Origin of the sequence: Brachybacterium sp. (assembly GCF_036379615.1) — a bacterium.
Taxonomy (GTDB): Bacteria; Actinomycetota; Actinomycetes; order Actinomycetales; family Dermabacteraceae; genus Brachybacterium.
The window spans coordinates 1-55368 of the sequence record NZ_DASVGJ010000028.1 but is presented as its reverse complement, the minus strand read 5'-3'; the positions used below and the strand labels follow the sequence as shown (position 1 = coordinate 55368).

Annotated in this window: 49 protein-coding genes, 2 pseudogenes and 1 riboswitch; of the genes and pseudogenes, 23 read left to right on the top strand and 28 right to left on the bottom strand. The window is 72.0% G+C overall.

Features of this window, described 5'->3' with window-relative positions:
• Window positions 1-406, bottom strand: a pseudogene (locus VF289_RS05080) (hypothetical protein); the annotation flags it as partial.
• Window positions 407-486: 80 nt separating this feature from the next.
• On the opposite strand from VF289_RS05080, the gene VF289_RS05075 reads away from it, so the two are divergent.
• The 3 genes from VF289_RS05075 to ettA all read left to right on the top strand — a co-directional run bounded on the left by VF289_RS05075 (window position 487) and on the right by ettA (window position 4351).
• The gene (locus VF289_RS05075) at window positions 487-1620 is read left to right on the top strand and encodes a YlbL family protein (RefSeq protein WP_330881748.1); all 1134 of its coding nucleotides are present in this window, start codon (window positions 487-489) and stop codon (window positions 1618-1620) included.
• Window positions 1617-2306: an HAD-IA family hydrolase gene (locus tag VF289_RS05070; RefSeq protein ID WP_330881746.1), complete on the top strand. Its 690-nt coding sequence runs from the start codon at window positions 1617-1619 to the stop codon at window positions 2304-2306. Before VF289_RS05075 ends, VF289_RS05070 begins: the two co-directional genes overlap by 4 nt.
• Before the next feature lie 362 nt (window positions 2307-2668).
• A complete protein-coding gene (gene ettA, locus VF289_RS05065) occupies window positions 2669-4351 on the top strand; it encodes an energy-dependent translational throttle protein EttA (RefSeq protein ID WP_330881744.1) in 1683 nt (560 codons plus the stop codon).
• 137 nt (window positions 4352-4488) lie between these two features.
• On the opposite strand, the gene VF289_RS05060 is transcribed toward ettA, so the two are convergent.
• Window positions 4489-6075 (bottom strand): hypothetical protein, encoded by a 1587-nt coding sequence (locus tag VF289_RS05060; RefSeq protein ID WP_330881742.1) that lies wholly within the window; start codon window positions 6073-6075, stop codon window positions 4489-4491.
• 321 nt (window positions 6076-6396) lie between these two features.
• Between VF289_RS05060 and glgP the strand changes: the two genes are divergently transcribed.
• Both glgP and VF289_RS05050 read left to right on the top strand, forming a co-directional pair.
• Window positions 6397-8970 (top strand): alpha-glucan family phosphorylase, encoded by a 2574-nt coding sequence (glgP, locus tag VF289_RS05055; RefSeq protein ID WP_330881740.1) that lies wholly within the window; start codon window positions 6397-6399, stop codon window positions 8968-8970.
• Window positions 8971-9008: 38 nt separating this feature from the next.
• Window positions 9009-10328 carry an ABC transporter substrate-binding protein gene (locus VF289_RS05050; RefSeq protein WP_330881738.1) on the top strand — a complete coding sequence of 440 codons (1320 nt, stop codon included), beginning with the start codon at window positions 9009-9011 and terminating at the stop codon, window positions 10326-10328.
• Between the two features lie 41 nt (window positions 10329-10369).
• On the opposite strand, the gene VF289_RS05045 is transcribed toward VF289_RS05050, so the two are convergent.
• Window positions 10370-11305, bottom strand: a complete 936-nt coding sequence (locus VF289_RS05045) for an acyl-CoA thioesterase II (RefSeq protein ID WP_330881736.1) — start codon at window positions 11303-11305, stop codon at window positions 10370-10372.
• Window positions 11306-11344: 39 nt separating this feature from the next.
• Here VF289_RS05045 and VF289_RS05040 point away from each other — a divergent pair, with 39 nt between their 5' ends.
• A complete protein-coding gene (locus VF289_RS05040; RefSeq protein ID WP_330881734.1) occupies window positions 11345-11866 on the top strand; it encodes a thioesterase family protein in 522 nt (173 codons plus the stop codon).
• Between the two features lie 34 nt (window positions 11867-11900).
• Here the strand turns inward: VF289_RS05040 and VF289_RS05035 are convergent, their stop codons facing one another.
• The 6 genes from VF289_RS05035 to VF289_RS05010 form a co-directional block, all read right to left on the bottom strand.
• Window positions 11901-12350: a globin gene (locus VF289_RS05035; protein ID WP_330881732.1), complete on the bottom strand. Its 450-nt coding sequence runs from the start codon at window positions 12348-12350 to the stop codon at window positions 11901-11903.
• A gap of 43 nt (window positions 12351-12393) precedes the next feature.
• Window positions 12394-13344 (bottom strand): mechanosensitive ion channel family protein, encoded by a 951-nt coding sequence (locus VF289_RS05030; protein WP_330881730.1) that lies wholly within the window; start codon window positions 13342-13344, stop codon window positions 12394-12396.
• Window positions 13345-13470: 126 nt separating this feature from the next.
• Window positions 13471-16029: an aminopeptidase N gene (gene pepN, locus VF289_RS05025; RefSeq protein WP_330881728.1), complete on the bottom strand. Its 2559-nt coding sequence runs from the start codon at window positions 16027-16029 to the stop codon at window positions 13471-13473.
• A 91-nt stretch (window positions 16030-16120) separates the two neighbouring features.
• Window positions 16121-16774: a DUF402 domain-containing protein gene (locus VF289_RS05020; protein ID WP_330881726.1), complete on the bottom strand. Its 654-nt coding sequence runs from the start codon at window positions 16772-16774 to the stop codon at window positions 16121-16123.
• Between the two features lie 208 nt (window positions 16775-16982).
• Complete coding sequence (locus VF289_RS05015) at window positions 16983-18098, bottom strand: acyl-CoA desaturase (RefSeq protein ID WP_330881724.1); 1116 nt, start codon at window positions 18096-18098, stop codon at window positions 16983-16985.
• Between the two features lie 63 nt (window positions 18099-18161).
• Window positions 18162-19976, bottom strand: coding sequence for a sensor histidine kinase (locus VF289_RS05010; RefSeq protein WP_330881722.1), 1815 nt, complete (start codon window positions 19974-19976; stop codon window positions 18162-18164).
• 38 nt (window positions 19977-20014) lie between these two features.
• On the opposite strand from VF289_RS05010, the gene VF289_RS05005 reads away from it, so the two are divergent.
• On the top strand, window positions 20015-20704 hold the full coding sequence (locus tag VF289_RS05005; protein WP_330881720.1) for a response regulator transcription factor: 690 nt from the start codon (window positions 20015-20017) through the stop codon (window positions 20702-20704).
• A 46-nt stretch (window positions 20705-20750) separates the two neighbouring features.
• On the opposite strand, the gene VF289_RS05000 is transcribed toward VF289_RS05005, so the two are convergent.
• Window positions 20751-22139 carry a serine/threonine-protein kinase gene (locus VF289_RS05000; protein WP_330881719.1) on the bottom strand — a complete coding sequence of 463 codons (1389 nt, stop codon included), beginning with the start codon at window positions 22137-22139 and terminating at the stop codon, window positions 20751-20753.
• 99 nt (window positions 22140-22238) lie between these two features.
• Between VF289_RS05000 and VF289_RS04995 the strand changes: the two genes are divergently transcribed.
• On the top strand, window positions 22239-23606 hold the full coding sequence (locus tag VF289_RS04995; protein WP_330881718.1) for a hypothetical protein: 1368 nt from the start codon (window positions 22239-22241) through the stop codon (window positions 23604-23606).
• 27 nt (window positions 23607-23633) lie between these two features.
• Here the strand turns inward: VF289_RS04995 and VF289_RS04990 are convergent, their stop codons facing one another.
• Both VF289_RS04990 and VF289_RS04985 read right to left on the bottom strand, forming a co-directional pair.
• Window positions 23634-25466, bottom strand: coding sequence for an ABC transporter ATP-binding protein (locus tag VF289_RS04990; protein WP_330881717.1), 1833 nt, complete (start codon window positions 25464-25466; stop codon window positions 23634-23636).
• The gene (locus VF289_RS04985) at window positions 25463-27226 is read right to left on the bottom strand and encodes an ABC transporter ATP-binding protein (RefSeq protein WP_330881716.1); all 1764 of its coding nucleotides are present in this window, start codon (window positions 27224-27226) and stop codon (window positions 25463-25465) included. Before VF289_RS04985 ends, VF289_RS04990 begins: the two co-directional genes overlap by 4 nt.
• A gap of 144 nt (window positions 27227-27370) precedes the next feature.
• On the opposite strand from VF289_RS04985, the gene VF289_RS04980 reads away from it, so the two are divergent.
• The 5 genes from VF289_RS04980 (at window position 27371) to VF289_RS04960 (ending at window position 31291) form a co-directional block, all read left to right on the top strand.
• Window positions 27371-27991, top strand: coding sequence for a disulfide bond formation protein DsbA (locus tag VF289_RS04980; protein WP_330881714.1), 621 nt, complete (start codon window positions 27371-27373; stop codon window positions 27989-27991).
• 103 nt (window positions 27992-28094) lie between these two features.
• A complete protein-coding gene (locus VF289_RS04975; protein WP_330881712.1) occupies window positions 28095-28583 on the top strand; it encodes a ribose-5-phosphate isomerase in 489 nt (162 codons plus the stop codon).
• Window positions 28583-29656: an Fpg/Nei family DNA glycosylase gene (locus VF289_RS04970; RefSeq protein ID WP_330881710.1), complete on the top strand. Its 1074-nt coding sequence runs from the start codon at window positions 28583-28585 to the stop codon at window positions 29654-29656. Before VF289_RS04975 ends, VF289_RS04970 begins: the two co-directional genes overlap by 1 nt.
• Window positions 29653-30780 carry an alpha/beta fold hydrolase gene (locus VF289_RS04965; protein ID WP_330881708.1) on the top strand — a complete coding sequence of 376 codons (1128 nt, stop codon included), beginning with the start codon at window positions 29653-29655 and terminating at the stop codon, window positions 30778-30780. The genes VF289_RS04970 and VF289_RS04965 overlap by 4 nt, the downstream gene beginning before the upstream one ends.
• A 10-nt stretch (window positions 30781-30790) precedes the next feature.
• Window positions 30791-31291 (top strand): GNAT family N-acetyltransferase, encoded by a 501-nt coding sequence (locus VF289_RS04960; protein ID WP_330881706.1) that lies wholly within the window; start codon window positions 30791-30793, stop codon window positions 31289-31291.
• A gap of 48 nt (window positions 31292-31339) precedes the next feature.
• On the opposite strand, the gene VF289_RS04955 is transcribed toward VF289_RS04960, so the two are convergent.
• The 6 genes from VF289_RS04955 to VF289_RS04930 all read right to left on the bottom strand — a co-directional run bounded on the left by VF289_RS04955 (window position 31340) and on the right by VF289_RS04930 (window position 38183).
• Window positions 31340-31747, bottom strand: coding sequence for an ankyrin repeat domain-containing protein (locus VF289_RS04955; protein ID WP_330881704.1), 408 nt, complete (start codon window positions 31745-31747; stop codon window positions 31340-31342).
• A 75-nt stretch (window positions 31748-31822) separates the two neighbouring features.
• Window positions 31823-33901, bottom strand: coding sequence for an ATP-binding cassette domain-containing protein (locus VF289_RS04950; RefSeq protein WP_330881702.1), 2079 nt, complete (start codon window positions 33899-33901; stop codon window positions 31823-31825).
• Complete coding sequence (locus VF289_RS04945; RefSeq protein WP_330881700.1) at window positions 33898-34542, bottom strand: ECF transporter S component; 645 nt, start codon at window positions 34540-34542, stop codon at window positions 33898-33900. Before VF289_RS04945 ends, VF289_RS04950 begins: the two co-directional genes overlap by 4 nt.
• A 44-nt stretch (window positions 34543-34586) precedes the next feature.
• A riboswitch (TPP riboswitch) is annotated at window positions 34587-34692 on the bottom strand.
• 36 nt (window positions 34693-34728) lie between these two features.
• Entirely contained in the window at window positions 34729-35295 is a 567-nt protein-coding gene (locus VF289_RS04940; RefSeq protein WP_330881698.1) for a hypothetical protein, read from the bottom strand.
• Window positions 35292-37328 carry a M13 family metallopeptidase gene (locus tag VF289_RS04935; RefSeq protein WP_330881696.1) on the bottom strand — a complete coding sequence of 679 codons (2037 nt, stop codon included), beginning with the start codon at window positions 37326-37328 and terminating at the stop codon, window positions 35292-35294. Before VF289_RS04935 ends, VF289_RS04940 begins: the two co-directional genes overlap by 4 nt.
• A 51-nt stretch (window positions 37329-37379) precedes the next feature.
• Window positions 37380-38183 carry a hypothetical protein gene (locus VF289_RS04930; protein WP_330881694.1) on the bottom strand — a complete coding sequence of 268 codons (804 nt, stop codon included), beginning with the start codon at window positions 38181-38183 and terminating at the stop codon, window positions 37380-37382.
• A gap of 81 nt (window positions 38184-38264) precedes the next feature.
• Here VF289_RS04930 and VF289_RS04925 point away from each other — a divergent pair, with 81 nt between their 5' ends.
• On the top strand, window positions 38265-39323 hold the full coding sequence (locus VF289_RS04925) for an ADP-ribosylglycohydrolase family protein (RefSeq protein ID WP_330881693.1): 1059 nt from the start codon (window positions 38265-38267) through the stop codon (window positions 39321-39323).
• The gene (locus VF289_RS04920; RefSeq protein WP_330881691.1) at window positions 39320-40036 is read left to right on the top strand and encodes an endonuclease/exonuclease/phosphatase family protein; all 717 of its coding nucleotides are present in this window, start codon (window positions 39320-39322) and stop codon (window positions 40034-40036) included. Before VF289_RS04925 ends, VF289_RS04920 begins: the two co-directional genes overlap by 4 nt.
• 84 nt (window positions 40037-40120) lie before the next feature.
• Here the strand turns inward: VF289_RS04920 and VF289_RS04915 are convergent, their stop codons facing one another.
• Both VF289_RS04915 and VF289_RS04910 read right to left on the bottom strand, forming a co-directional pair.
• Complete coding sequence (locus tag VF289_RS04915; protein WP_330881689.1) at window positions 40121-40960, bottom strand: PIG-L family deacetylase; 840 nt, start codon at window positions 40958-40960, stop codon at window positions 40121-40123.
• Window positions 40957-42261, bottom strand: coding sequence for a glycosyltransferase (locus tag VF289_RS04910; protein ID WP_330881687.1), 1305 nt, complete (start codon window positions 42259-42261; stop codon window positions 40957-40959). Before VF289_RS04910 ends, VF289_RS04915 begins: the two co-directional genes overlap by 4 nt.
• Window positions 42262-42424: 163 nt before the next feature.
• On the opposite strand from VF289_RS04910, the gene VF289_RS04905 reads away from it, so the two are divergent.
• The gene (locus tag VF289_RS04905; RefSeq protein ID WP_330881685.1) at window positions 42425-43024 is read left to right on the top strand and encodes a class I SAM-dependent methyltransferase; all 600 of its coding nucleotides are present in this window, start codon (window positions 42425-42427) and stop codon (window positions 43022-43024) included.
• Window positions 43025-43092: 68 nt separating this feature from the next.
• Here VF289_RS04905 and VF289_RS04900 read toward each other — a convergent pair whose 3' ends face one another.
• The 6 genes from VF289_RS04900 to VF289_RS04875 form a co-directional block, all read right to left on the bottom strand.
• Complete coding sequence (locus VF289_RS04900; protein WP_330881683.1) at window positions 43093-44250, bottom strand: FAD-dependent monooxygenase; 1158 nt, start codon at window positions 44248-44250, stop codon at window positions 43093-43095.
• Window positions 44251-44313: 63 nt separating this feature from the next.
• Window positions 44314-46026 carry an HNH endonuclease gene (locus VF289_RS04895; protein WP_330881681.1) on the bottom strand — a complete coding sequence of 571 codons (1713 nt, stop codon included), beginning with the start codon at window positions 46024-46026 and terminating at the stop codon, window positions 44314-44316.
• Window positions 46027-46483: 457 nt separating this feature from the next.
• Window positions 46484-47125 carry a response regulator transcription factor gene (locus tag VF289_RS04890; RefSeq protein WP_330881679.1) on the bottom strand — a complete coding sequence of 214 codons (642 nt, stop codon included), beginning with the start codon at window positions 47123-47125 and terminating at the stop codon, window positions 46484-46486.
• A complete protein-coding gene (locus VF289_RS04885) occupies window positions 47113-48450 on the bottom strand; it encodes a sensor histidine kinase (protein WP_330881677.1) in 1338 nt (445 codons plus the stop codon). Before VF289_RS04885 ends, VF289_RS04890 begins: the two co-directional genes overlap by 13 nt.
• Window positions 48451-48543: 93 nt before the next feature.
• The gene (locus VF289_RS04880; RefSeq protein ID WP_330881675.1) at window positions 48544-48975 is read right to left on the bottom strand and encodes an SRPBCC family protein; all 432 of its coding nucleotides are present in this window, start codon (window positions 48973-48975) and stop codon (window positions 48544-48546) included.
• 90 nt (window positions 48976-49065) lie between these two features.
• Window positions 49066-50037, bottom strand: coding sequence for an NAD-dependent epimerase/dehydratase family protein (locus tag VF289_RS04875; protein WP_330881673.1), 972 nt, complete (start codon window positions 50035-50037; stop codon window positions 49066-49068).
• Window positions 50038-50144: 107 nt separating this feature from the next.
• Here VF289_RS04875 and VF289_RS04870 point away from each other — a divergent pair, with 107 nt between their 5' ends.
• Complete coding sequence (locus tag VF289_RS04870; protein ID WP_330881670.1) at window positions 50145-50876, top strand: TetR/AcrR family transcriptional regulator; 732 nt, start codon at window positions 50145-50147, stop codon at window positions 50874-50876.
• On the opposite strand, the gene VF289_RS04865 is transcribed toward VF289_RS04870, so the two are convergent.
• A complete protein-coding gene (locus tag VF289_RS04865) occupies window positions 50860-51186 on the bottom strand; it encodes a hypothetical protein (protein ID WP_330881668.1) in 327 nt (108 codons plus the stop codon). The genes VF289_RS04870 and VF289_RS04865 overlap by 17 nt on opposite strands.
• A gap of 43 nt (window positions 51187-51229) precedes the next feature.
• Window positions 51230-52054, bottom strand: coding sequence for a phosphotransferase (locus VF289_RS04860; RefSeq protein WP_330881666.1), 825 nt, complete (start codon window positions 52052-52054; stop codon window positions 51230-51232).
• Between the two features lie 29 nt (window positions 52055-52083).
• Here VF289_RS04860 and VF289_RS04855 point away from each other — a divergent pair, with 29 nt between their 5' ends.
• From VF289_RS04855 to VF289_RS04830, 6 genes and pseudogenes are all read left to right on the top strand, one after another.
• Window positions 52084-52860 carry a class I SAM-dependent methyltransferase gene (locus tag VF289_RS04855; protein ID WP_330881664.1) on the top strand — a complete coding sequence of 259 codons (777 nt, stop codon included), beginning with the start codon at window positions 52084-52086 and terminating at the stop codon, window positions 52858-52860.
• A 1-nt stretch (window position 52861) separates the two neighbouring features.
• Window positions 52862-53446: an AAA family ATPase gene (locus VF289_RS04850; protein WP_330881662.1), complete on the top strand. Its 585-nt coding sequence runs from the start codon at window positions 52862-52864 to the stop codon at window positions 53444-53446.
• A 31-nt stretch (window positions 53447-53477) separates the two neighbouring features.
• Window positions 53478-53879, top strand: coding sequence for a hypothetical protein (locus VF289_RS04845; protein ID WP_330881660.1), 402 nt, complete (start codon window positions 53478-53480; stop codon window positions 53877-53879).
• Window positions 53880-53884: 5 nt separating this feature from the next.
• On the top strand, window positions 53885-54526 hold the full coding sequence (locus VF289_RS04840) for a hypothetical protein (protein ID WP_330881658.1): 642 nt from the start codon (window positions 53885-53887) through the stop codon (window positions 54524-54526).
• Window positions 54523-55167 carry a histidine phosphatase family protein gene (locus VF289_RS04835; protein ID WP_330881656.1) on the top strand — a complete coding sequence of 215 codons (645 nt, stop codon included), beginning with the start codon at window positions 54523-54525 and terminating at the stop codon, window positions 55165-55167. The genes VF289_RS04840 and VF289_RS04835 overlap by 4 nt, the downstream gene beginning before the upstream one ends.
• A pseudogene (locus VF289_RS04830) lies at window positions 55167-55368 on the top strand (hypothetical protein); the annotation flags it as partial. The gene VF289_RS04835 and the pseudogene VF289_RS04830, both read left to right, overlap by 1 nt.

The following is a 55368-nucleotide window of genomic DNA, read 5'->3' as shown; positions in this document are numbered from 1 at the left end:
CATCGATCGAGAGCACCGGATCCAGCCAGAGGCGCGCGACCTGCGCGGCCTGGCGCAGCTCCGCCGTGGCGGAGTCCGTCGGAGCGGGATCGCCCGGGGTGCCGCTCGGGGCCGGGGCGCCGGGGATCCCGGCCTGGCCGGCCGCAGCGCGTCGCGCGATGTCCTCGGCCATCTGCCAGTTCACCGGGCTGTCGCCCTGGGCGGCGAACATGTGCTGCATCTGGGCGGCGGCCGCCCGCAGCTGGGCGGGATCCTGCGGCAGGTTCGCCTGCTGGGCCAGCGCGGACAGGTCCAGGCCGTCCAGCGCGCCCTCGGGGAGCGCGTCCCCGAAGGTCTCCTTCAAGAAGCGCTTCAGCGCCTCCTCGTCCATGTCACCGGGTCCACCCGGGATCGGGGCATCGCTCATGGCCACCTCCAGCAGTCCGTGGGGCGACCAGCCTACCGACCGCCCCTGGGGACGCGCCGGAGGTGGGGCACAATGTCGGGGTGACCGACGCACCCTCCCGCCCCTCGCTCCCTCGCCGGGCACAGGCGCTGGCCGCCCGCACCCTCGACGACGCCCAGCTCGCGCGGCCGCGGTTGGCGCTGATCACCCTGTTCGTGGTGTGCGTGATGATCCTGGGCGGATCGCTGATGCCGGTGCCCTACGTCATCGAGCGGCCCGGCCCGGCGATCGACGTCCTGGGGGAGTACCAGGACGAGGAGATCCTCCTCATCGACGGGGCCGAGACCCACGAGACCGACGGGGCGCTCATGATGACCACGGTCTCGGTGGACGGCGGCCCCGGCTACCGGGTCACCCCCGTGGAGGTCGTCGCAGCCTGGTTCAACCGCTCCGAGATGGTGATGCCGCGCGAGGTGGTCTTCCCCGAGGGACAGACCCGTGAGGAGACCAGCCTGCGCAACACCGCTGCGATGAGCACCTCCCAGCAGGGCGCCGTCGCCGTCGCGCTGGACGAGCTCGGGATCGACTACGAGGACGTGGTGATGGTCGCCGGGGTCGAGGAGGGCGGAGCGGCCGAGGACACCCTCGAGGGCGGTGACGTGATCGTCTCCATCGGCGGGGAGACGGCACAGGGCGTCGAGGAGTACCGCGAGCTGATCCGCGCCGTCCCCTCTGGGGAGCCGATCCCGATGACCGTGCGACGGGGTGGCGAGGAGCTCGAGCTCGAGGTGCCCACCTCTGTGGTGGACGGCACGTCGATGATGGGAGTGGTGCTCTCGCCGGGATACGAGTTCCCGATGGACATCGAGATCGCCGTGGGGGACATCGGCGGACCCAGCGCCGGGATGATCTTCTCCCTCTCCGTGTACGACGAGCTGACTCCGGGGGCGCTGACCGGAGGGCACCGCGTCGCCGGCACCGGGACCATCGCGGCGGACGGCGCCGTCGGCCCGATCGGCGGCATCCGCCAGAAGATGGTCGGGGCCGTCGAGTCCGAGGCGGAGTTCTTCCTGGCCCCCAGCGAGAACTGCCAGGAGGTCGTCGGCTACGTGCCCGACGGACTCGAGGTGGTCGCCGTCTCCACCTTCGAGGAGTCCCTGACCGCGACCGAGACCATCGCCGAGACCGGCAGCACCGAAGGCCTTCCCACCTGTGAGGACGTGACCACCCCGTGAGCAAGAAGAACCGTCGCCGTACACCGCCGAAGCCCACCGTCGTCTTCGACTTCGGTGGTGTGCTCAGCGCCGGGCACGACCCGGTGCCCGATGTCCATCAGCTCCTCGGCGGGGACGCCGAGGTTCTGGAACGGGCCCTCTGGGCGGAGCGTGCCGCCTACGACAGCGGGTCCCTGAGCACCACCGAGTACTGGGGGGCGGTGGCCGCCGCGGTCGGCGTCGAGCAGCTCTCCGAGGACGAGATCACCGAGGTGCAGGGCGCGGACAACCGCTACTTCCTGCGACTGGACCCCGCGGCCCGAGAGCTGATCCATGACCTCGCACGCAACCAGGTGCGCCTGGCACTGTTGTCGAACGCCTCGGAGTCGTTCGGCGAGGCCGTGCGGCGCACCGACTGGTTCGAGGCCTTCACCCTCGCCGTCATCTCCGCCGAGGAGCGGGCCGTGAAGCCCGACCGGGAGATCTACGACCTGCTGCTGGACGTGCTCGCGCACGAGACCGGGGGAGTGTCCATCCCCTCGGCGATCATCTTCTTCGACGACCGCCAGGACAACGTCGAGGCCGCGAGGGCGCTCGGCATCGACGCCCATCTCTGGCCGCGCAACGGTGACCAGGCCGAGGGCGCCGAGCACGGGGCCGAGATCGCTCGCCGGGTGCTGACCGCCCGCGGTGTCCCGCTGGACTGACGGAGCCCTTCCCGCGGCAGCGGCCATCCGGTCCGGTGCCGCTCCGCGCACGATCTGCAGGGCGTGCGGCTGCGCGCCTGTCCCTGCCGCTGGTGGCAGTGCATCTCGCCGCCGTGGTGCTCGCGGCGGTGAGCGGGTGCCTCGCCCGCTGGGCCCGTCACCAGTGGACCCGGGCGGAGGCGGTGGGCGCCGCCCCGAGGGTCCTGGTGGCTGCTCACCGGGCTGGTGCTGCTGATGTCGCTGCTGGGGGTCCCGCCCGGCGCGGCGGGGTAGAGTCGGACACTGCGACACATCCCGTGCGGCGCCGCGCCCCGGCGCGCCGGTGAGAATCCCAGAACCCCCTCTCCGAACAGGAACACGAGTTGGCTGAATTCATCTACTCCATGTACAAGGCCCGGAAGGCCGTGGGCGACAAGGTCATCCTCGATGACGTCTCCATGAGCTTCTACCCCGGCGCGAAGATCGGCATGGTCGGCCCGAACGGCGCCGGCAAGTCGACCATCCTGAAGATCATGGCCGGGCTCGATCAGCCCTCCAACGGCGAGGCCCGCCTCAGCCCCGGCTACAGCGTCGGGATCCTGCTCCAGGAGCCGCCGCTGGACGAGTCCAAGACCGTCCTGGAGAACGTCCAGGAGGGCATGGGCGAGCTGTTCAAGAAGGTGCAGCGCTTCAACGCCATCGGTGAGGAGATGGCCGAGCCCGACGCCGACTTCGACGCGCTGATGGCAGAGATGGGCACGCTCCAGACCGACATCGACGCCGCCAACGGCTGGGACCTCGACTCCCAGCTCGAGCAGGCGATGGACGCGCTGCGCTGCCCGCCCGGCGACGAGCCCGTCACCCACCTCTCCGGTGGTGAGCGTCGCCGCGTGGCGCTGTGCAAGCTGCTGCTGGAGAAGCCCGACCTGCTGCTGCTCGATGAGCCCACCAACCACCTCGACGCCGAGAGCGTCCTGTGGCTCGAGCAGCACCTCACGCAGTACGAGGGCGCCGTCATCGCCGTCACCCACGACCGGTACTTCCTGGACCACGTCGCCCAGTGGATCGCCGAGGTCGACCGCGGTCACCTCATCGGCTACGAGGGCAACTACTCCACCTACCTGGAGAAGAAGGAGGAGCGCCTCACCGTCCAGGGCAAGAAGGACCAGAAGCTCGCCAGGCGCCTCAAGGAGGAGCTGGAGTGGGTGCGCTCCAACGCCAAGGGCCGCCAGGCGAAGTCCAAGTCGCGACTGGCCCGCTACGAGGAGATGGCCGCAGAGGCGGAGAAGACCCGCAAGCTCGACTTCGAGGAGATCACCATCCCGCCGGGTCCGCGGCTCGGCAACCAGGTGATCGACGCCAAGGACCTCAAGAAGGGCTTCGGCGAGCGGATCCTCATCGACGGGCTCTCCTTCACGCTGCCCCCGAACGGCATCGTGGGCGTCATCGGCCCCAACGGCGTCGGCAAGACCACGCTGTTCAAGACCATGGTGGGCCTCGAGCCGCTGGACGACGGCGAGCTGAAGATCGGCAAGTCCGTGCAGATCAGCTACGTCGACCAGAACCGCGAGAACATCGACCCGGACAAGAACCTCTGGGAGGTCGTCTCCGACGGGCTGGACTACATCCAGGTCGGCAAGGTCGAGATCCCCTCGCGCGCCTATGTCTCCCAGTTCGGCTTCAAGGGCCCGGACCAGCAGAAGAAGGCCGGGATCCTCTCCGGTGGTGAGCGCAACCGCCTGAACCTGGCGCTGACCCTCAAGCAGGGCGGCAACGTGCTCCTGCTCGATGAGCCCACCAACGACCTCGATGTGCAGACCCTCGGCTCGCTCGAGAACGCGCTGCTGGAGTTCCCCGGCTGCGCCGTGGTCGTCTCCCACGACCGCTGGTTCCTGGACCGGGTCGCGACCCACATCCTGGCCTACGAGGGCACCGAGGAGAACCCGGCGAACTGGTACTGGTTCGAGGGCAACTTCGAGTCCTACCAGGCCAACAAGGTCGCTCGCCTCGGCGAGGACGCCGCGCGTCCCCATCGCGTCACCTATCGGCGCCTCACCCGCGACTGACACCGGTCGTCGGCAGGCCTCGCGCCACGACGGACCCCGCTCGCCTCGGCGAGCGGGGTCCGTCGTCGTTCCAGGACCGTTGTCCTTCAGGGGCCGTGCGCGTGCTGGGGCCGCGGGCGGTCAGGGCCCGTCGTCGGTCAGGGACCGTCCACGGTCTCCGCCTGCGGGTCGAGGTTCGCGACCACCTTGGCGGAGGGGGAGCCGGACTCATTGCCCGGCGCCATCTCCCGCGTGACGAACACCCGCTCGTCGGACCGCTCGGAGGTGAACTCGATCGTGCCGTCCGCCGCGAGGTCGAGCACGCCGAGGCTGCGCTGGACGCCATCGGTCTCGCCCCACAGCTCCAGCACCTCGCCCTCCCAGCCTGCGACCCCCTCGGCCCGCAGGGCGAGTCCCTCGTCGGTCAGCACCACCTGCCAGGTGCCGTTGTCGCTGAGGCCCGGGACCAGCTGGGCACCGGGAGTCATGGTGTGATCGGCCCAGGCATCGGAGAACGACTCGGAGGCCTCCAGCTGGCGGTGGGAGTCCCAGAGCATCACCCCCAGCACGAGAGCGGCGACGAGGGAGAGCACCGCAAGGCTGCGGGAGAACCAGGGGATCCCGCGTCGGTCTGCGCGGGCGCGCTGCCTCTCCCGTCGGCGGCTGCGCCGGGAGCGATCCTTCTCGTCGGCGCTGCGGAAGGCGAAAGCGGGAGCCGAGGAGCCGTCCTGTGCGCCGAGCGGGGGTGCGGCCTCGGCGTTCGGGGTCGGCGGGGAACCGGCCGACGGCTCCGCGGCGCTGCCGTGCGGCCCACCCGCCATCGCCGGCGGACCGACCATGCGGCGCTGGGAGTCGGTGCCGAGCACCGGCGTGGCGTAGTCGCCGCTGTAGACCGGCTCGGGCTCCGCCGGCGTGGCGCCGGGGGAGAGGGGAGCGGCCGGGGAGGGCGCCTGCGAGGACTGCTGCGCCGACGCCGACGGGGCGGCGCCGAACCCCTCGAGCACGGCCAGATGGAGGTCCCGCGAGGGCGGGACCGCGGTGAGCAGGGCGAGTCGGGCGGCGGCCTCGATCGCGTGGCGATGGATGACCGCGGTCTCCGGGGATCGCGTGAGGTCCCGCAGGCGCAGGCGCTCCCCGGCATCCGCCAGCGCGAGCGCGTCCAGAGCGCTGAGCCCTCGGGTCTCCGCATCTCGGGGGCCGCCGAAGGGCACGAGCGCATCGAGCACGCCCGCGAGGGTCAGTGCGGCCTGCTGCCGGGCCGAGCCCGAGTAGGTGAATCGGCCTTGAGCGGCGGATTCGACCAGAGCGCGCTGCTCCGCAGGCAGTTCCAGCAGCACCCTGAGGACGTCGACCTCCCGACGATCGCTGGTGCGGTCCGCGACGGGGCCGGGGCCGGCGAGCGAGCGGACGTCACCGGTGGGGTTGGTGGCCACGGCGGCGCGCCGGGCCCTGTCGAGCACGGCCGCCTCCCCGGGCAGCCCGCTGGCGGCGAGCTCACCGGCATCGCGCAGGCAGGAGCGCAGCACGCTCACCGTGAGCTTGGCCGCGCGCGCGGAGGACCCCGTGACATGGACGGCGAGTCCGTGGATGCGAGGACCGAGCACGTCCACCAGGGCGGCGGCGGCGCGCTGGTCCCTCATGGCGGTGCGTCGCAGCAGCGTCCGGACCGGATCCAGACGCTCCCCGAGGTCGACGGTGTCCTCCGGGATGGCCGGCAGCTCCCCGGTCCCTATGTCGCTCCCCATCGGGCGCCTCCGTGCGTTCGGTGCTCAGTTCTGGGCACCGCCCCCGCGGTGCCGCACCATTGTCGCAGGCAGGGAGGCCCGATGCGGTGACCGCGCCGGGGACGGGAGACAGCGCACCGCGCGACGCGCTGCGCAGCGCGCTTCTGGACCGCGCGGCAAGATCTTGCAAGGAGTGTCCGGAGTGGGCGGATCGGCGGCGCTTCGACAACGGCGTGCTGGCCATCATCCCTGGTGAACGCGCAATGGCGACGATATGACTGCTCGTCGACGGCGCGCAAGACGGATGCAAGATCAAGGGTCTGCGTCGGGTACCGTGGTGCCATGAAGCCGCTCTCCACGATCACGGTCTCCTCCGACCTCCCCGGCGTTCTCGCGCCGCTGCGCGACCTGGCGCTGAACCTGCGCTGGACCTGGCGTCGACAGACCGTCGACCTCTTCCGCACCCTGGACCCGAAGGTCTTCGTCGCCAGCGGCGAGAACCCCATCGCGATGCTCTCGCAGGTCTCGGCCGGTCGCCTGGCCGAGGTGGCGCGGGACGAGGCCTTCCTCGCGCAGATGCGCTCCGAGGTGGGGGACCTGCGCACCTACCTCGACTCCGGTCGCTGGTTCCAGCGCACGGTCCCGGGCGCGCAGGGCGAGGGATCGGGCTCCTCGGTCGCGTACTTCTCCATGGAGTTCGGGATCAGCCCGACCCTGCCGATCTACTCCGGCGGTCTCGGGATCCTCGCCGGTGACCATCTGAAGTCCGCCTCGGATCTGGGCGTGCCGCTGGTCGCCGTCGGCCTGCTCTACCAGTGGGGCTACTTCTCCCAGTCCCTGGATCGCAGCGGGTGGCAGCAGGAGGAGTACCGCCTCAACGATCCCGCGCAGCTCCCCGTCGAGCCGGTCCTCGGCGCCGATGGCGAGCAGCTCACGGTCTCCGTCTCGCTTCCCGGCGGGCGCGAGGTCGAGATCGCGGTGTGGATCGCCCAGGTGGGCCGCATCCCGCTGCTCCTGCTGGACACCAACCTCGCGAGCAACGACGAGCAGGCTCGCGAGATCACCGACCGCCTCTACGGCGGGGACCACGAGCACCGCATCGTCCAGGAGATCGTGCTGGGCATCGGCGGCGTGCGTGCGGTGGAGGCCTACACCGAGCTGGTGGGCGCCCCGGCACCGTCGGTGTTCCACCTCAACGAGGGCCATGCCGGATTCTCCGGTCTCGAGCGCGTGGGCCGGAGGATGCAGGCCGGTGCCGGTTTCTCCGAGGCCGTCGCCCAGGTGCGAGCAGGCACCGTGTTCACGACCCACACCCCGGTTCCTGCGGGCATCGACCGCTTCGACGCCTCCCAGCTGCGCGGCTACCTCGACGCCGACGGCTCGGGTCTGTCCCACCTGATCCCCTCCCTGCCCGTCGAGGCGGCGCTGGCCCTCGGCATCGAGGAGGGCGGGGACATCTTCAACATGGCGCAGCTCGGCTTCCGCATCGCGCAGCGCTCCAACGGCGTGGCGAAGCTCCACGGCGCCGTCTCCCGCGCCATGTTCCAGGACCTCTACCCGGGCTTCGACGTGCCGGAGGTGCCGATCGGTTCGGTCACCAACGGCGTGCACCGCCGCACCTGGACCTCGGCGCACATGGACGATCTGTTCAAGAAGTCGATGGGCGATGTCGACGTCTCCTCGCTCAGCGACTGGAGCGCCCTGTCGACCCTCACCGACCACGAGCTCACCGAGACCCGTGACGCGCTGCGCGCGGACCTGGTGACGATGGCACGCCGGCACGTGAAGGACTCGTGGCTGCGCCGCGGCGCCGACGAGGCGGAGCTCGCCTGGACCGATCACATCCTGGACCCGAACGCGCTGACCATCGGCTTCGCGCGTCGGGTCTCGACCTACAAGCGGCTCACCCTGATGCTCAGCGACCCGGAGCGGCTGAAGCGGATCCTGCTGGACGAGAACCGCCCCGTGCAGATCGTGGTGGCGGGCAAGTCCCATCCGGCGGACCGTCCCGGCAAGGAGTTCCTCCAGCAGCTGGTGCGCTTCGCCGACGACCACGGCGTGCGCCACCGGATCGCCTTCCTGCCCGACTACGACATCCGTATGGCCTCGGTGCTCATCGCCGGCTCCGACGTGTGGCTGAACAACCCCATCCGTCCCGAGGAGGCCTCGGGCACGTCGGGGATGAAGGCCGTCCTCAACGGCGGCCTCACCTTCTCGGTCTCCGACGGCTGGTGGGATGAGATGAAGGACGACGCGGCGGGATGGACCATCCCCACCGCCGAGGTCGAGGATCAGGCGCGCCGCGACGAGATCGAGGCCGATGCGCTCTACGAGATCCTTGAGCAGTCCATCGTGCCGCTGTTCTACGCACGGGACGCCCGCGGCATGCAGCACGGGTGGATGACCAAGGTCCGTGCCTCGCTGGTGACGGTGGCCCCGCAGATCACCGCCGCGCGCATGGTCCGTGACTACGTCACCGACCTGTACCTGCCGGCGGCCCGCGCCGCCACCGCGTTCGAGGCGGATCCGGCGCTGGCCGGGGAGTTCACGGCCTGGAGGGACGAGCTCCAGCAGGCCTGGCCGGCGGTGTCCGTGAACGGGGTGACCCTGGAGGGGACCGGCGGCGGCGAGGGGGCCGAGGTGTCCACGGGCGCGGAGGTCACCCTGGCCGCCGAGGTCGAGCTGGGTCGACTGCGCGACACGGACGTGCTGATCGAGGCGGTCCTCGGCGAGATCGGGCCCGAGGATGAGATCATCGATCCTCAACTGATCCCGCTGCAGCGCGGGGAGGACGGCCGCTGGTCGGCCCGCTTCGCGCTCGCCGCACCCGGCACGGTGGGCTACACCGTGCGCGTCACCCCGCAGCACCCGGTGCTGGCCTCCCGCGCCGAGCTCGGGCTGGTCGCCACCGCCTGAGCGGAACCACCGCACCCCGTACGAAAGGCCTCGACCCCGTGCCGACCCGTCGCCAGCTCCTGCTCGCCACCGCCGTGACGGGACTGGCCGGGGTCGGGGTGCTCGCGGGCTGTTCAGGGGATGAGGCGGCTGAGCTTGAAGAGGGCGACGCGCTGCGGATGCGCGTGTGGAGCGAGGCCGCGGCCGCCGCCTACGAGGACTCGCTGGCGGAGTTCACCGAGGCCACCGGCATCGAGGTCGACCTCAAGGTGCTGACCTGGGACGACTACTGGACCCAGCTGCCGCTGGACGTCGCCTCCGGTGACCTCCCCGACGTGCTCTGGATGAACACGGCGCACCTCGCCCAGGCGCACGCCGGCGGGGAGCTGCTGGAGATCGGCGAGGAGGTGGGGGATGCCGCGGCGCGCTGGGAGAGCGCAGCGACCGACCTCTACCGTCTCGACGACGGTCTGTGGGGCGTCCCCCAGATCTGGGAGCAGAGCATCCTGGTCGCCCATGAGGGGCTGGTCGCCGAGGCCGAGGGGGACGCCTCGGCGCTCACCTTCGATGCCGCGGCCCCGACCGATCCGCTGCGGGAGCTCGCCGCCGCCCTCACCACCGACGCGGAGGGGCGCAAGCACGGTGAGGACGACTTCGACCCGTCGGCGCGCACCGTCTTCGGATTCAGCGCGCATCCCGACCGCACCGCGGTGCTGGGCCCCTTCGTCGCCGGCCAGGGCGGCAGCTGGCAGGACGAGGACGGCACCCTCACCTTCGCCTCGGCCGAGGGCATCGACGCCGTGCAGTACCTCGCGGACCTCGCCGCCGAGCACCTCGCCCCGGCCGGGAAGGACACGGTGGAGGACCCGACGCTGTGCCGCACCCTGTTCCTCGAGGGCAAGCTGGGCCTGCTGCAGACGGGCACCTACGACCTCCACACCCTCACCGAGGAGATCGGCGGCGGCTTCGACTGGGGGATCCACCCGGTCGTCGCCGGGCCGAAGGGCACCCGTCCGCTCGTGCATGCGATCGCGGCGGTGGGCGTCGATCCGGACGACGAGGACCGGGAGAAGGCGATCATCGAGCTGCTGACCTGGCTCGGGAGCGCCGACGGGCAGCGCTCGCTCGCCGAGAACCGACTGGGCATCCCCGCGCACCGGGAGCTGCGCGGCGCTTGGGAGGAGAGCTGGGCGGAGGCGGGGGTCGATGTCTCCGGGATCGAGACGCCCGAGACGGCGTCCCGTCCCGAGACCGGGGACCGTTCGGCGATCGCGACCGGCACGGCGCTGCCGATCATCGCCGAGGTGTTCCGCGGCGACACCGACGCGGCCGAGGCTCTGCCCCGCGCTCAGCAGGCCGCGCGCGAGGCCATGGGGTGAGCGGCGGCTCCCACCGCTGATCGGCGGGTCGCCTCGCAGGCTCAGGCCTCGGACCGTGCCCGGATCATGCCCTCCTGGGTGACGGTCGCGACGAGGTCCCCCGCGCGGTCGTAGACCTGGCCGTGGGTGAGGCCGCGCCCGCCGGAGGCGGAGGGGGAGCGCTGCACGTACAGCAGCCAGTCGTTCGCGTCGGCGTGCTTGTGCCACCAGATCGCATGGTTGATCGTGGCCATCTTCAGCCCCGGCGTCATCCAGCTCAGCCCCTGCCGGCGCAGGATCGGCTCGAAGGGCGTGTAGTCGCTCGCGAAGGCGAGGATCGCATCATGCAGCAGGGGCTCCGCCTGGACCGGGGCGAGCGTGCGCATCCACACCATCTGCGTATCGGCGGTGTCGGAGGCCGGATCGGGTCGCAGGTAGATCGGATCGGTGACGTGCCGGATGTCGATCGGCCGCTGGGTGGACCAGTACCGCGCCACCGGATGGTCGATGCCGGTGAGCACCTCGGCGGTGGTGGGCAGGCCCTCGGGATCCGGCGCCTCGGGTGCCCGCTCCTGGTGCTCGAGCCCGTCCTGGCTCTCCTGGAAGGAGGCGGTCATCGCGAGGATCGTGCGCTCCTCCTCGTCGGCCTCCTTCCCCGGCTGGGTGGCCAGCACCCGGCGCACCGAGAAGGAGCCGCCGTCGCGCAGCGCATCGACCTGGAAGCGGATCGGGTGCGAGGGATCGCCGGGGGCGAGGAAGTAGGAGTACATCGAATGGATGCGACGTCCCGGGGAGACCGTGCGCCCCACCGCGGTGACCGCCTGGCCCATCACCTGCCCGCCGAAGACGTGCCCTCCCGGCTGGGGGGAGGAGTCGCCCTGGTACGCGGCGACGGTGGCCGGGGTGGAGAAGTCCCCGAACGGAGCGATCTCGCGCAGGTCCAGCAGGTCCACGAGGCCGGCGGCGATCTGCGAGGGGTCGGTGTGCGGGAAGGTCATGGGCCGATGGTACTGGCCGGGGCACCTACGATGATCCCCATGCCCTCCCATGCCGCTGTCGATGCCTCCCATCTCACCCCCGGCCCGCTGGACATCCCGATCGCGGTGCGCTGGACGGATCTGGACGCCTACGGGCACGTGAACAACGCCGCCGTGGTGAGGCTGCTGGAGGAGGCGCGCATCGCGGCCTTCTGGCAGCCGCCGGCCGAGCAGCTCGCCCTGGGTGCCCCGCAGCCACCGGCGGCCCTGCCGATCAGCGGAGCCGGCTCGGCGCTCAGCACCGTCATCGCCTCGCAGCGGATCGAGTACCTCCGCTCCCTCGAGCACCGCCGCGACGGCGTGGTGGTGCGGCTGTGGCTCTCGCGCCTCGGGGGAGCGAGCCTCTCCGTGGACTACCTGGTGCTCACGCGCGATGACCCGACCGGCGCGACGCCCTATGCCCGGGCGCGCACGGTCGTGGTGCTCGTCGACGCGGGGACCGGCCGGCCGGTGCGCCTGGAGCAGGAGACCCGCTCCGGGCTCGAGCGCTTCACCGGCGAGCCGCTGCAGTTCCGCGACTGAGGGCGCGACGGAGGACGCGACGGAGGGCGCGAGCTCAGCTCAACCGATCGGGCACGGACTGGCCGGCGGCCGGTGCCTCCCCGCCGTCGACCGTGTTCACCAGCGACTGCGCGGCCCGGTCGAGGTAGTCCCACAGGGTCTGCTCGTGCAGCGGGGCCAGCTCCAGCGTGTCCAGGGCGGCGCGCATATGGCGCAGCCATGCATCGCGGGCCGACGGGGAGACGGGGAAGACGGCATGACGCATCCGCAGCCGCGGATGGCCGCGCTCGGCGCCGTAGGCCTTCGGCCCGCCCCAGTACTGCTCGAGGAAGGTGGTCAGGCGGTGCTTCGCACCGGTGAGGTCCTCCTCGGGGTACATCGGGCGCAGCTCCGGATCCTCGGCGACGCCTTCGTAGAAGCGGTCCACGAGGGTCACGAAGGTCGCGTGGCCCCCGACGGCCTCGTAGAAGCTGATCTGCTCCGGGGTGGGGGACGGACTGGTCATGGCGGGCTGGCTCCGATGCTGGTGGGGGAGGGTGAGGGAGTGGTCAGTGCTTCATGGTCTCGACGAAGCGCGGCATCGCGAAGGCGATGTCCGCCTCGGCGAAGGCGGCGCGGATGCGGGCGCGCAGCTCGCGCTCCACGCCCCACTGCTGCCCGGGCGCGGTCTGGATCGTGACGCGGCGCTGGTAGCGGTTCGCATCCACATCCAGGATGCCGGTGATGTCGGCGCCGCCGAGCACGGTGTCGTCCCAGGCGGGATCGCGGGTGATCTCGGCGGAGACCCGTTCCACGACCTGGGTGACCAGCTCGTCGTCGGCCTCGGCGTCGATGTCGAGCACCACCACGGCGGTGGAGAAGCCGCGCGCATAGTTGCCGACGCGGATGATCTCGCCGTTGCGCACGGTCCACAGCACGCCGTCGATGCCGCGCACCTGGGTGGCGCGCAGGTTGATCGACTCGACCGTTCCCTCGGCGTACTCGAGGTCCACCCAGTCGCCCACGGCGACGATGTCCTCGAACAGCATCACCACGCCGGCGACCACGTCCTTGATGATGGTCTGCGCGCCGATGCCGGCGGCCAGGCCCACCACACCGAGGCTCGCGATCACCGGGGCGATGTTCACCCCGATCTCGGAGAGGATCATCATCGAGGCGATCGCCCAGATCAGCACGTGCGCGATGCTGCGGGCGACATTCGACAGCGTGTGCGCGCGCTGCTCACGGCGGGCCTGGGCGGCCTTCTGCGACTTGGGGTCCCGACGGATGACGGTGCCGGTCATGGTGGAGATCTTCGAACCGGACTGCACCATCGTGCGGAAGAAGCGACGCAGCAGCCACCCGGCGAACAGGCTGAGCAGACCGGCCGCCACGATGATGACCACGATCTTCACACCGCTCGTGGCCAGCCAGCGCAGCAGTTGATCCATCAGGGACAGCGCGTCGTCGGCGGAGGGGGCGGACCACAGCGGTCCGGATTCCAGGGGGTCGTCCAACATGCCTTCGACGATAACGCCCGACGGGGCGGATGTCTGGGGCCGGACTGGGCGAGGTGGGTCACCGTCCCACCCCGCCCGGACGTGCTCAGAGCACAGCTCTGCTCACTGCTCGGTGCACAGCTCGTCTCACTGCACGTCCGCGGCGCGCACCCTCTCCTGTCGGGCCACGGTGTCGCGACCCTCGATGACGATGCGGCGCAGCCCGAAGGGGGCGTCCTCCGCCTCGGCGAGCCAGGCATCGGCGGCGTCCAGCACGCCCTGGCCGCCGTAGGAGTGGGGGAAGTAGCCGCCGACGAGTCGGGTCGCGATCTCGTGCGAACGCTCGGCCCACACCCGCGAGATCACGTCGAAGTAGCGCTGGCGGTACGGGGTCAGCAGCTCCTCGTCGACCACGCGGCGGAATCCCTGGATGACGGCCGTGACCGACTCATTGGCCAGGGTGTCCTTCTCCATCGTGCGCCGCCAGGCCTTGGCCTTGGAGACCTCGGTGGGCAGGGCTGCACGGGCGGTGAGGGCGTGCTTGCGTCCGGACTGGGTGTCGTCCGAGGCGAGCTGCTCGTCGATCCCGGCGGCATCGATCCCGCCCAGCACGGCCAGGGAGATGACGAGCTTCCACCGCAGGTCGGTGTCGATCGTGCGGCCGGGAAGGGTGATGGAGCCGCCCAGCAGGCCCTCGAGGGTGTGGCGGTGCTCCTCCGTCCGGGCGAGGCGGGCGAAGGTCTCCAGCAGCTGCAGCTGGGCGTCGGAGCCGGCCTCGGCCTGCTCCGCGAGCTGCCAGACGGCGCTCGCCGCGCTCTCGGTGCGCAGCGCCCGCTGATCGACGGCGGCGTACGGCCCGGCGACGGTCTCCAGCTGCTGCAGCAGGGTGCGCACCACCGAGGAGGAGTCCTCACCGGTGAGGTTCGCGAGCACCAGCTGCTGGAAGCGGCGGCTGGGCAGCTCGCCGTCGCGCACCATGTCCCAGGCGGCGGACCACAGCAGAGTGCGGGCCAGGGAGTCGTCCAGATCGCGCAGGTGCTCCATCGCGACGGCCAGGGAGGCCTCGTCCAGGCGCACCTTCGCGTAGGCGAGGTCGCCGTCGTTGAGCAGCCACAGGTCCGCCCGCTTCCCGGCGAGCTGGGGGACCTCGGTGAGCTCGCCGTCGATGTCGAGCTCGACGGACTCGGTGCGCACCAGGCGACCGTCCTGCAGCGAGAAGCCGCCCACCTGCAGGCGATGGGGACGCAGGGTGGGGTGCTCCACCGGGGCGGTCTGGGCGATCGCGAAGCGGGTCACGACGCCCTCGGCATCGCGCTCGATCACCGGGCGCAGGGTGTTGACCCCGGCCCGCTGCAGCCACAGCGCGGCCCAGCTGCTGAGGTCGCGGCCGCTGGTGGCCTCGAGCTCGACCAACAGGTCCTTCAGCTCGGTGTTGCCCCAGGCGTGCGTGGCGAAGTAGGCGCGCACCCCGGCGAAGAACTCCTCGCGGCCCACGTAGGCGACGAGCTGGCGCAGCACGGAGGCGCCCTTGGCGTAGGTGATGCCGTCGAAGTTGGTCTCCACCGCCTCGAGGTCGACCATGTCCGCCACCACCGGGTGGGTGGAGGGCAGCTGGTCCTGCTGGTAGGCCCAGCCCTTCTCCGAGAGGGCGAAGGTGGTCCACGAGTCCGTCCACCGGGTGGACTCGGCGCTGGCGAGGGTGGAGGCGTACTCGGCGAAGGACTCGTTCAGCCACAGGTCGTCCCACCAGCGCATGGTGACCAGGTCGCCGAACCACATGTGGGCGAGCTCGTGGAGGATCGTGAGGTCGCGGCGCTCGCGCACCGCATCGGAGACCTCGGAACGGAAGACATAGACCTCGACGTAGGTGACCGCGCCAGGGTTCTCCATCGCCCCCATGTTGTACTCCGGCACGAACACCTGGTCGTACTTGCGGAACGGGAAGTCCTGGTCGAAGGCCTCCTCGTAGAAATCGATGCCGGCGCGGGTCACGTCGATGACGTTCTGGGCGTCGACGTGCTCGGCGAGCGAGGCGCGGGCGAAGACGCCCATCGGGATGGTGCGGCCGTCACGGGTGGTGACCTCCCCGGTGCCGCCCTGGTAGTTTCCCGCGATGAGCGCGACCAGATAGGTGGAGATCCGTTCGGTGGGATCGAAGGTCCAGGTCGCCACGCCCTCGCGGCCGTCCTCGGCGGCCGACGGGGCGGGAGTGGGAGCGTTGGAGATGACCCGCCAGTGCTGCGGGGCGGTGACGGTCAGGGCGAAGGTCGCCTTGAGATCGGGCTGCTCGAAGCAGGCGAACATGCGGCGGGCATCGGAGACCTCGAACTGGGTGTAGAGATAGACCTCCTCATCCACCGGGTCCACGAAGCGGTGCAGGCCCTCGCCGGTGTTCATGTACCGGCCGGTCGCCAGGATCCGCAGCGTGTTCGCCCCCTCGGCCAGTGCAGGCAGTTGGACCCGGGCGCCGTCGAAGCGCGAGGCGGGATCCTCCAGCACCTGGCCGTTGAGCTCGATCTCCTCGACGGACTGCGCGATGAGGTCCACGAAGGTGGGCCGGGCCTCGGAGGAGGAGAAGCGGAGGGTGGTCTCCGTCAGGAACGTCCGCTCGTCGGTGGTGAGATCCAGGCGGATGTCGTAGGAGTCGGTGCTGAGGAACGAGGCGCGGCTGCGGGCCTCGTCGCGAGTGAGGTTCTCGGATGACATGGAGCCATCCTGCCACCGTCGGCCGGACGAACTGCTGCGGAAGGAGGGCCGAGAGGTCGCAAGCAGGTCTCGAAATCGGGCGGACGCCGGATCACCGCCTCGTGAGGTCGAGGTCCCAGGTGTAGTGCTCGGGCAGCTGCGGCAGCGACCAGTTGGGGTCCGGGAAGAAGTACTCGTATCCGGCGGAGAACGGGTAGCGCCAGTCGGCGATGTGCTGCTCCGCCTCACGGCCGGCCGCCTTGATCCCGTCGACCTCCTCAGGGGAGAAGTACCCGGTGCGTTCGGCGCCCTCCAGCTCGTCCTCGTCCTTGTAATGCCAGTCCCGGCGGGGCAGCACCACCAGGTCGAGCACCAGGTCGCGCGTGCGCACCCCCTCGTCGGTGCGTTCGTAGGGGGTCTCGAGGTTCACGTAGTAGCAGCCCAGGGAGCCGTCATCCTTGTAGAACAGCCAGATCGAGTAGGGCGCCTCCGGCAGGCCGATCATGAGGATGCCGTTGCCCGTCCACAGCTGCTTGGACTGGAGGCGCGGGGCGGTGAACATGCCCTCGTCGCCGGCACGGCGCAGCGCAGCACCGGATTCCAGGACGGGCAGCAGCACCTCGGTGCCGGGCGCGATCCACACCACGACGCCGCGATCGTCGTCCAGCACGACGGTGCCGGGGCGGACGGTGCGGGTGGGGTGCTGTGGGGTGTAGTAGGTCCAGGTCACCTGGTCGCCGGGCGACCAGCGCGGGGTGGAAGACATGGTGGTGATCCCGGCCGGGTCGGCCTCCACGGACGCCCCGTACCGACCGGCCACCGGAGTGGGGCTGCACTGCCCGTGAAGGGGTAGGCGTATGGGGCGACCATACCGCCTGCCCCGGGACCTCGCGGGCGGCGCGCCGTGACGGGGCGGACGCGGCCAGCCCGGGCGCGGGCAGCTCGGGATCGGGGATCGCGGTCAGCGAGGGGGGTCAGGAGACCGAGGCACCGCGCAGCTGGGCGGCGAGCGGGCAGTCCATCGGGTCGGCCTGGCCCAGGCCCACCCGGTTGAGGTAGCGGATGATGATCCCGTACGAGGTGAGCAGATCCGTCTCGGTGTAGGTGATGCCGCGCTCGGCGCAGAACTGCTTGACGATCGGCTTGGCCCTGCGGAGGTTCGCCGAGGGCATCCGCGGGAACAGGTGGTGCTCGATCTGCAGGTCCAGCCCGCCCATCGCCCAGTTCATCAGCAGGCCGCCCTTGATGTTGCGGCTGGTGAGCACCTGACGACGCAGGAAGTCGACCTCGAGGCCCTTGGGGATCAGCGGCATGCCCTTGTGGTTGGGGGCGAAGGAGGAGCCCATGTAGACGCCGAAGACCGCCATCTGCACGGCGAGGAACGCGATGCCCATCCCCAGCCCCAGGGTGGAGAGCACGACCGCAGGGAACCCGATCACGCGGATCAGCACCAGGAGCATCTCGACGCGGCGGTGCTTGACCTTGTCGTTCTTCAGCAGCGCGGTGACGCCCTCGTAGTGCAGCACGAACCCGAACAGTGTCAGGATCGGGAAGAAGGCCCAGCCCTGGCGCTTGGCGAACCAGGCCATGAAGCCGGTGCGCTCGGCCTGCTCCTCGGGGATGAACACCAGCACCCCGCCGGCGATGTCGCCGTCGCGGCCGATGGTGTTGGGGTTCGCGTGGTGCTTGTTGTGCTTGCGGTTCCACCAGGCGATCGCGAGTCCCACCACGAGGTTCCCGATGATGCGGGAGAACCAGGCGTTGCGCTTCCCGGAGGAGAAGACCTGCTGGTGCGCGGCGTCGTGGCCGAGGAACGCGAACTGTGTGAACAGGATCCCGAACAATGCCGCGACGGCCAGCTGCCACCAGGTGCCGCCGAGGGTCAGCAGCAGCACGAAGGCGCCGACCAGAGCGAGGGTGAGCACGACGGTGCGCACCATGTAGGAGCGGACGTTGCGCCCCATCAGGCCGGCGTCCTTCACCCGCTGCGAGAGCTCGAAGTAGTCCCGGGTCTGAGCGGCGGCCCGTGCACCCTGCGCGGGCACGGAGCGCGTCGCGCGCGAGGGGCGCTGCTGTGCGGTAGTCGTCATGCCCTCGACGCTAGATCCCCGCGGGATGCTCGCGCGTCACCCGGCGGAGCGAACCTCGACCCCCTACCGGGGTAGGGGGTCCGGGAGAGGAATCCGTGCGACCACGGCGAAGCCGCCGTCGGCGCGCGGTCCGGCCTCCACGGCACCACCGAGCGCGCGGACGCGCTGCCGGGTCCCTGCCAGGCCCAGCCCGGACCCCGGGATGGGATCCTGCGAATGCCGGGGCCGAGTGTTGATCACCTCGACGAGCAGAGCACCGTCGACCGTTGCCACCTGCACCCGGATCGCCGCTCCGCGGGAGTGGCGCAGCGCGTTGCTCAGAGCCTCCTGGACCACCCGATACGCGGTCAGGCCCACCGTCGGAGGGACCTGGGCGGGGGAGATCTCCGCGACGATGGAGGCGCCGGAGGCCCGGGTGGAGCGCAGCAGGTCCTCGAGGTCCTCGAGCCCCGGCATCGGCACCTCCGCGAGGTCCTCGTCGGTGCGCAGGGTCGCCAGCAGGGAGCGCATCTCGCCGAGGGCCTGGCGGGAGGAGACGGCGATGTCCTCGAACTCCTGCTCGGTGCTCGCATCCAGTCCCGGCAGACGGAACTTCGCGGTCCCGGCCTGCACCGTGATCACGGACATCGAGTGCGCGACGACATCATGCAGCTCACGCGCGATCCGGCCCCGCTCCTCGAGCTCGTAGCGCCGACGCACCTCTTCCGCGCTGAGCGTCTGCGCCTGCTCCACCTGTCCGCTGACCAGCACCCACTGCCGCACGGTGATCCCCAGCAGCATGGTCCCGCCGCTGATCGCCAGCAGCACCACACCATTGGTCATCACCTCGCGCAGGGTGCCGTCGGGCATCGCGGAGGCATCGGTGATCAGCAGAGCGATCAGGGTGAGGACCGCCCCGGCGGACCAGGTGGAGACCGTCCAGTACCACCGGTGCAGCACTGCCAGGACGAGCAGGGTCAGGCAGTGGGTGAGCAGAGAGGTCACGGGCCACGGCCAGGGCGCTGCGGCCTGGGCCGGGAGGGTCACGAGCATCATCGACCCCGCAGCGACCACCGACAGCGACAGACCCGCCCAGGGCCAGCGCAGGGCCAGGATCGCGGCGGCACCGGCCGCGATCGTGACCAGCATCGCCGAGGCCGCGTGGACCCCGTAGACCGCAGCGGTCACCGGCCAGGCCACGACGACCAGCACGAAGGCGAGGAATGCGACGGTCATCCGGGTCCAGGCGCTCTCCCGCAGCCGTGCGTCCGCCTCCGGGGCCGGTGGCGCTGGGATCGCCCGCCGGATGCGGGATCCGGGCACGGCTCCGCCGAGCAGCGGTGCGGTGACCACGACATCGAGCAGCGCGAGGGCATGGACCATGGCGGGGAAGGAGAAGGCGAGGACGAGACCGAGGATCATCGCCAGCGCCCACTGGCCCGGCAGCATGATGCCCTGCTCCGGCAGCAGGGGCGACCACGCCCACCAGGTCAGACCTCCCGCGGCGCCCAGCGCCCAGGCGAGGGTGACCCCCGCGGTGAGCACGCGGACGGGCAGCGCGATCACCGCTTCGAAGGCGAGGTCGAGCCAGCGCCGGGAATCGGTGACCAGACGGAGCAGCCCGACGGCACGCTCTCCACGTGGACGGTAGTCGGGGGCGGTGACGTCGAGTCCCCAGCGGTGCAGTCGTGCGCGGTCCAGCCGGGCCCAGGCGGAGGCCAGCGTCAGGGTGAGCGGGAGCAGCAGCACACCCACCCAGACGATCGAGAGCACGGTCGAGACCGCGATCAGCGGAAGCAGCGTGAGGGCGGCGAGCAGGGTCAGCGGCAGCCCGAGGATCACCAGTGCCAGGTCATGGCGGAGGCGGCGCAGGGCGTGCCGGTCAGGGATGAGGAACACACCGGCTCCCTCCAGGCGGGCGGGGATACCGTGGGCGCATGGACCATCCCGCGCAGACCGACGGCACCGACATCCGGGTGCTGATCGTCGATGACCAGTCGATGATCCGCGGCGGATTCGAGGCCCTGCTGAATGCGCAGGAGGGCATCGAGGTGGTGGGCACGGCGTCCGACGGGAAGGGCATCGTCGACGTCGTGCGGGAGCTGGGGCCCGACGTGGTCCTGATGGACATCCGCATGCCGCACGTCGGGGGGCTCGAGGCCACCCGTCTGGTGCTCGAGATGCCGGGCTCGCCGCCGAAGATCATCATGCTGACCACCTTCGATGCTGACGAGTACGTCTTCGCGGCGCTGCGGGCCGGGGCGAGCGGGTTCCTGCTCAAGGATTCCACACCCCAGGAGCTGGTCCACGCCGTGCGCGTGGTGGCCGGTGGGGAGTCCCTCCTGGCGCCTCGGGTGACCCGGGCGCTGATCGCAGATTTCGTGGCCCGGCCCGAGCGGGCGGCCGAGGCCGATGCCAGCCTGGAGGTCCTCACGGAGCGGGAGCTGGACGTGCTGCGCCTGGTCGCCCGCGGGCTCGCGAACCGGGAGATCGCGGCCGAGCTGGTGATGGCGGAGCAGACGGTCAAGACGCATGTCTCGCGCGTCCTCGGCAAGCTGCTGCTGCGCGATCGCACCCAGCTCGTGGTCGCGGCGTACGAATCCGGGTTGGTGCGGCCGGGGGAATGACCCTGCGGGCGGTCACCTGACGGGCAGCGCCCCGGTCGGGGCGGGCTCAACCCAGCGCCGACCACAGCAGCGCGGCCGCGCCCGCGAAGGAGATCGCCGAGACCCCCAGCAGCATCAGCCCGGTCCGGAGCGGTCCTCCGCGACGTCGCGGGGGACTCGACGGGGAGGACGGACCGGACTGTACGGACGAACCGGACAGCACGGACGGACCGGACGGCGCGACAGGGCTTTGCCGCGTCGGGGCGTGGATGAAGCGGTCGGTGGTGTCCTCGTCCGGATCCGGTGCGGACCCGGTTGCTCCACCGGCCGGCGGCGCGCCGGCCGGGGATGCCGGGGGAGCGGAGCCTCGGGCGGCGGGCTGCGCTGGTGCGGGCTGTGCCGGTGCGGGCTGCGCGGACCCTGCGGGGGCTCCCGCGGCCGACGGTGGCGAGGTCGCCGAGCGGGACAGGGCGGTCAGCCGTTCGTGGAGGCCGGGCGCCACGCCCACGAGGGACTCGGGCCCATCCAGAGGGACCTCCGTGTGCGCCCCCGATGCCGAGAGCTCCGGGAAGTCCCCGATCCGGTCACGCACGGTGAAGGGTGCCCCTGTCGCGGTGCGCGCCCAGGCGCTCGCCGGGGCTGCGGGGCGCGGGATGCGGTCCCTGGCCTCCGCGGCCGCCGGGCGAGAGAGCGGGTCCGCCTCGAGCATCTGCTGCAGCAGCTCCCCGAGCGGGCGGGCGGCGGGATCCATGGACCCGGTGAGGGCGCTGTGCACCCGCCCGGGGAGCTCGGCCGGGGCGAGATGCTCTCGCGGCCTGGACGGGGCGAGAGCCTCGAGGGCGCAGGCGGCCGCGGCCCAGACGTCCTGGGCCGCGGAGGTGCCGCTGCCCTCGAGCACCTCAGGCGCCATGAAGCCGGGCGTCCCGTGCGCGAAGCCGGTCTCGGTGAGCCGCACGTCCATCTCGTGCAGGGCGATGCCGAAATCGGCCAGCAGCAGGTGCGGGACGCCATCGGTCGTGGGCTCCAGCAGCAGGTTCGCGGGCTTCACGTCGCGGTGGACCCAGTGCGCATCGTGCATCGCCGCGAGCGCGTCCAGCAGCTGGCGCAGCAGCTGCGCGACCAGGGAGGGTGACAGCGCGCCGTGCTCCGCGACCGCACCGGCGACGGTGCCGCCGTGCACCAGCGGCATCACCAGCACGATCGTGTCGTCCTCCGCGACCCAGGTGTAGGGCGGCAGCAGATGGGGGTGACGGCCCAGGCCCTGGGCCGAGCCGACCGTCTGCTCGCGCACGAAGCGCAGCACCTCCGCCCCGTCGCGCTGCCGCATCACCTTCGCTGCGCAGACCGCGTCGTACCTGCGGTCGATCGCACGCCACAAGGAGCCCGAGGCGCCCCGGGCAAGGGGATCGAGAAGTTCGATACGACCGGCGATGACATCGGACATGATGGACGTCATGCTAGGTCACCTCGTCTGGCACTCTGTGCTCTGTGCCGTTCCCGGCGGAACTGCCTCGGCTGAACCCTCCCTTCCCCGCCACCGACCCCTGGAGTGCGCATGATCCGCACCGCGCGAGACCACGATGCGTCCCGGCACGCCGTGGGAGCACGCGGCCCGGCGGCCCCCGCGCAGGCGGCGCGACTCCTCCCGGCGCTCGCTCTCGCGCTGGTCGGTGCGCTCGCGCTGTGGGGGCTGCCGCTCGCGGCGCATGCCGACCCGGAGGACGGGAGCGGCTCACGCCCGTATCAGGCGGCCGGTCCGGAGGTCACCGGCGCGGGGTCCCAGGCCCAGGCGCCGCTGCTCCTGCCGGGGATCCACCAGGACGTCTTCGAGCGAGGGGGCAGCAGCTCGGACGAGTCCTCCGGCACCTCGAAGTACTACCGCATCGCGGTGGAGAGCGGGCAGCGGGTGCACGCCGCGGCCACCATCGCCGCCCCGCCCTATGCGGACGGGATCCCCGAGCAGCCTGATCCCCTCGGCGTCGGGATCACCTTCGTCACCGCCGGTGGTGACGGCTGCGAGGACGACGGGACCGACGATGTGGGCCAGTGGATGACCGGAGACGGGCCCGTCACCTCGAGCGCCGTCTCAGGTGTGATGGGCTGGGACGGCTGCGCGGGCAGCGAGCTGTTCCTGCAGATCACCCGGGAGGGGACCCGGTGGGGCGATGAGCCCCTCCCCGTCGAGATCCAGGTCGCGATCGAGCCGGCCGGAGTGGGCGGCGGCGCCCCCGCCGTCACCGAGGAGATCGAGGACGAGGGTGCGGCACCTGTCGCACCCTCGGAGGACTCGCCGCTCGACGCGGGCACCTCCTATGCGACGGCGCCGGAGGTCGACCCCGGCTCCTACGTCTTGGAGCTGCGGCCGGGGGACTCGGCCCTGCTGCGGATCCCGGTCCAGGAGGGGCAGCGGCTGCGCTGGCGCGTCGAGGAGACCGCACAGCCGGAGGACGCCGGGGAGCTCGACCTGCACGTCTCCAACGCCGCCCGCGAGCAGGTCACCGTCCATGGCGGCAGCTGGCGGATGTCCCGCGACGACCGTGTGGCCGGCGGCGGCATGACCACGCCCGTGGATCGCGGCAATCGCAGCTCGGACATCCCCTCCGTCGCCACGGCCTGGCTGCCGGGCATGCACACCGTCCACCTCCAGCGACTGCAGCGACCGGCCGGGGCGGAGCCGACGGGCGACGAGCCCGTCACCGTCGTGCTCACGCTCGAGGTCGAGGGGGAGCCCGCGGGGGACGCCCCCGACGGAACCGTGCTCGAGCTCGGCACGACGACGGTTGAGCACGGTCCGCTCGCGGCCCTCGGCATCGAGGCCTCCTGGGCCCGCCTGGCGACCTCCGCGGGGGCTGGGGCGCTGGCCCTGCTCGGCCTGGTCACCGGCGTCGCCGGGGTGCTGGTGCTGCGGCTTCGCAGGCGCTGACCCGCAGCCCCCGGCACTGCCGACTCGTCAGGCGGACCACGCCTCCCAGAGCCGGGCGTAGTCCCCGCCGAGCGCGACGAGCTCGTCGTGCGTGCCCTGCTCGACGACGGCGCCGTCCGCCATCACCAGGATCCTGTCGGCGACCCGAGCCTGCGAGAGACGGTGGGCGACGATGATCGTGGTGCGGCCCCGGGCGACCTCCAGCGCGGCCCGCTCGAGCACCCGGGCCCCCGAGGAGCCCTCGTCGGCCGTGGCCTCGTCGAGGATCAGCACCGCCGGGTCCTGCAGCGCGATCCGGGCCAGGGCCAGCTGCTGGGACTGCTCGGCCGTGAGCCGCTCGCCCTTCTCGCCGACCTCCGTGTCGAGCCCGTGGGGCAGACGATCCACCCAGGACAGCGCGTCCACGCGGCGCAGCGCCCGGCGCAGCTCCTCGTCCTGGGCGCGCGGCGCGGCCAGCTGGAGGTCTGCACGCAGGGTGCCGCGGAACACGTGCACATCCTGGCTGACGATCGAGGAGTGGGCGCGGGACGCCTCGAGATCGGCACGGGTCAGATCCGCCCCGCCGTGCAGCACCCTGCCGTGGCGCGGGACCAGCGTGCCGGCGAGGATCGCGGCGAGCGTCGACTTGCCCGCTCCCGAGGCTCCCACCAGCGAGACCACCTCGCCCGAGGCGATGTCGAGATCGATCGGGCGCAGCACGATGCGCTCGGCGCCGTCCGCGTCCTCGCCGTAGGCATGGGAGACCCGCTCGAGGCGGATCGAGGCGTCCGCGGGCCGCTCGGTGCCGGGGGAGGCGGCGGGATCGATCGAGGTGATCACCCCGACCATCCGCGCCAGGCTCGCAAGCGCCGACTGCACCTCGTCGAGGTTGAAGATCACCGCCATCATCGGCCAGAACAGGGTGACCAGGTAGATCGCGGCCGCGGTGACGATGCCGATGGGCGCGCCGCCCACCTGCACCATCAGGAAGCCGAACAGCAGCACCATCGCCAGGGCCAGGTTCTCAGGCAGGTTCAGCCCGATCACCAGGCGGCTGACCAGGTGCATCACTCGCATGTTCAGCAGGGCGGCGGTCTCCGAGAGCACTGCGACGTGGCGGGTCTCGCGGCGCTCGATGCCGTAGGCGTGCACCGTGGGGATGCCGTGGATCGCCGAGAGCAGCCCCTGCGCGCGGGCACCCATCGCGATCCGCTCGCGGCGGTAGATGGGTCCGGTGCGGCGCAGGTACCAGACCGCTGCGAGCACGTACATCGGCACGATGATCACGACCATGAGCAGCAGCCAGGGCGAGAGCGTCGCCATCCCGACCAGCGTGATCGCGACCAGGAAGCCGAGCTGGATCAGGTTGGGGACGAGGTTGTTCACGGCCCGGGCGGCGACGTCGACGTCGTCGGCCACCCGGGAGAGGGCGTCCCCGATGCCGGTGGTCTCCATCGACTGCGCCGGCAGGTCCAGCGCCCGGTCGATGACGTCCTCGCGCATGCCGGCGAGGATGCGCTGGCCGAGCGCCGAGATCATCGACCAGCCCAGAGCCGTCAGCAGTGCCTGGAGAACGCCGACGGCGAGGATCTGCGCACCGAGGGTCCAGATCCGCTCGACCGGTCCGCCCGCGGCGACCACGTCCACCGCGGAACCGATCAGCCGTGGCAGGATCGCCGCGGCGACCGCGCCCCCGAGCGTGATCACCAAGGTGGCCAGGGCTGAGCCCCAGTGCTGCCGGAGCCGCGCCATCATGAAGCGCAGCGAGGTGCGGGCATCAGCGATCGGCAGCAGCTGCGCGTGCTCGGCGAGCTGGCGCCGGGCGGTGGCGTCGTCGCCGAGGACGTCCTCCAGAGGACGCTTCCAGTCGATCTCGCTCATCGTCGCACCACCTCCCGGTACCCCTCATGTCCCATCAGCTCGTTGTGCGGGCCCTCGGCGAGGACCTCGCCGTCCTGCATGAACACCACTCGGTCCGCCTCCTGCAGGAGGGCCGGTGCGCGCGTGACCAGCAGGGTCGCGCGGTCGGTGCGGCGGCGTGCGGCGATCAGCGCTTCGGCGATGTTCTGCTCGGTGACCGCATCCACCGCGGTCGTCGGGTCGTGCAGCACGAGCACCGGGGCATCCGCCGCCACCGCTCGGGCGAGGGCGATCCGCTGGCGCTGACCGCCCGAGAGGTTCGCTCCGCGATCCAGGATGCGGGTGTCGTAGCCCTCGGGCAGGATCCGCAGGAGGTCCTCCGCCCCGGCCGCGTGGAGGGCGTGGCCCGCCCAGGCGTCGTCCTCGATCGCGGTGCCGTCCGGTGCGCGGGTGGCGAGCTGCTCGCGCAGGGTGCCGTCGAAGAGGTCCACCACATGGGGCTCCACCAGCAGGTCCGAGCGCAGTCCGAGGCGGCCCTCGGGGGAGAGCGGGTGCTCGCCGATGCGTGCCCCCTGCTCGCTGCGACCGTTGACGGCATCGATCACGGACTCCGCATCCTGCGCGTCGGCGCAGGCGAGGGCCACGATCTCCCCGTCGGCGACCGAGAGCTGCGCGAGGTGCAGGCCGCCGGCCGCGCCGCGCCGGCCCTGGACCGCTCCGGAGTCGCCGCGCTCGTCACGCTGGACGGTGAGCACGCCGAGGCCCAGCTCGGGATCGTCGACGGAGCGCCCCAGGTCCGTGTACAGGTCGCGCACGCGCCGCGCAGAGGTGGACATGCCGGCCCACCACACCGGGGCGCCGGAGAGGCCCTGCAGCATGCCCATCACGTAGCGGGCCACGCCCACCACGGCGATCAGCACCCCGATGGAGAGGGCGCCGTCCAGGGTGCGCAATGCGGCGAGCACCACCACGGCGGCCAGCATGGTGCCGGTGACCAGCGTGGTCAGCCCTGAGGAGATCCCCGAGTAGCGGGCGTTGACCAGCGCTGCTCCGAGGGCGGCGCGCGAGGTGCGGCGGTAGGTGGCCCGGGCTCGGCTCTGCACGCCGAGACCCTGCAGCACCCGCAGCCCGTGGACCAGGTCCGTCGCGGTGGCGGCCGCCTCCGCTGCCTGCGACTGCTGGTCGTCGTAGCGGGCGGAGAGTGTCGGGGTGATCACCCGGATCACCACCACCATCACGGCGATCCCGAGCAGCATCGCCAGCCCCAGCCAGAGGTCCATCGCGGCGAGATACGCGGCGGCGGCCAGCACGGCCAGCAGCGAGGGCACGACCCAGGGGAGCAGGTCCATGAGGTCCGAGGCCTTGTCGGCATCGGAGGTGGCGATCGAGAGCACCTCACCGGCCGGGCGCCGCACCGTCCGCGAGCGGGGGTCGAGCACTGCGCCGGTGAGTCCCACGCGCAGGCGGTGGCGCTCGTACATGCACGCCTTCTGGGTCTGGAGGAACACCCAGGCCCAGAGCACCACTCCGAGCAGCCGCATCCCGATCAGACCCAGGGCGCCCAGGATGGTGAGCCGCAGATCGCCGCCGACGATGCCGTGATCGATGATCAGACCCAGCACGATCGGCATCAGCAGCTCCACCCCCTCGGAGATCGTCCCGAGCGGCAGCGCGACGGCCAGCATCCGGCGGTTGCCGCGGACGATCGAGCGCATCACCCCGGGCGCTGGGGCGCGGGGAGCGGAGGTGGTCGCGGCGGGCGCGGAACGGGAATCGAGCACCTGCTGATCCAACCCGTCCCGCCCTCGCCGTGCAATGTCTTTTCCCTCCCCGACGGTGTCGTCCCGATCACGGGAGGGACGACAGCCCGCCGGATCGCCTCCGGTGACAGAATGGCGGCATCGCCCCCGAGCCGAGGAGTCGCCTTGACCACGCGCACCGTCGAACTGTTCGTCGATCCCGTCTGCCCCTTCGCCTGGATGACCAGCCGCTGGCTGTTGCAGGCCGCCGCAGTCCGCGACATCACCCCGAAGTACTCGGTGATGTCCCTGTCCGTGCTCAACGAGGGTCGTGACCTCGACCCCGGCTACCGCGCCATGCTCGACGACTCCTGGGGGCCGGCCCGGCTCGCGATCGCGATCAACGGCGCCGAGGGCAATGAGGCGTTCGCCCGCTGGTACACCGCCTGGGGCGAGCGCTATCACGTGGGCGGCCAGAGCGACGACCGTCGCGCCACCGCGATCGCCGCCCTCGAGGACGCGGGTCTGCCCGGTTCCCTGATCGACGTCTACGATCCGGTGGCCGGGGACGAGACCGACCAGTCGCTGCGCGCCTCCCACCAGGGCGCGATCGATCGGGTGGGCGATGAGGTGGGCACTCCGGTGATCTCCTTCGGCGAGGGCACCGCCTACTTCGGCCCCGTCGTCTCCCCGGCGCCGAAGGGCGAGCAGGCCGGGAAGCTGCTGGATGCGCTCGAGACGCTCTCCGGCATCGATGGCTTCTACGAGCTCAAGCGCTCCCGCTCCGGCGGCATCGACTTCAGCTGATCACCTCGCCTGATCCCGCTCGCGTCACCACCCGCCGCATCCCCGCTGCACCCTTCGTCCCCCGCTGATCTTCCCCCCGCTGATCGACAGAGAGAACTCAGACATGCGCGTCCACATCGGCACTGACCACGCCGGATTCGAGCTCAAGAACCGCCTGGTGGCGGTGCTGCAGAACAAGGGCCATGAGGTCACCGACCACGGTGCCCACGAGTACGACGCCGTGGACGACTACCCGCCGTTCTGCACGGACGTCGGCGAGGCCGTGGTCGCGGATCCCTCCTCGCTCGGCATCGTGATCGGCGGCTCGGGCAACGGTGAGCAGATCGCGGCGAACAAGGTCGCCGGGGTCCGCGCGGCCCTGGTGTGGAACGAGGACACCGCCCGCCTGGCCCGTGAGCACAACAACGCCAACGTCATCTCCGTCGGGGCGCGGCAGCACTCGGAGGACGAGCTCGAGGCGCTGATCGACCTGTTCCTGGCCGAGCCGTTCCCGGGCGAGGAGCGCCATCAGCGACGGATCGACCTGGTCGGTCTCTATGAGCGCACGGGCGGATACGGCACGGGCACCTCCGCGGCGACCACGGGCGAATAGTGCCGGAGGGACATACCGTCCACCGGCTCGCCGCGGCCTTCGAGCGCGGCTTCGGCGGGCAGCGGGTGCGCACCTCGAGCCCGCAGGGTCGGTTCTCCGAGGCGTCCCAGCTGGACGGCATGGTGCTGCTGGGTGCGGAGGCGGTCGGCAAGCACCTCTTCCTCCCCTTCGCCCCCTCGGGGGACGTCGACCGCGGCTCGCCCGCTGTGCGGCACGTGCACGTCCATCTGGGCCTGTACGGCTCCTGGACCTTCGCGGGCGACCCCGGGTTCGCCGACGCGCACGCGATCGGCGCACCCCGGCTGCGGGTCGGGGAGCAGGAGGAGGAGCTGGGCGACGGCGGGTCGGGCGGCGGGACCGCCGACTGGCGCCGCCTCGTGCCGCGCGAGACCGTGCGGCTGCGGGTGGCCGGGGCTCATGGCCTCGCCGATCTCACCGGCCCCACCGCTTGCGAGATCCTCGACGCGGAGGAGCGGCGGTCCGTGATCGACCGTCTCGGCCCGGACCCGCTGCGCCCGGACCCACAGGGCAGCGGCCGTCGACGCTTCGTCGAGGCGGTGCGGCGTTCCCGCACCACCATCGGTGCCCTGCTGATGAACCAGAAGGTCGTGGCCGGGATCGGCAACATCTACCGCGCCGAGCTGCTGTTCCGCGCCAGGCTGGACCCCTTCGTCCCGGGCAAGGAGCTCAGCGCAGGGATGCTCGAGGAGATGTGGGAGGACCTGGTGGCGCTGATGCACTACGGCGCCCGCACCGGGCGGATCGTCACCACCCAGCCGGTGCATCGCGAGCTCGAGGCGCGGATCATCGAGCGCTCCCGCGGCACCCGCCAGAACGGCGATGAGGATCCGGGGGTGGTGCCTCGCGAGGAGTCCTTCTACGTGTACCACCGCCAGACCCTGCCCTGCCGGCTGTGCGGCACCCCGGTGCGCTCGGGGGACCTCGCGGCGCGCACGGTGTTCTGGTGCCCGCGCTGCCAGTGCGTGCGCAGCCGCCGCGCGAACTGGACCCGCGAGCACCCGGCCGCGCCCTGGGCGCTGGGCCCGCAGGCGGCCGACGGACGCGCGGCGTGAGCACCTGGCCCACTGCGCCCGGACCGCCCACGCCGCCCGGACCGCCCACTCTGCCCGGATCGCCCACGCCGCCTGGACCGGCCACGGCGCCGGCGCCGCCCGCCACCCGCGCCGAGGGCCTGCTCCCCGTCGGCGGCGGCCATCGGATCTTCTGGGAGGAGTCCGGCGTCGCGGGCGGCGTGCCCACTCTCTACCTGCACGGCGGGCCCGGCGGACGGCTCACGCCCGGCTACCGCCGGCAGTCCCCGTCGGATCGCGCCCGGATCATCGGCCTGTGCCAGCGCGGCGCGGGGCGTTCCCTCCCCACTCCCGGGGCGCCCGGACCGGTGGATCTCTCGGGCCACACCACGGCGCACCTCGTCGCCGACCTCGAGGTGCTGCGGGAGCACCTGGGGATCGAGGCCTGGATCGTGCAGGGCGTCTCCTGGGGGAGCACGCTCGCTCTCGCCTACGCCCAGGCCCATCCTGAGCGGGTGCTCGGCGTGGTGCTCTTCGCCGTCACCTCCACCTCCCGCCGCGAGGTCGACTGGATCACCGAGGGGGTGAGCGCTCTCTACCCCGAGGCCTGGGACGCGCTCGCCGCTCTCGCCGAGAGCCGCGGCGGCTTCGACCGCCGTGACCGCTCCGCGCAGCGGCGGCGACTGGTCGAGGCGTACCGGCAGATGCTCACCGGGGATGACCCGGAACTGGTGGACCTCGCCGCCCGGACCTGGATGACCTGGGAGGATGCCCACATCGGGATAGGTGGGGGCGGGCCCTCCACCGCGCACGCCGGAGCGCCGGACGCTCCGGTGACGGCGTATGAGCGGGGCTTCGCCCGTCTGGTCACCCACTACTGGGCCCATGACGGCTTCGTCGCGGACTGGTCCGTGCCGTGGGGTGCGGAGCCCGGCAGCGGCCTGCTCGGCGGGATGCCTCGCCTCGCCGGGATCCCCGGCGTGCTGATCCATGGTCGCCGGGACGTCTCCTGCCCGGCGCAGACCGCGTGGGAGCTGCACCGTGCCTGGCCGGGCAGCGAGCTGATCGTGGTCGAGGAGGAGGGCCACGGCGGAGAGGTGATGGGCGCGCACTGGCGCGAGGTCGTCACCCGGATGGTCGACGCACAGCTCGCGCGGCGGCAGTAGCCTTCTCGCCATGCCTGAATCCACCGGTGCCGTCCTGCGGCACGCCGCCCTCCCCGACATCGACCCGCGCACGCTCTACCTGCTCGTCAAGCTCCGTCAGGACGTCTTCACCCTCGAGCAGCACGCGACGGATGCCGACCTCGACGGTCGCGAGCTCGAGGCCACCACGACGCTCCTGTGGCTCGAACTCCCGAGGTCCGAGTCAGCGGGCGCGAGCGTGCCGGGCGATCCGATCGCGCACCTTCGGGTGCTCCGGGAAGCGGACGGCACGGTGCGGATCGGCCGGGTGGTGGTGCGGGCCGACCATCGGCGCGGAGGGCACGGCCGTCGCCTGATGGTCGGGGCTCTCGCCCATGCCCGCGAGATCGCGCCGGACGCGGAGGTGCACCTCGACGCCCAGGCCCACCTGGAGCAGTGGTACGCCTCGATGGGCTTCGAGACCGTGAGCGAGGTGTTCCTGGAGGCCGGGATCGAGCACGTGGCGATGGTGCTGCGGCCGCATCGCGGCTGAGGCACGCGAGACGCGGCCCGGGCGGACGACCCGGGTCGGCGTCCCGCCCTACGCCCGGCGCGACTCGATCAGCGTCACGATCTCCGCACGCTCGAAGTACGTCGCCGTCTCCAGGGCGCTGGGGGTGCCGAGGTCCGGATCGGCGCCGGCCTCGAGGAGCACCTCGGCGACGGCGGTGAAGCCCTTGAAAGCGGCTCCGGCCAGGGGAGACTGCCCACGATCGTTCATGAGGTCCACGTCGGCCCCGCGCGCTGCCAGGTCGCGCACCAGCTCCGCGTGCCCGTGATACGCGGCCAGCATCAGCGGGGAGTTCCCGGAGCTGTCGCGGAGATCGGCCGGGGCTCCCTGGTCGATCAGGGACAGCAGGGGAGTGCCGTCACCGGTGCGGGCGGCGTCCAGCAGGGAGTGGGCCAGCGCGATGGCAGCCTCGTCGGTGGTGGGGTCGTTGTCCGTCATGGAACGAGACTACTGCGGGGCCACTGCCGGATGCTGCGCGCTGCCTTCCGCCGATGGAGGCAGGACCAGCAGCCCTCACCCCACCAGCAGCTCCGCGAGCAGCGGCCACACTGCGAGCCCGACGGCGATCGCCATGCCCAGCAGGTCCGCACGACGCAGCGGGCTCGGCAAGGCCCAGCTACGGGTGGTCGCGGTCGCGAAGCCTCGGGAGTCCATGGCGAGCGCCTGCTGCTGGGCGCCGCGCAGCGCATCGACCAGCAGGGCCAGGGTGGCACCGGCCAGCATCCGCGGGGAGGTGCGGGTGCCGAGACCGCGCAGGATCCTGGCATGCGTGATGATCTCCCACTGCCGGCCCAGGTGACCGGCGCGGATGAGCCCTGCGACCGAGGCGGCGATCATCCGCGCGGGCATGCGCAGCCTGCCTCCGAGCGCATCGCCCAGCGCAGTGGGGTCCACGCTGCCGAGCGCCAGCACTCCGGGCGCGACGAACACCGTGATGCGCGCGGCCTCCTTGGCGCCCAGCAGCCAGGCCTCACCGGAGAGGGAGGGGGCATCGCCCAGGAGCGCGGTGGTCCAGGCCAGGCCCGCGGCCGAGAGCAGGATCGGAGTGAGCCGCAGCAGACCCCCGCGCAGGGACCGCACGGCGAGAGGTGCCAGCAGCGCGAGGGGGAGCAGGGCCAGCAGCCCGCCCTGCCAGGACTGCACCGCGAAGGACCCGATCGCGGCGAGGATCCCGATCAGGCACAGCGTGAGGGGATTCAGGGCATCCGCCGGAATCGTGCGGGAGCGCGGGACCGGACTGATGGTGCGATCGGGAGCAGTCCTCCTCTCAGGAGCGGGCCCGTCCAGGTGGCACTCGTCGTCGCCCCGCGCGCTCAGCACCGGGTCATGCGTGGCGGCGACGACGGCGCAGCCCTCGGCCCGCGCCGCCTCCAGCAGCTCGAGCACCTCCCGATGGCGCACGTCGTCCAGCCCCACGGTGGGCTCGTCGAGCACCAGCAGGCGAGGCTCCTGCGCGAGCGCGGCGACGATCGCCAGGCGACGCTGCTCCCCTCCGGAGAGGGTATGGGGATTGGCCTCGGCGAGAGCGCTGAGGCCCGCCCGCTCCAGGAGCTGTTCGGCGAGCTGCTCGTCGCGGGCCCAGGGAGAGGCGAGCACCTCCTCACGCACGCTCGCCGCGACGAAGGAGTGTGCGGGGTTCTGCGGCACGAAGGCGATCCGTGAGGGCTCGGGACGCTCCACGCTCCCGGCGGACGGCGTGGTCAATCCCAGCAGCGTGCGCAGCAGGGTGGTCTTGCCGCTGCCGCTGGGTCCGGTGACCACGCTCAGCCGCCCGCTGCGCAGCTCGAGATCCAGGTCCGCGAGCACGGCGCGGCCGCCCCGCTGCACGTCGATGCCGCGCAGAGCGGCGATGATCGCACCCTCCGGCTGGCCGCTGTCGTGCTCACGATCTGCGGGATGGAAGGGCGCGTCGGAGTCCTGGATCAGGCCTGCTGCGACCTCGTGCGGCGGCCCGTCGGCCAGGATCTGTGCCTGCTCGCCGAGCACGATCAGGCGATCCACGTGATCCAGCCACGGCGAGAGGTGGTGCTCGGCGATCACCAGGGTGCGGTCCGCCGCAGCGGCCAGCAGGGATTCGCGCACCGCGGCGGCGGTGTCCTCGTCGAGCATCGACGTCGGCTCGTCCAGCAGCAGCGCGGAAGGCTCCAGCGCGAGCGATCCGGCCAGGGCGAGGCGCTGCTGCTGCCCGCCCGAGGCGTCCAGCGGTGCACGGCCGGCGGGGAGATCCACCAGCGCCGCATCGAGTGCGGCGGCGGTGCGTGCCTGGATCTCCTCCCGGGGCAGCGCGGCGTTCTCCGGTCCGAAGGCCGCCTCGCGGCCGACGGTCGCAGCGACCAGGGCGTCCAGCGGATTCTGCAGCAGCAGGCCCCGCTCGCCGGGACGGCTGGGGCCCGGTGCGCTGCCGCTCAGCTCCCCGGTCTCCTCATCCAGCAGTCCGGCCAGGGCCCGCAGCACGGTGGACTTCCCGCTGCCGCTGGCCCCGGCCAGCAGAACGCGCTGCCCTGCAGGGATCTCCAGGTCGAGGTCGAGGAGGGTGGGCTCGGCCCGTGAGTACGGCTGCCAGGAGAGCCCCCTCAGGGACAGGGCGGTCACGCCCGGGCGTCGTCCCGGGCTGCGCGCTGAGCATCCGATCCCTCAGCTCCGACGGCGGGGACCGCGCGCGCCCGCTGGGCACGCTCCCGGCCCGCCGGCATGGAGTCCAGGGCGCCGGTCGCGGCCAGGGCACGGCTCGCCGCCCAGCCCAGCACGCCGCACAGCAGCGCCCCGGAGATGAGGAATCCGCCCAGCATCGCGAACGAGAACGCCCAGCTCATCTCCTGGTAGTAGGCGAACTTCTCCCACCCCCACTCCAGCACCGCCGAGAGCAGCCCGCCCAGCACGGCGACCGGGAGGGTGAAATGGCGATAGCGGGTGAGCAGGAAGGCGAGCTCCACGCCGCCGCCCTGCATGAGGCCCGAGACCGCCGTGCCCCAGCCCCACTGGCTGCCCAGCAGCATCGAGAGCACGGCCGCGACCATCTCGGCCAGCAGCGCGGCGCCGGGCTTGCGGACGATGAGCGCGGCGAGGATCGCCGGCAGGAACCAGATCCCCGCCAGCAGCCCTTCGGCGGGCTTGAACGCAGCCGTCAGCGGGCCGATCAGGGTGTACAGCTGCCCGTAGCCCAGGAACGCGACCCCGAAGGCGGCCCCGATCAGGACGGTGACCAGCAGGTCCACAGTACGGAAACGAGTCATCACTTCTCCTTCCCTCTGGAAGGGGCGCAGGGCACCGGCGGCGCCCCACGGATATCCCGACTCCCTACGCCGGTGCGAGCCGGATCAGGTTCGAGGGTCTGCGCCCAACGCGCACTCTCAGCACCCTGCGGTGCTCCCCTGTCAGTGGATGACGAGAGGACAGTCTAGCCCGTCGGCGCCGGTCCCTCAGCGCCGGGCGCGGATGGCCTGGTCGACGGCCTCGGCCGTCGCCTGCGGGTCCTCGGGGGAGAGGATGTAGTGCGTGGCGCCGCGGCCGATGATCTCGACCATGGTCCCTGCCCGGGTGACCAGCATCCGATAGGGCAGCTGCAGCTCGTCGAGGGTGAAGACCTTCCGCGAGCCGACGGCGGTCAGCTCCTGGGGCTGCGGGGTCATCGCCCGGCCGCGGCGCCAGCCGTAGCCGCCGAGCGCCACGCCCACCTTCGAGCGGGGCAGCTCGCGCAGCTGCACGGTGCGGAAGTCCTCGATCGGCCAGGGCTTGCGGGGCAGGAACCCGCCGAGGCTCACCGTCAGCCCGTGCTCGTCGACGATGAAGCGCGTCCACTGCCCCATCCAGGTCCACAGGGTCAGGCCCAGGAACAGCACGGCGACCAGCAGCGTTACCAGGGGAGTGGAGCGCTGTGCGATCAGCACGGTGAGCACCGCACCCATGACCACGGTGATCGCGATGCGGGTCCAGCCGATCGAGGAGGGACGGGTGCGTCCCACATAGAACGGTGCGTCCGGCCTCACCAGATGCTCACCCGCTCCTCGGGCGCGAGGTAGAGGCCGTCACCCTCGCGGACGTCGAAGGCGGTGTGGAACTCGTCCAGGTGGCCGACCACCGTGTTGCAGCGGAACTCCATCGGAGCGTGCGGATCCACGGCCAGGCGGCGGATCGCCTCCTGGGTGCGGTTCTTGCCGCGCCACACCGTCGCCCAGGACCAGAACACACGCTGCAGGCCGGTGAAGCCGTCGATCTCGGCCTCGACCTCGGCGGCGTCGCGGCTGGCCAGGTAGGCCTTCACCGCGATCGACAGCCCGCCCAGGTCGCCGATGTTCTCCCCGATGGTCAGCGCGCCGTTGACGCGATGGGAGTCGTCCAGCTCCCGCGGGGAGAGACCGGAGTACTGCGTGATCAGCTGCGCGGCACGGTCGTCGAAGGCCTCGCGGTCCTCCGGGGTCCACCACGAGATCAGGTTGCCGTCTCCGTCGTACTTCGAGCCCTGGTCGTCGAATCCGTGGCCCACCTCGTGGCCGATCACCGCGCCGATGCCGCCGAAGTTCACGGCATCGTCCGCCTCCGCGTCGAAGAACGGCGGCTGCAGGATCGCGGCGGGGAAGACGATCTCGTTGGCACCGGGGTTGTAGTAGGCGTTGACCGTCTGCGGGGTCATGTGCCATTCGGTCTCGTCGATCGGGCCGCCCACCTTCGCGTACTCGAAGGCGGCGTCGAAGCGGCGGGAGGCGCGGGCCGTGGCGACCAGGTCACCGGGCACGATCTCCAGGCCCTCGTACTCGCGCCACTGCTCGGGGTATCCGACCTTCGGCGTGAACTTCGCGAGCTTGGCGAGAGCCTTCTGCCGGGTGGCGGGCGTCATCCAGGGCAGCTCCTCGATCGAGCTGCGGTAGGCGTCCATCAGGGCGCCGACCAGCTCGGTCATCCGCTCCTTGTGGGAGGCGGGGAAGTGCCGCGCGACGTACTCGCGGCCCACCGCGAAGCCGACCACGCCCTCGACGAAGGCCACGGCGCGCTTCCAGCGCTCACGCAGCTCCTCGGCGCCCGAGAGCATCCTTCCGGAGAAGGCGAAGTCCTCCTCGACCAGGGCGGCGGGGCCGTAGGCGGCGTAGGCGGAGACAGCATGGACGGCCAGCCAGGTGCGCAGCACCGAGAGGTCCTCCCCGGCCAGCAGCTCGGCGGCGGCGGCGACGTACTCGGGCTGGCCGATCGAGACCACTTCGAGGGCGGAGGCCGGAGCGCCGGTGCCCTCGAAGTAGGCCGTCCACGGGAAGGTGGGGGCCAGGCCGCTGCGACCGTCGGCGTCCAGGGGGTTGTAGGACTTCTCGCGGTCGCGCAGCCGCACCACGTCCACATGGCAGGTGGCGAGCCGGGTCTCGAAGTCCATCACGGCGGCGGCGACGTCCTCGGCGCCTCCGGCCACGATGCCCTCCCGTCCGGGCAGCGAGGCCAGAGTCGCGAGGGCCGCGAGGTGTGCCTGGTACGCGGTGCGGATCTCGGCGTGCTGGTCCTCGCGGTAGTAGGACTCGTCCGGCAGACCGAGCCCGCCCTGGTGGATCTTGACCTGGTAGTTCGTGGAGTCCTTGTCGTCGGTCCACACATAGGCCAGCAGTGCGGAGGTGCCCGAGTCCGGTGCGGCCATGGTGCGCACGATCCCGGCGAGGTCCGTGGGGGCGGTCGCCGCGTCGAGCAGGTCCTCGAGCACCGCGAAGCCGGCCTGCTCGATCGCTGCGGTGTCCATGAACATCCGGTACAGGGCGCCCACCCGGGCATGGTCGGTGGTGGGCACCAGTGCGCCCTGCGGGTCGCGCTGCTCCTCGTCGGCCGCGGCCTCCTCGACGATCTCCCGCACCCGCTCCTCGGAGAGGTCGCGCAACGCATGGAAGGCGCCGTCGCTGGAGCGGTCCGCCGGCATCTCGTGCTCACGCAGCCAGGTGCCGTTGACGTGGCCGAACAGATCGTCCTGGATCCGGACGGTCTCGTCGACCTGGTCGAGGGCGAGCCCGGACGGACGAGCGGAGGCGGCAGGGGTGGGGGCGGTGGTCATCGTCGGCTCCTGCGAGGTGTGAGTGGGTGGGGCGGGGTGATGCGGGAGGGGTCAGAGGGCGAGCAGCCCGAACACGGCGAGCGCGAGGGTGAGCAGCCCGAGCCCGAACGGTGCGTAGGCCCAGAGGCTGTGGGAGCGTTCGGCCGGCGGGCGGCGGTGCAGCACGAGGGTGGACAGACCCACTCCGATCGAGAGCACCACTGTGCCGATCACCAGGACCGGTGCGAGGATCACGAGCACCGTCGCCCCGACCTGGAACATCACGGTGCCGGCCACGTCCAGCAGACGCATCAGCACGGTCGAGCGGGCACCCACCCGATGGGCGAGCATGGTGGAGATCGCCTCCTTGGACCATTCGCCGGGACGTGCGATCCGCTGCCGGGTGGTGACGGTCTGGGCGGTGGCGAGCACCAGCCAGACCAGGGCGCAGCCGGCGCCCACCCAGACCCCGAGCTCCGTGCGGAGGTCGGCGGGCCACAGCAGCACCGCCAGCAGCACCGCCGCGACGCGCAGCAGCTCCTCGACGACGCTGCGCACGGCCAGCAGGCCGGGGTTCACGGCCAGCTGCTTGCGGGTGTGTGCCACGAAGAGGCTGGTCCCCACCAGCGAGACCAGCTGCGCGGCGCCCAGCCCGATCCCGAGCAGCAGCGGCACCGGGGTCACCGGCGCGAAGGGCAGGATCGCCAGCAGCAGGACCACACCGAGGACCGGGATCAGCAGAGCCTGGATCGACAGCCCCTTGACGAGGTCCCGGACGAGGTCCGCGCCGGTGGGCGGATGCTCGTGGCCGGTGTGGTCGTGAGGATCGTGGGGGTCGTCGCGGTGCGGTGCGGACGCCGCGGGGGTGTCGGTCATGGAGCTCCTTCTGGGTCCCCACCAGGGTACCGGGCACGGACTGCGTGCAGGCTGTTGCGGGCCGTGTGGAACCATGGGCCCGTGACGACGGATGCGATGAACACCAACGGGGCGGGCCTGTCTCCCAGCCAGCGCCAGCGCGCGGTCGGGGCCGTCGTCGCCGCCGCCGCGGGGGACGCGCTGGGCGCACCCTACGAGTTCCAGCCGCCGGTGCCGGACTCCGAGGAGATCGACATGATCGGCGGCGGGGTCCTGGACTGGCAGCCGGGGGAGTGGACCGACGACACCGCGATGGCGATCGTGGTGCTGGAGGCGTCCCTGGCGACGTCCGGCGGTCATGACCTGCGGGTCGAGACCGCGCAGGATCACATCACGCGGGAGTGGTACTCCTGGTCGCTGGGCACCCCGGACATCGGCACCCTCACCTCACAGGTGGTGCGCACCGCGGCGGATCTCGCCCGCGAGGACGGCCACTACGCGCCCCGCGCCAAGGACTTCCGGATCGCGGCGGACGCCGCCCACGAGCAGCTGCCGGCCTCCGCGGGCAACGGTTCGCTGATGCGCGTGCACGCCTCGGTGCTGCCCTATCTGCTCTCCCCGGAGGAGCATGCGGTCGAGGCCATCACGGCCGTGTGCCGCTTGACACACGTGCACCCGGACACGATCGAGGCGAGCATCCTCTGGGGCCTGGCCGTGCGCCACGCGATCCTCACCGGCGAGGTCGACGTGCGCGTGGGGCTGGAGCACCTGCCCGAGACCCGACGCGCGGAATGGCTCGCACGGATCGAGGAGGCCGAGCAGTCCACGCCCGTGATGTTCCGTCGCAACGGCTGGGTGGTCGGGGCCTTCCAGGCGGCCTGGGCCGCGATCGTCGGCGTGGGCCCGATCCCGGAGGGGAAGTTCGCCCAGCGCGATGCGCTGGTCGCGGCGCTCGAGAGCGCGGTGCGGGCCGGGTACGACACCGACACGGTGGCCTGCATCGCCGGCTCGCTGATGGGGGCGGCGCTGGGACCCAAGGCGGTCCCGCCGGAGTGGCGTCGGATGCTCTTCGGATGGCCCAGCTACGAGCTCGAGGAGCTGCAGGGCCTGGTCGATCGCGTGATCGCGCCGATGGTCCGCGAGGGCGGGGAGGGCGCGTGAGCCGTGCGTCCTGGGATCTGCGGATCCTCAGCTGGAACCTGTGGGAGCTGCGCGGAGACCTGGCGGCGCTGATCGAGGCGGTCGAGGACCTCGCCCCCGACGTGCTGCTCGTCCAGGAGGCGCCCCGGTTCGTGCTGCCCACGGCACGGCTGCGATGGTTCGCCCGGCAGGTCGACCGTCGGATCCTGGTGGGCGGGCGCGGTGGTCGAGGGCTCGCGATCCTCGCCACCGACGAGGTCGCCGCCCAGGTGATCCGTCGCGGCATGCACCCGGTCGCCCAGACGGTCTCCGACCTGAACTCGACCTATCCGCGCGGGGTCGCGGCGGTGCGGCTGTCCGTCCCCGGCGGCGGTGCCGTGGTGGTCTCCTCGACCCACCTGGCGCTGCAGGAGGACAACCGGATGCGGCACGCGGAGCATCTGGCGGCCCTGGTGCGCAGCACCGGCGCGCCGGTCGTGCTCGGCGGCGACCTCAATGAGACGGCCGACGGTGCGGCGCGAGGGTTCCTCGCCCCGCTGCTCGCGGACCCGGCGGCGCCGACCGAGCACACCTTCCCGGCCGCGGTGCCGACCCGTCGGATCGACGCGGTGCTCGTCACCGACGGCCTCAGGGTGCGATCCGCCCGCGCAGTGCGCTCGACCCGGCGCGTGGAGGAGGCCCGGTTCGCCGGGGCCAGCGACCACCAGCCCACGCTGCTGGACATCTCTCTCTGAGCACGCCGCTGGACATCTCCCTCTGAGACGGCCCGGTCACGGCGAGGGCGGCGTGCGTGGGCCGGCCTGAGAGGGCTGGGGTCCTCAGGCCCGCACACGCAGGCCGGTGCGCAGGAGGACCACATCGTCCTGACCGCCGACGTGCCGGATCGCGATCCCGTCGACCCCGTCGGCCCCGTGGGTTCCCTCGACCCCGTCGGTCCCGGTGGCCCTGTCGGCCGTCGAGCCGATCACGGTGAGCTGGGTGCGGTAGGAGTCCACCGAGCGCAGCACTGCTCCGGCGGTGCCGGGGTGGTCCCGTTCCAGGATCCGAGGGTCGCTCCCCGGGGTGTCGGGCAGCTCGCTGGCGATCTCGACCAGCGGCGTGCCGGTGCGGGCACAGGCGCCGACGGCGACGTGATGGGCTCGGACATGGTCGGGGTGGCCGTAGGTGCCCTCGTCGTCGTACCCGATCACGACATCCGGCCGCACCGCCGTGAGCAGGGCGACGAGATCCTCGACGGCCTCCTCGAGCGGGCGGAGGGAGAAGCTGTCGGGACCGGCGCTCCCGGACGGGCCGGCGAGCCCTTCGCGCACCCATTGCATGCCGGAGTCCCGGTAGCGGCGCGGTGCGGCGCCGGGGGCGAGCGCGGGGGCCGTGCCGAGCCAGTGCCGCTCGGTGATGCCCAGGGCTGAGGTGGCCGCCTCGATCTCGGCCTCGCGGATCTCCTCGAGGGGCCGGGTCTCGCCCTCGGCGACGGAGCCGGGCACGATCTCCCCCTCCTCCCCGCGGGTCGCGGTCAGCAGCACCACGCGGGTCCCGGCCGCGGCCAGGGAGGCGAGCAGGGCGCCGGTCGAGAGGGATTCGTCGTCCGGGTGGGCGTGCACGGCCAGGACGGTCGAGGCGTCCTCGAGCAGACGCCATGGATCGACGGGCGCGCTCATGACGCGGTCTCCGAGGAGCGGCGGCGGGCGGCCATGGCGGAGCGCTCCGTGACGCTCGCATACAGGCCGGCGAGGGACTCGGCGGTGGCATCCCAGGTGCGGGTGGCGGCGAACTCCCGGGCCGAGCGCACCGCGGAGCGGTAGCCGTCCGCGTCCTCCAGGAGAGACTGCAGCGCCTCGGCCCAGACATCGGGGTCCCGGCTCTCCAGCACGCGGCCGCCGGGGCCCACGGCCTCCTGCACTCCGCCCGCGCAGTGCCAGGCGAGCACCGGGGTGCCGCTGGCCTGGGCTTCGAGAGCGACCAGGCCGAACGTCTCCGACCAGCTGGTCAGCAGGAGTGCTCCGGCGCACCGCATCGCCTCGGCGAGCTCGTCACGGCCGAGCGAGCCGACGAAGTCCACGCGATCCTCCACCCCGAGCTCGCGCGCCAGGGAGCACAGCTCCTCGAGATGCTCGGCGAAGTCCTGGGAGACCCCACCGGCGAGCACGAGCCGCGCCTCGAGACCGGGGTCGAGGCGGGAGAGGATCTCGAGGGCGAGGTCGGGGCCCTTCAATGGCTGCAGGCGTGCGGTGAACAGCAGGGTGGGTCGGAGGCGTCGTTCGTCCTCGCCGGGGCAGGGGCGGAAGCGCTCGACGTCCACGCCCGGGCGGACCACGCTGAGGCGGGATCCCGGGACCCCGTAGCGCTCGCCGACGGTGCGGGCCTCCGCCTCCGAGACGGCGACGACGAGGTCGGAGCCGGTGGCGGCGAACTGCTCGCCGGGGATGCGGCCGTCGGATTCGGCCGGTTCTCCCGCGTCGAGCGTCGCGGACCCTTCCGGAGCGGCGACCGAATGGAAGGACTGCAGGTGAGGGATGCCGAGCTCGCGGGCGATCGGCAGCGCGGCGACCCCGCTGAACCAGTGATGGGAGTGGATGAGGTCCCACTCGGGGGCGCCCGCGGCGTCGGCGGAGCCCGGGGCGTCGGCGGGGTGCTCGGTCTCCGTGCCGCTGCCGGTGAGCGCGTCGTGCAGCGCCTGGCGGAAGGGCGCGATCGCCTGCTCCATCGCGCTCTTGGCCACGGGCGCGGCAGGGCCTGCGGTGAGGTGGTGGAGCCGCACCCCCTCGGCGATCTCGACAGTGTCAGGGGCCGATGGATCAGTGCGCCGGGTGAACAGGTCGACCCGGTGCCCGAGGCGGGCGAGGGCAAGGGACTGTTCGAGCACGACGACGTTCATGCCGCCGGCATCCGCGCCACCGGGCTCCTCGAGCGGAGAGGTGTGCAGGGAGATCACGGCGATGCGCAAGGAGGGGTCCGACATGACGCCATCCTAGGTGCGCGGTGCTCGGACCGGCGGTGCCCGGTCGCGAGAGGACGGGCGGGGCGCGGGGGAGGATGTCATGGTGTTCGCCGATGACGAAACTGGACGCGGCCTGCGTCACGGGAAGTTGAAAAGGGCACCAGCATGCACGAGTCTGAAAAGCATGGAGACGGCGGAGAAGGTTGACTGGGCTGCACTGAACGCCCATGCGGCGGGCCGTCCTGCTCGCCGCCTGGTGTCCAAGGCGATCACCGCGGCCGGAGGTGATCGGCAACCCGGGGTCGTGCTCGACCTCGGCGCGGGGGCCGGTGCCGACTCCCTGCAGTTCGCACGTCGCGGCTGGACCGTGCACGCCTACGACAGCGATGACACCCTCGCCGCCCGACTCGTGGAGAACGAGCGGATGAGCGGCTCCGTCCAGTTCCACCACACCGACATCTCGGACGTCGCGGTCTTCCCCGCCGCGCAGATCGTGTACTCGACCTACACCCTCGGACTGCTGGGGCCCGAGGCCCTGCCCGGGGTATGGGAGAAGCTCGTCGCGGCGCTGCCGCGCGGCGGTGTGATGGCCGTGGACTTCTTCGGCACCAATGACTCCTGGGCGCAGCGCTCCGACGTGGCGACGCTCCCGCTCGAGGAGATCGACGCGATGTTCCAGGGCTTCCAGGTGATCGACCGCTCCGTGCGCGATGAGGACGGCCGCTTCCTGGCCGACAAGAAGCACTGGCACGTCATCACCACCCTCGCGCGCAAGATCCGCTGAGCGGAGCTCCACTGCGGCCTCTGGCACGGGATCCTGCTGCTTCGGGATCCGGCCGCTTCGGGATCCCGCTACCTCGGGACTCCGCGCCTCTCGGCGTGGCGGGCAGAGCTGCTCCGACGTTCCGCGAGCCGACCCGTGGTGCAGTGCAGCACGCGGTCGCGCAGCGGGGCCCCACGGGAAGACATCGCCACTCGCAGCATGGCCTCTGAGCCCAGCCGCCATCCCTGACCCGGGAGTGCGCGAGCCGCGGAGTACCTCCGGAGCGCCGGAGCCACCACCGCAGACGGCGACTGCAAGGACCCTTCCTGCGGGGACGGGCCCTGCTGCGGGGACGGGCCCTGCGAGGCCCGGCTCTGGGCATGTCGCAGCGCGAGCGCGAGGGACTCGGCATCCTGGAGTGCGGTGTTCGCGCCGTGTCCGAGATTCGGGGCCATGGCGTGAGCGGCGTCGCCCACCAGCACCACGTTCTGCCGCACCGGCCAGACGGCCGGCGCCGTATGCAGGCCGTGCACGAGGGTCTGCTCCGTGCTCGCCGCGGCCAGGACCTCGTCGATGACGTCCCGGCGGCCCCCGAGGGATCGGCGCAGGTGCGCGAGGTCCTCGTCCCGGGAACCGGTGCGATGCTCGGGCAGGCAGGCGAACCAGTTGGTGCCGCCCCCGGCCAGTGGGGTGATCCTGAAGAGCCAGCCCCGTCCCCAGGTCTCGGAGATCTCGGGCGGAGCGATCGCTGCCGTCCCGCGCAGCACGGTCACTCCGTGGCTGCGGGCCCGTCCCTGACCGGGCCAGCCGGAACGACGCACCAGGGAGTGGGCGCCGTCCGCTCCGACCAGGAGATCGGCGCCGTCCCGCAGCGGACGGACCTCCTCGACGCGTCGTCGTCTGCGCTCGACGGACTCCGGGAGGGCCTCCAGCAGCGCCCTGACCAGGTCCGAGCGTGAGATGAGCAGCGCCTTGCCCGCCGGGACCGCGGCGAGGACCCTGCCGTCGGCCGACCGCAGGGTGCCGGCATCGGGGGCGGCGGACATCGCCCGCACCTGGTCGAGCAGGCCCAGGCGGGCGAGCGCGGTCTGCGCCGGTCCGAACAGCCCGAGCGAGGTCCCGACGGCGGGGGCCTCGAACCGCTCATCGATCAGCTCCACGCGGTGTCCATCGGCGGCGAGCAGGATCGCCGAGGCGAGGCCGGAGATGCCGGCGCCGAGAATGCGGACGGTGAGGGTGGTGGGCATGGGATTCTCCCGGTGGAGTGCTGTGCGGGCGAGGGCGGGCCGGCTCCGTGGTGCGAATCGACCCTATGCGGCCAGCTCTCCCGGTGGGGTCTCTGGGGGCGGGGACTCCGGGGGTGGAGGAGTCGAGGGCGACGGGGTCTGGGGCGACGGGGACCGGGGTGAAGGGTCCGGACGTGAAAGGCCTGGCGGAGAGGGATCCGACGGGGGAGCGGAGGCCGGGGGAGCAAGGACCGGTGGAGTCCAGGAGATTCCCCGCGCGCCGTGCGGGCTGGTCCAGCTCCACGCCGAGGGCGCGGAACCCGGACCGGTCCCGTCGCCATGAGTGGGCACATCGTCCCTCGCCTGCTCCGTGGTGAAGTCCGTGGTGGGCTCCGTGGTGAGCGGGGCCAGGATCCACAGACCGTGTTCCTTGAGCAGGTTGCAGCGCACGCACAGTCCCTGGCCGTTCGCGTAGCTGGTCGGACCTCCGCGGTGATGGGGGAGGACGTGGTCGCTCTGCTGGATCCGCGCATTGCACCACGGTGTCCGGCAGGTCGAGTCCCGCCAGCGGATCATGCGGGCCAGGCCGGTGGGGAACGCCCGGGCGCGGGATTCCATCGCGACCAGCTCGCGGGTGTCGGGGTTCCGGTAGAGGCGCCGGAAGGCGGCCGTGACCTCCTCATCAGGGTGCTCGCCCTCGTCCTCGTCATGCCGCAGATGGCCCGGTGGCCTGCCGAGCAGGGTGTCGCGGACGATATGGGCGGGGAGGACGCCGTATCCCTCGAGGCGGGCGCTCTCGGTGTCGTCCTCCGGTCCCAGCAGTGCGGTATCGGTGATCACGAGGCCCACATCGATCGCAGGAGTGGGCCGCGGCCGGGATCCGTGCCTGCTGCGGCCGCCGTGGACGACGGCTTCGACCAGCAGATCAGCCTCGAGCGCAGGCGCGGACGTCTTCGCTCCGCCCGCGCGGAGGGAGCGTGCATCAGCGTTCAGCTGCTTCATCAGTCCGACAGCATCGATCGCGCGCAGCACGGCCGTGACGCGGGCCATCCCGTCGGCCGACGGCGTCATGCTCACATGCCGTCCCCGTGCCGCGCGCTCAGCGCGCTCTCGAGAGGTCTCGGGCTCGAGCTGCTGGACCATCTCGTCGATGTCCTGGCGCAATCGCCTGTGCCCCTTCCCGGTCAGGAGATGAGGGGAGTCCCGCAGGAGCTCATCGATCCGTCGGCAGGTCTCGGGCGACGCTGTGGACAGGGCGCCGGCCACCGTGGCCGCCTGCTGCGCGGTCACCCGCCCCTGCCACAGGCCGTCCACGGCACCGGGCATGTGCTGCACCAGGCGCCGCGCGGAGGCGAGGGAGAAGGAGGCGGACGCGGGCGAGACCCGTCGGGCCAGGGCGATCTCACCGTTCGCCCCTCTGCCGTGCTCATCGGGCCGGACGTCCCGCCGGGCGTCGTCCTGCCGGATCCGTTCTTCTGCGGCGACCTGCCAAGCGGCGTCCATGGCCGCGAGGGAGGAGCGCAGCTGGTCGATCCCTGCGAGGACCGCGAGGGCCTCCTCCGCGGAATCGGGGGCAGTGTCCGGGAGGGGATCGCGCACCGAGCCGGTGCGGGTGAAGGCCCTCAGCGTCGCGGTGAGCACCTGCGCGAGCACCAGGCGCGCCGCGGAGCTCGCCTCGAGCCCGCAGATCCGGGTGGCTGCTGCCTCCAGGAGATCGGCCGGCGCGGAGGCGACGCCTCGATGAGGAGAGTCCTCACCGGGGCGGTCCCCATCGCTGCTCGGCATCGTCGATTCCATGCCTCGATCGTAGGGAAAGGCGAATCTCGAGACCACCCTCGACGAATATCTGTGGATAACCCGCAAGGAATGCGGAGAAGAACCGGGGGGAATGTGGATGAGGCTGTGGAAAAGACTGGTCGGTGGAGGAAAGGTCGCGATTCTGGGTGCCCGTGGCAGGAGAGTTCCTCCGTGGCAGGAAAATCCTGTCGCGACACGAAGATCAGGCCGTCACCAAGGGGGATTCTGCTCGTGTCGTCAATGATGCGGAGAGAAATGGGGATAGTCCCGATGTGGGGAGGAACCGTCTGTGGAGTCACAGCGTGGGGGCGCCCCAGGACGGGCGCATCATGGCTGCGCCGACACTGCTGCGCCGACACTGCTGCACCGACACTGCTGAACCACCGCCACTGCACCATCGCCGCTGCACCGTCCCGACTCCAGCATCACCCCTGCAGCACATCGACCGACGTCTCCGTCACCGTCCGAGCAGCGTGAGCACCGCGGTCACCCGCCGGTGCACGCTCGCGTCCTCGCTGAGACCCAGCTTCGCGAACAGACGCTGGGTGTGCTTCTCCACCGCGCCCCCGCTGATGAACAGCCGCTCGGAGATCCCGGCGTTGGTCAGACCTTCGCCCATCAGCTCGAGCACCTCCCGTTCGCGGGGCGTGAGCTCGTCCAGCGGAGTGCGGCGGCGTGAGGAGATGACCTGTCCCACCACATCCGGGTCGATCGCGACGCCGCCCGCTGCGACCCTCTCGACCGACTCGAGGAAGGAGCGGATGTCGAACACGCGGTCCTTGAGCAGGTACCCGGTGGCGTGCTCCCCGGACTCGATCAGCTCGGTCGCGTAGCCCACCACCACGTACTGGCTGAGCAGCATGATCGGCGCCTCGGGCCAGGACGCCCTGATCTCCTGCGCGGCCCGCAGCCCCTCATCGGTGTGGCTGGGAGGCATGCGGATGTCCGAGATGATCAGGTCCGGGCGCAGCTCGAGCGCCCGCACCACCAGCTCGGTACCGCTCGCGGCGGTGCCCACCACCTCGTGGTCGGCCTCCTCGAGCACCAGGCGCAGCCCCTCCCGGATCAGCGCGGAGTCGTCAGCGATCAGGACGCGCACGGGATCACCGCCTCGACCCGCGTGCCGTGACCCTGCGGAGAGGTCACCGTCAGGCGTCCCTCGAGGGAGGCGACCCGCCCCGCGAGTCCGGACAGACCCCCGCCGGTACGCAGCTCGGCGCCGCCTCGACCGTCGTCCTCGATCCTCACCCGGGCATCATCGCCGATCCGCGCGAGCTCCACCAGGATGTTCCGTGCCCCGGAGTGCTTGGCGGCATTGGTGAGCGATTCGGAGACGACGTAGTAGATGCCGATCTCGACATGCTCGGGCAGCTCCAGCTCGGGCGCCTCGACGGTGGTGGGGATCGGGGAGATCGCCGCCAGCTCCGTCAGGGCGGCGGTGAGCCCGCGGTCCACCAGCACGGGCGGAGCGATGCCCCGGGAGAGACGGCGGAGGTCGTCGAGGGTCAGGCCCAGCTGCTCACGGGTCTCCCGCAGCACGGACTGCGCCTTCTCGGGGTCCTTCTGGGCGAGCGACTCCGCGCGGGCGAGATCCATCGAGGCGCGCACCAGACGCTGCTGTGGACCGTCGTGCAGGTCGCGCTCGAGTCGGCGCAGGGCGGCGGACTCGGCGGAACGCCCGGCGGCGCGGGACTGCTCGGTGCGCACCAGGCGCTGCTGCTCCTCGTACCGGGAGCTCAGCAGGCCACGGGCGACGCCTCGGTGCAGGGCGGTCAGCCCGTGGATCACGGGACCCAGTGTGACCAGGAACAGCAGGCCCACGAGGAACTGCAGCAGAAGATCCACGGGAAGGGCGAAGGGGTCCGCGATGCCGGCGAGGTCGGCGAGCCCGCTGCGGTTCGAGGCCGGGAGCACCTGCTCGAGGATCAGGGTGGAGACGGGACCGCCGACGGTGGCGATCGCCCCCACCGTCCAGGCCAGCGCGAGGGGGAAGGTGACCAGGACCAGCACGAAGTTCACCAGCACCCACAGCGAGTCCAGCCAGTTCTGCGGATCCGTGAGCGGGGAGAGCATGCGCCGCATCCATCCGTTGCCCTCCGGTGCGGTCCGGGGAGCCGGCGTGGGCAGCTCGGTGCCGAGGACGGAGGCCTGCACGGCACGCTCGGCCATCGCGAAGCCCCGCGCGACCAGCACGCCGATCACCAGGATCGGCAGCCCCACCCAGACGATGATGGTGGAGACACCGGCGGAGAGCAGGGCGATGACGAGCGAGAAGCCGATCGTCCCGAGCAGCAGGGCGATCAGCGAGTAGGCGAGGAAGCGGCCGATCCGGGCGGCCCAGCGGCCGACGGACCAGGGTCGGCGGGGATGGACGGACGGTGAGGGGGGAGTCTCGAGTGCCTCGGGCACGGTCATGGTGGTCATGTCTCCACTCTGCGGGCACGGGGCTGCGTGTCCCATCCTGGCACCGGGTCGGTCGATGTCGGGCTGGCCCGACATTCGGCGTCGCTCACGCCCTCAGTCGCGCTCGCAGATCCCCTTGAGGGTGGAGAGGTCCTCGGCGACCGCGGCGGCGTCCTCGGCGAACTCGCTCTCGGACATCGTGCCGCGGCGCAGGGTGAACACCACCTCGCAGCGGGACTCCTCCAGCGGCAGCACCCGCAGCGGGTTCAGCACGGACTCTCCGCTGGGGAGGGTGACGGTGTGGTCCATGACCCCGTACTCGTTCTCCGGCACGAAGCTGACCAGCACCCGCCCCATCGGCGAGTTCATCGACCACTGCGTGACCTCGCGCTGCACCTCGCTGCCGGCGAGGCCGGCGGCCCAGTGCGGCAGGTTCCGCGGATCGCTCGCGTACTCGTACACCTCCCGCCAGGGGCGCTCGATGACGATGTCGAGATGGCGCGACGCGCCGGCCGACGGGGCGGGGTGCGGGGTGCTCTCGCTCATGGCGGTGACGCTAGCAGGGGGCGCCGGCTCGCGTCGCTCCGCCGCCGCCGGACCGCAGTCGGCGGCCGGCCATCGGCCCCACAGCGATGCTCAGGCGGGGACGGAGCGGCCGTCGGCGGTCGTGGACCGTGCGGCGACCGCTGCCCGCACCGTCTCGGCGAGCGCATCCTCCCAGCTCGTCGGCTCCAGACCGTCCTCCGTGGTGAGGATCCCCGGCCGCATCACGCAGGGCTTGTACCAGAGGCCGGCTATGCCGTGCAGCTCGCGGACGAAGGTGTTCACAGGGGCGAGCGCGCGCAGCGCGAGGCGAGGGATCGCCAGTGCTCGTCGCTCCCGCTGCTCGAGCTGTGCGGAGGTCGCCGCGATCAGCTCCGCCTGCGTGCGGGCGGGCGCAGAGGGTGCGTGCAGCACGACGTCCCCGGCCGGCGCGAGACGCTCAGCGTGCCGCGCCGCATGGAGCATCGCCGCGGCGAGATCCGGGACGTAGGTCAGGACGTGGGGAGCCGCGGGATCCCCGAACACGATCGCCCGGGAGTCGGCGACGATCCGTTCGATCGCCATCGCGCACACGACCGACGCGTTCGTGCCCACCGTCGTGGGTCCGAGGAGGTCCGCGGCGACGAGGCTGAGCGTGCGCGCGGGATGGGCGCGGCGCTGGTCCAGCAGCAGGCGGCGCACCTCGCCCTTCGCATCCCGGGGCGACAAGGGGGCGCCTTCGGCCAGATCTGCGGCCCCGCCCTGGAAGCCGTACATCGATTCGGGGAAGACCACCGGGATGCCGGCGCGGGCCGCGACATCGAGCACTGCGAGCTCCCGGGGCGGCAGCTGCTGCGCCCAGAGCCGAGCGTCGTAGGGGGCGTGGAAGGCGGCATGGATCGCCTCGGCCCCGGCGACCGCCTCGCCGAGCACGCCCGGGTCCAGGAGGTCCCCGGTGACCCGTCGGATCCCCGCTTCCGGTGCCGCTGGGCTGCGGCGCAGCACGGTGACGGTGTCGCCGTCCGCGAGCGCCCGGTCGATGATCGCGCGGCCGATCTGTCCTTCTCCGATGACGAGATGATGCATGAGGGCCTCCAATGTGTGAGCACTGCTCTCGAACTGTCGTGACCAGTGAACACTGCTCTCGGTCTCGAGTCAAGAGCGCTGCTCTCTGAATGTGGCATGATGGCCGGATGAGCACCTCGAGCCGTCCCTCCGGCCCGCGCGCCCTGGCGCGGGAGCGCACCATGGAGCGCATCATCGAGCTCGGCAATGCACAGCTCGCCGAGCAGGGGGTCGCCGGGCTGAGCGTGCGGGAGATCGCCCGGGGACTGGGCGTCGTCTCCTCCGCGATCTACCGCTACGTGGGCAGCAGGGACGAGCTGCTCACGCTGCTGATCGTCGACGGCTACACGGACCTGGCCGACGTCGTGGACGCCGCCGTGGCAGGCGTCGGCGCACACGGAGCGGCAGGCGACGGAGATCCGCGCACCCGCTTCCTGGCCCTCGGGGACGCCATGTGCGCCTGGGCGATCGCCCACCCCGAGCGATGGACGCTCCTGTACGGCACCCCGGTGCGCGACTACTCGGCGCCGGCCGAGACCACCAATGCCGACGGCACGCGCGTGATGCAGGCGGTGCTTCGCATCGCGGCCGATGCCGCCGCGCGCGGGAGGGCGGGGGCCGCCGGCACGGAGGAGGGCCTCGCGCCCGCGGTCACCTCACTGCTCGAATCCCATCTGGACGAGTTCGGCATCGAGGCCGGCGCGGAGACGGAGTTCGCCGCCCTCACCGCCTGGAGCAGCCTCGTCGGCGTGATCAGCGCCCACGTGTTCGGGCAGCTCGGCGCCGACGCCGTGGCCGTCGGCGAGCACATCCTGCACTCCCAGGTGCGGATGCTCGCGGAGCTCATCGCCCCGCGCTGACCTCGGCCTCCTCCAGGGCGTCCAGCACCGTGCGGACCACGGCTGCGAGGGTCCGAGGCTCCCGCAGCGTCGCCCCATCGGCCGCGGGAGCCACCACCACCCAGCGAGCCGACCCGCGCCGACGCATCCGCCCGATCTCGATGCCCCGCCCCGAGGTCAACGGGATCAGCAGGGCTCCGCTGGGCCCCACCGACAGGCGACGGTCGAGATCCGGCCGGCGGGCCAGCAGGAGGGCGCGGATCGCCTCCCGCTCGGCGCGGGCGGTGCCGCCGGCGGCGGGATGGGCGAGGATCGAGCCTGAGGAGGACATGTCCCGAGACTAGGGACGGGGTGCGACAGGCGACCGGTGCCGGTCAGTCGGCGCGTCCGGGTGCTCCGAGGGCCTCCGCCCACACGTCCTCATGACGGCCGACGTGGTCGGCCACGCCGCGCCAATGGGTGCCGTGCCCGGTGGTGAACATCGATCCCCAGGGGTCGCGGCCCTCGTGATGGGCAGTGCGCAGCATCGCCCACATCGCCTCGGCGCGGGTGGCCATCGTGCGCGGCAGGGCGGCCCGCAATCCGTCGTCGGCCCCGTAGCCGTCCACGAGCGCGGCGAGCCTCCGGGCTGCCGTCGACGGCGGCTCGGTGACATCGTTCAGGGTGAAGGCCTGGGCGGAGTACGCGAGGTCCCATAGCCGGGAGCTCGGGGCGGTGCCGTCCCAGTCGATGAACACCCAGCGCTCGCCGAGCACCAGGTTCCACGGGGTGAGGTCTCCGTGGCAGATCAGGTCCGTCGCGCCGCCGGGGACGGGCAGCAACGGCTCCCAGGGAGTCGGGGTCGACGGGGTGAAGCCCTCGCTCGCGTCATGGACGGAGCGGATCAGCCGGCCCACCCTCACGAGCTGGTCGAGGGTCAGGGGAGGGGCGTCGAGCGCGGGCGTGCCGGGCACGAACTCGAGGATCTGCCGGCCCTGCTCGTCCCGGCCCAGCGGGGCGGGCACCTCCACGCCGGCCGCGGCGAGACGGCGCATGAGTTCGTGCACCGCCGACGTCGTGGGCTCCCACGGCTTGCGCACGGTGTCGCCGACGCGCACCACGCCCTGGGTCGCGTTGCCGCCCTCGAGGGGGAGCTCCTCGTCGATGTCCACGTCGCCACCGTACTCGAGGCGTGCGGTGCACTCTGCGGCCGCTGACATCGCCGGATCGGGTGACTACTGTACGAATCATGGGCGAGAGAACGATGGACGGCAGTGCGGGCGATGCGGACTATGGCGTCATCGGCGCCTCGTACTCCGGGTACCGGCAGCCCGACCCTCGACTCGCCGCAGCGATCACGAGGGCGCTCGGGGACGCCCGCACGGTGCTGAACATCGGCGCAGGTGCGGGATCCTACGAACCGACCGACAGGCAGGTGACCGCGGTCGAGCCCTCGGCCTCGATGCGTGCGCAGCGACCGTCGGGACTGCCTCGCGCCGTCGACGCCACCGCCGAGCACCTCCCGTTCGAGGATGACTCCTTCGACGCGTCGATGACCACCTTCAGCGTTCATCAATGGGGCGACGTCGGTGCGGGGCTGCGAGAGATGCGGCGAGTGACCCGAGGCCCGGCCGTGATCCTGACCTGCGACCCGACCCTTGTGGATCGCTTCTGGCTCACGGAGTACGCGCCGGAGGTGATCGCCACCGAGGCGCGCCGCTACCCGAGCCTGACCTCCTTCTCGGAGGCGTTCGACGGGAGGATGCGTTCCGCGGTGGTCCCGATCCCGCTGGACTGCACCGACGGATTCCATGAGGCGTACTACGGGCGCCCGGAGATGCTGCTGGACCCGAAGGCCCGGCTGTCCTGCTCGGCCTGGAGCTTCGTGGCCGACGAGGTGCGCGACCGCTTCGTGCGGGAGCTCGGGGCCGACCTCGACAGCGGAGCATGGGACGAGAGGCACGGGCAGCTGCGCACACGTGCTCAGTACGAGGGCTCGCTGGTCCTCGTCGTCGCGGAGCCCTGAGATGGGGCGCGCCGCAGCGGTTCCCGCCCTGATGCTGCTGAACGGCGCTCCGGGCAGCGGGAAGTCCACCCTCGCCGCACTGCTCGCGGCACGGACGCCCGGAGCGCTGTCCCTCGACATCGATGCGCTGAAGCACTCGCTCGGCGGGTGGGAGCTCGATCTGCACGCCTCCGGCCTGCAGGCCCGCCGGCTGGCCGTCGCCCTGATCACGCAGCATCTCGCCGACGGTCACGACGTGATCCTCGGTCAGTACCTCGCGCGCACTCCGTTCCTCGAGGAGCTCGAGCAGCTCGCCGCGGACTGCGGAGCCCGTTTCGTCGAGGTCGCGCTGATCGTGGAGGGGGCCACCCTCTCCGAGCGGCTGAGCGCCCGCCGCCGGTGCCCGGACCGGCCCGAGCAGCGCGCCAACGATCGCCATGTGGCTCCGGAGGATGCGGGCGAGCTCGTCGCATCGATCGAGGAGGTGCTGAGGCGGCGTCCGCACGCCCGGCGTCTCGATGCCCGGAGGGAACGGACGGATCTCGTCGAGGAGCTGCACGCACTGCTTCGTGCAGGGAACGCCCCCACGTCATCAACGAAACGTTGACAACAGGGTGTTGAAGGTTCAGGCTGGCCGGATGGACGATCTCTCCGAGCACCAGCCGGCCCACGCTGACGACGCCCGTCAGCGCCTCCAGGCAGCGGGAGCCCAGGACCTGCCACGTCAGCCCTGGCAGCATCGCGCCGAACCGCCCGAGGCCGCGATGCTGCTCCGCTACGCGCTGTGGCGGGCGAACCGCCCCGGCGGCACTGCATCGGTCGAGGAGCTGGACGCGGCCCTGTCGATGATGGAGGCGGCCAGGGCCGATCTTGACACGCTCGAGATCGCCCTCCTGCTGACAGCTCGAGCCGAGGGCATGACCTGGGCCGAGATCGCACGAGCGCTCGGGCTGGGTTCCCCGCAGGCGGCGCAGCAGCGGTTCCAGCGGATCTCGCAGCGGCCTCCGGCCGGTGCTCCCACCGACCACGGGAAGGGATGATCCCCGTGCGCTCCACGCCCGAGCTGCTCACCCTGCAGGCGCTGCGCCTGGCCGGGTTCGCCGAGGAGAGGGCGATCGCCGACCGCGCGCTGCTGCCTGCGGGACAGCTCGGCGACCTCCTCGATGGAGCAGTCCGTTCCGGATACGTGGAACCCCTGCGCTTCGCCGAGGCGCACGGCTGGATCCTCACCGAGACCGGCCACGCCCGCCTCGCGGCGCTGCTCGAGCGCGACGTCGACGATGCCGACGCCCGGGACGTGCTGGCCACGACGATCGCGGAGTTCGAACGCCCGGAAGGGATCAACGCGCGCTTCGTCGAGACGGTGTCGAAGTGGCAGCTGCGCTCCACGGCGGCCGTGCAGCCCGCGCTGGGCGCCGCCGAGGATCTCGAGGCGCTGCTCTCCGAGCTCGCCGTGCTCGGCGAGCGGCTCCGCACCGTGCTCGCCGCACTGAGCGATCGGCTGCCCCGCTTCGGGCGGTACCCCGCGCACTACGACCTGGCGATGCGCCGAGCACGGAGCGAAGGGCTCGGCTGGGTCACCGGCGTCGGGATCCTCTCCTGCCACGCGGTCTGGGCCGAGCTCCACCAGGATCTGAGGTCCAGCGTCGGCGAGGACCGGACGCCCGAGGTCGGGGACCGGCGATGACCACGCGCACCCTGTACCTGGCCCGCCACGGCGAGGCCGACGCCCTGGGAGCCCTGACCGCGACGGGGCGCGAGCAGTGCCACCGCCTCGGAGGCCGCCTCGCAGCCCTCCCGATCGACGTGATCTGGCATTCTCCACTGCCCAGAGCGATCGACAGCGCTGCTCTGATCGCCGAGCACCTGCCCCGGGTCCTCGTCGATGAGGCTCCGGAGCTCATCGACCACATCCCTTCCGTCCCCGACGTCACGACCCTGACACCGACCTGGGCGGCGTTCTTCGATGGCTTCGGTCAGGAGGAGGTCGCCGCCGGGGAGCGCATCTCCCGCAGCCTCATCGAGCGGTTCGCGAAGCCCCTCGCCGCAGGCGCCCGACCGACGCACGAGGTGCTGATCACCCACGCCTATCCGGTGGCATGGATGGTGCGCGAGGCGCTCGGCGCACCGGCGGAGAGCTGGATGTCCTTGGCCGGGATGGCGAACACCGCCCTCACCGTCCTCGAGTACGACGAGGGGCCGCCCGTGGTGCATGTCGTCGGCGATCGCTCGCACCTGGTCGGCCCCGGCCAGGGTCCTGGCACCGGCCGGGGCACCGGCTCGGCCGCGGGAGACGGCCGGACACCCGCTATCGGCGGGGACGGCTGATGCTCCACGACCTGCAAGACGCCGCGCCTGCGGACTCAGGAGGGAAGGCCGCAGCCCTGGGCGCCCTGCTGCGTGCCGGGATCGAGGTCCCGCAGGGGGTGGTGGTGCCCGTCCAGGAGTATCGCCGGCACCTGGACCGCCACGGACTGGATCCCCGTTCCCTTCCTCCCGAGGAGCTTCGCGAGCGGATCCTCGCGAGCC

Bases quoted from the DNA above. Each gene is read 5' to 3' on its own strand.
- VF289_RS04915 (WP_330881689.1), bottom strand. From the start codon at position 40,960: ATGAGCGCGCCCGTCGATCCATGGCGTCTGCTCGAGGACGCCTCGACC.
- VF289_RS04900 (WP_330881683.1), bottom strand. From the start codon at position 44,250: ATGCCCACCACCCTCACCGTCCGCATTCTCGGCGCCGGCATCTCCGGC.
- VF289_RS04860 (WP_330881666.1), bottom strand. From the start codon at position 52,054: ATGTCAGCGGCCGCAGAGTGCACCGCACGCCTCGAGTACGGTGGCGAC.
- VF289_RS05040 (WP_330881734.1), top strand. From the start codon at position 11,345: ATGCCCTCCCATGCCGCTGTCGATGCCTCCCATCTCACCCCCGGCCCG.
- VF289_RS05045 (WP_330881736.1), bottom strand. From the start codon at position 11,305: ATGACCTTCCCGCACACCGACCCCTCGCAGATCGCCGCCGGCCTCGTG.
- VF289_RS04845 (WP_330881660.1), top strand. From the start codon at position 53,478: ATGGACGATCTCTCCGAGCACCAGCCGGCCCACGCTGACGACGCCCGT.
- VF289_RS04875 (WP_330881673.1), bottom strand. From the start codon at position 50,037: ATGCATCATCTCGTCATCGGAGAAGGACAGATCGGCCGCGCGATCATC.
- VF289_RS04885 (WP_330881677.1), bottom strand. From the start codon at position 48,450: ATGACCACCATGACCGTGCCCGAGGCACTCGAGACTCCCCCCTCACCG.
- VF289_RS05005 (WP_330881720.1), top strand. From the start codon at position 20,015: ATGGACCATCCCGCGCAGACCGACGGCACCGACATCCGGGTGCTGATC.
- VF289_RS04855 (WP_330881664.1), top strand. From the start codon at position 52,084: ATGGGCGAGAGAACGATGGACGGCAGTGCGGGCGATGCGGACTATGGC.
- pepN (WP_330881728.1), bottom strand. From the start codon at position 16,029: ATGTCATCCGAGAACCTCACTCGCGACGAGGCCCGCAGCCGCGCCTCG.
- VF289_RS05020 (WP_330881726.1), bottom strand. From the start codon at position 16,774: ATGTCTTCCACCCCGCGCTGGTCGCCCGGCGACCAGGTGACCTGGACC.
- VF289_RS04910 (WP_330881687.1), bottom strand. From the start codon at position 42,261: ATGTCGGACCCCTCCTTGCGCATCGCCGTGATCTCCCTGCACACCTCT.
- VF289_RS05000 (WP_330881719.1), bottom strand. From the start codon at position 22,139: ATGACGTCCATCATGTCCGATGTCATCGCCGGTCGTATCGAACTTCTC.
- VF289_RS04935 (WP_330881696.1), bottom strand. From the start codon at position 37,328: ATGACCACCGCCCCCACCCCTGCCGCCTCCGCTCGTCCGTCCGGGCTC.
- VF289_RS04975 (WP_330881712.1), top strand. From the start codon at position 28,095: ATGCGCGTCCACATCGGCACTGACCACGCCGGATTCGAGCTCAAGAAC.
- VF289_RS04835 (WP_330881656.1), top strand. From the start codon at position 54,523: ATGACCACGCGCACCCTGTACCTGGCCCGCCACGGCGAGGCCGACGCC.
- VF289_RS05060 (WP_330881742.1), bottom strand. From the start codon at position 6,075: ATGGGGAGCGACATAGGGACCGGGGAGCTGCCGGCCATCCCGGAGGAC.
- VF289_RS05015 (WP_330881724.1), bottom strand. From the start codon at position 18,098: ATGACGACTACCGCACAGCAGCGCCCCTCGCGCGCGACGCGCTCCGTG.
- VF289_RS04880 (WP_330881675.1), bottom strand. From the start codon at position 48,975: ATGAGCGAGAGCACCCCGCACCCCGCCCCGTCGGCCGGCGCGTCGCGC.
- VF289_RS04930 (WP_330881694.1), bottom strand. From the start codon at position 38,183: ATGACCGACACCCCCGCGGCGTCCGCACCGCACCGCGACGACCCCCAC.
- VF289_RS04995 (WP_330881718.1), top strand. From the start codon at position 22,239: ATGATCCGCACCGCGCGAGACCACGATGCGTCCCGGCACGCCGTGGGA.
- VF289_RS04955 (WP_330881704.1), bottom strand. From the start codon at position 31,747: ATGACGGACAACGACCCCACCACCGACGAGGCTGCCATCGCGCTGGCC.
- VF289_RS04960 (WP_330881706.1), top strand. From the start codon at position 30,791: ATGCCTGAATCCACCGGTGCCGTCCTGCGGCACGCCGCCCTCCCCGAC.
- VF289_RS04865 (WP_330881668.1), bottom strand. From the start codon at position 51,186: ATGTCCTCCTCAGGCTCGATCCTCGCCCATCCCGCCGCCGGCGGCACC.
- VF289_RS05035 (WP_330881732.1), bottom strand. From the start codon at position 12,350: ATGACCAGTCCGTCCCCCACCCCGGAGCAGATCAGCTTCTACGAGGCC.
- VF289_RS04990 (WP_330881717.1), bottom strand. From the start codon at position 25,466: ATGAGCGAGATCGACTGGAAGCGTCCTCTGGAGGACGTCCTCGGCGAC.
- VF289_RS04850 (WP_330881662.1), top strand. From the start codon at position 52,862: ATGGGGCGCGCCGCAGCGGTTCCCGCCCTGATGCTGCTGAACGGCGCT.
- VF289_RS04905 (WP_330881685.1), top strand. From the start codon at position 42,425: ATGGAGACGGCGGAGAAGGTTGACTGGGCTGCACTGAACGCCCATGCG.
- VF289_RS04870 (WP_330881670.1), top strand. From the start codon at position 50,145: ATGAGCACCTCGAGCCGTCCCTCCGGCCCGCGCGCCCTGGCGCGGGAG.
- glgP (WP_330881740.1), top strand. From the start codon at position 6,397: ATGAAGCCGCTCTCCACGATCACGGTCTCCTCCGACCTCCCCGGCGTT.
- VF289_RS04945 (WP_330881700.1), bottom strand. From the start codon at position 34,542: ATGACTCGTTTCCGTACTGTGGACCTGCTGGTCACCGTCCTGATCGGG.
- VF289_RS05030 (WP_330881730.1), bottom strand. From the start codon at position 13,344: ATGTTGGACGACCCCCTGGAATCCGGACCGCTGTGGTCCGCCCCCTCC.
- VF289_RS04895 (WP_330881681.1), bottom strand. From the start codon at position 46,026: ATGGAATCGACGATGCCGAGCAGCGATGGGGACCGCCCCGGTGAGGAC.